Raw genomic sequence first — 57,671 nt, forward strand, 5'->3', positions numbered from 1 at the left:
TGCGCATCGGCTGCAACCTGCGCAACCAGACCCGACCACCGAGCCCCACCCCAGCCACGCCCCCAACACCTCTCAGCGCGCACCTTCCAGCCGACGCTCAGGCCCATTGACCCCGGAAACGCAAGGAGCGCCGACCCCGTGGTGGGGTCGGCGCTCGTTGGCGTGAAGGTTTCTTCTGGTCAGTGCTTCTCTGGACCGACGTGGTACTCGAACACCAGACCTGCTGCGGCGGAGAGGATCAGGACCACACCGAAGGCGATGAGCCACCAGAGGAAGAAGGCGAAGCCCAGGGCCGTGACCGACGCTGCGGCTGCGAGCACGATCGGCCAGAAGCTACCCGGGCTGAAGAAGCCCAGATCCCCTGCACCGTCGCTGATCTCGGCGTCGTCGAAGTCTTCGGGACGGGTGTCGAGGCGTCGTGCCACGAATCGGAAGTAGGTCCCGATGATCAGGGTCAGTCCGACGGACAGTGCAATCGCGGTGACACCTGCCCACTCGACTCCCGTGCGGGAGAACCCGGTGAACAGTGCGTACACGATCCCGACGAGAAGAAAGAAGACAGTCAGGATCTCGAAGATCTTGGCTTCGATTTTCATTTCAACATTCTCTCTCGGTCAGTTGCCTTCGGCGACGGATTCGGACTTCACTGTGCGGTCCGTGTTGAACGGCGTGGTGCTCGTCGCGATCGGCGACTGACCGATTGCCTCCAGCGCCTGCGCGTTGGTCAACGCCTCGCCACCTTCGGACAGCGGCTTGCGAAGTTCGATGTACTGCTGGAAGTCATCGGGGGACACAGCGCGAACCTCGAAGTTCATCATCGAGTGGAACGTGCCGCACATTTCGGTGCAGCGGCCCACGAATGCGCCTTCTCGTTCGATCTCGGAGATCTGGAACACGTTGTCCGAGTGGTTCTCCTTGGGGTTCGGGAGAACGTCACGCTTGAACAAGAACTCGGGAACCCAGAAGCCGTGAATGACGTCGGAGGACGCGAGCACGAACTCGATGCGCTTGCCGGTGGGGAGAACGAGTACGGGAATCTCGTTGCTGGTTCCGACGGTTTCGATCTTGTCGTAGTGCAGGTAGGACAGATCCTGCGGGCTTGCGCCGTGGATCGCTCCTGGGACGAACTCGCCGTCCTCGCTGCCCTCTGCCTCTCCCTCGGCCGGCTTTGCTGCGGCTTCGGCGGCTGCCTGCTCTTCGAGATCGGTGCCGTCGTACTTCACGACGCCGTCCTTGAGGTCGACCGTCTGATAGCCGAACTTCCAGTTCCACTGGTAGGCCGTGACGTCGACGGTGACGTCGGGATCCGGAACCTTCTCGTCGACGTAGTTCTGCACCACGACGGTGAAGTAGAACAGGACGGCAATGATCACGAACGGCACGGCCGTGTAGGCCAGCTCGAGCGGCACGTTGTAGGCCGTCTGCCGCGGGAATTCCGGTGAGTCCTTCTTCTTACGGTGGAATATGACCACCCAGAAGATCAGAGCCCACACGATGATGCCCATGATCAGGGCGGCCACCACGGACCACGTCCACAACTCGCGAATCGACTTTCCCTGGGGCGTGATGCCCGACGGAAATCCGAAGCGCAGGACATCGTTGTCGATGGAACAGCCCGACAACAGCAACGCGGCAACGCCGAGAAATGTTGTCAGCCCAGCTCGCCGAAGGATCCGACTCTGCGCCACGTTCACGCCTTCCTGATCGCTCACCACTGAAGAATGAGGGCTTCCACATGCAGAAGCCCTAGTACTACGCAGCGTAGACCAAAGCTGCCGTGAGACCACTGTTGGGTCGTTACCTTCGTTGTGCCGTGTCTGCGGCATACTCGGTCATCGACGCGTTCGACGTTCCTCGGCGCATGGGCGTCGGACGCGGTGACACCATTCCCGAACTGCGAAACGAGGTAGTAGACGCTGTGTGTGGACTACTCGGTGTACTCACGTCGGCCGGCACGGACGCTGCGGGAGTCGACCTTGTCTCCTCCGCAATGCACTGCATGCGTCACCGCGGACCGGACGAACCGGGCACCTGGCACGACGACGACGTCATCTACGGCTTCAACCGTCTGTCGATCATCGATATCGAACATTCTCATCAGCCGCTGCGATGGGGGCCCACCGAGAATCCGACGCGGTACGCGTTGACGTTCAACGGCGAGATCTACAACTACCTCGAACTGCGCGCCGAGCTTGCCCGCGATCACGGTGCCGAGTTCTTCACCGAGGGTGACGGCGAATCGATCGTGGCGGCATTCCACTACTGGGGCACCGATGCCGTGCGTCGGCTGCGGGGAATGTTCGCCTTCGCGATCTGGGACACCGAGACCCGTGAGTTGTTCCTCGCCAGGGATCCGTTCGGCATCAAGCCGTTGTTCGTAGCGACCGGCACCGGAGGCACAGCCTTCGGAAGCGAGAAGAAGAGCTTGCTCGAACTGACCGGCCTGATCGGCATCGGTACCGAGCTCGATCCGCGTGCCACCGAGCACTACACGGTGCTGCAGTACGTCCCGGAGCCCGAGACGTTGCATGCCGACATCCGCCGCCTCGAGTCCGGATGCTTCGCCACCCTCTCCCCCGGTACCGACCCGGTGATCACTCGGTACTTCACCCCGAAGTTTCCGGTGAAGGCCTTTGCGCCCGGTTCGGAGGCGTCGCGCTACCAGGAGATCGCGGAGGCGCTGCAGGATTCGGTCGCCAAGCACATGCGCGCAGACGTCACCGTCGGATCGTTCCTGTCGGGCGGCATCGACTCGACGGCAATCGCTGCTCTGGCGATGCGGCACAACCCGAACCTGATCACGTTCACCACCGGGTTCGAGCGCGAGGGGTACTCGGAGGTCGATGTCGCCGCCGAATCCGCCGCTGCGATCGGTGCCCGACACATCGTCAAGGTCGTCGGACCGGAGGAGTTCGCCGCGTCGATCCCCGAGATCGTCTGGTACCTCGACGATCCCGTTGCCGACCCCGCACTGGTGCCGCTGTATTTCGTCGCCAAGGAAGCCCGCAAGCACGTCAAGGTGGTGCTGTCTGGAGAAGGTGCCGACGAACTGTTCGGCGGGTACACGATCTACCGTGAGCCGCTGTCGCTGAAACCGTTCGAATACCTGCCCGGTGCGCTTCGTCGCGCCGCGGGCGCGCTGAGCGAGAAGATTCCCGACGGCACACGAGGCAAGAGCCTGCTGCACCGTGGATCGATGACGCTGGAGGAGCGCTACTACGGCAACGCGCGCAGCTTCGGCGACGCACAACTGCGAGCGGTACTCCGCGATTTTCGGCCGGAGTGGACGCATACCGACGTCACGGCCCCGATCTATGCGCAATCGCAGGGATGGGATCCGGTGGCGCGCATGCAACACCTGGATCTGTTCACGTGGCTGCGCGGGGACATTCTCGTCAAGGCAGACAAGATCACGATGGCCAACTCGCTGGAGCTTCGGGTGCCCTTCCTCGACTCGGAGGTCTTCGCGGTCGCCGAGAAGTTGCCGCTGGATCAGAAGATCACCAAGGACACCACGAAGTTCGCTCTACGTCGCGCGTTGGAGGGCATCGTTCCCGGACACGTTCTGCACCGCGCGAAGCTGGGGTTCCCCGTTCCGCTCCGACACTGGCTTCGCGGTACCGAACTCTTCGATTGGGCGCATCAGCAGATCGCCGAGTCGGAGACCGATCACATCCTGAACAAGGCTGCGATCACCGCGATGCTGAACGAGCACCGAGAGGGACGCTCGGATCACAGTCGTCGACTGTGGACCGTGCTGATCTTCATGGTGTGGCACGGGATTTTCGTCGAAAAGCGCATCGTGCCGAAGATCGCCGAGCCGACGTATCCGGTCAATCTCTGAGGGTCTCGCCCCTATATGCATCGATGGCCTGTAGCAACGGTGTAACTGTTGCTACAGGCCATCTGTGCGTGAATCCGAGTTGCGAGATCTGGAATCCGAGAATCTGGGATGCCTGCCCTGGACTACGCAGGCAGTAGTGCGCCGATCTCTTCGGCCGCAGTCGAGCCGTACGCGGCGCTGAGACGCTTGAGGGCGTCGTCGCGGACGAACTCCCATTCCTGAGTTCCGGTGGTCTCGAGAACGAGCACCGCGACCAGTGATCCCAGCTGCGCGGCGCGCTCCACCGAGGCGCCTGCACGGTGAGCGACGAGGAATCCGGCGCGGAAACCGTCGCCCACGCCCGTCGGGTCGACCTTGTTGGTCTCGGGTACGACATCGACATGTGTCTTCACACCGTCTTCGGTGACGATCTCGACACCCGATTTGCCCAGCGTGGTGACGCGCACTCCGACCTTGGCTGCAAAGTCTGCCTCGGACAGCCCGGTCTTCTGACGCAGCAAGCCCCACTCGTACTCGTTGGTGAACAGATACGCGGCGCCCTCGATCAGGGCGACGGCCTGCTCTCCGCTCAAGCGTGCGAGCTGCTGCGACGGGTCCGCCGCAAACGGAATGCCGGCTGTGCGGCACTGCTCGGTATGAGCGATCATCGCGTCGGGATCGTTGGCACCGATGAGAACCAATTCGATCGGGTTCGCGGCGGCGAGGTCGGCGATCGAGATCTCCCTGGCCTCGCTCATCGCGCCCGGGTAGAACGACGCGATCTGAGCCATGTCCTCGTCGGTGGTGCAGACGAACCGAGCGGTGTGCGCCGTCGTCGACACTCGCACTCCCGTGCAGTCGACACCGTTGGACTCGAGCCAGGTGCGGTACTCACCGAAATCGGGTCCGACAGCACCGACGAGCAACGGCGATCCGCCGAGTACTCCGAGCGCGTAGGCGATGTTGCCGCCGACTCCGCCTTTGCGTATCACCAGATCGTCGACGAGGAAGCTCAACGAGATGTTCGAGAGTTGGTCTGCAACCAACTGCTCGGCGAACTTGCCCGGGAACCGCATCAGGTGATCGGTCGCAATCGATCCCGATACCGCGAGAGTCACGTACTTGGGCCTTTCGGTCGTTGTCTGTGCGAGCACTATGCTACCCAGCTGCGCTGCACCGATGGTGGGGAAACACGTCGATGGATTCCGTGTGCGAACAGAACTAAGACCGGTACCCGCAGAGTGGGCACCGGTCAGAGTTCGAGATGGATCAGCTCAGTTGAACGAATCGCCGCAGGCACACGAGCCCGTGGCATTCGGGTTGTCGATCGTGAAGCCCTGCTTCTCGATCGTGTCCACGAAGTCGATGGACGCACCCTCGACGTACGGAGCGCTCATACGATCGACAGCCAGCGTGACTCCGTTGAAGTCCACTGCGAGGTCGCCGTCGAGGCTACGGTCGTCGAAGAAGAGCTGATAGCGCAATCCTGCGCAGCCACCGGGCTGCACAGCGATACGCAACGCGAGGTCGTCGCGGCCTTCTTGATCCAGCAACGCCTTGGCTTTCGACGACGCTGCCTCTGTCATCGTGACCTTGTGCGTGATGGTGTCGTTCGAGACGGTCATGGGCTCTCCCTGTCAGTCGTACCAAACCCGTGAACGACTCAACCGTACTCCGCACCCGTCTATTCCTCACAGTTGCAGCGAGTACTCCTGTGCCGCGTGCTCGGCGAGCAAACCCAGCTGCCGGTCCGCGTCGGACATCGCTTGTTCGACGGATCCTGCGAATACGGTGACCGAATACGCCCGTGATATCCCGGCAGCTGCCAACTCCTCGGCGTTCAGCGTGATCTGACCTGCGAGAACAAGGGTTTCGACGCCCGACACGGCGCCCGCGCCTGCAAGCTGCGTCACCAGTTTCCCGCGCAGTGATTGACTGTCGAACTTGCCTTCGCCGGTCACCACGAGATCCACCGACCGGAGCACCGTCGATTGATCGGTGAGTTCGGCCACGACGCTCGCTCCCGACTCACGTCGGCCTCCGAGCGCGAACAGTGCTGCGCCGATCCCTCCGGCGGCTCCTGCTCCGGCCAGCACGCCGACGTCGCGGCCCGATTCGAGATCGAGCACTGCCGACCATTCGGCGTTCAGGTCTTCGAGCGCCGCGACCATGTCCGGATCTGCGCCCTTCTGCGGCCCGAACACGCGTGCGGCACCGAACTCGCCCAGCAACGGATTCTCGACGTCGGTCGCGGCGACGAGGTCGACCGCCGAGACCCGTGCCATGGCATGTTCGAGACCGCCGAGAGCGCGCACCATCCCGCGTCCGCCGTCGGTGCAACTACTGCCGCCGAGGCCGACGTAGATCGTGTGCACTCCTGGAGTGTCGAGCGCCGCCGCAACGATCTGCCCGACACCGAAGCTGCTTGCGGTCAGCGCCGTGTGATTGGTCGGAGGGCCACCGAGCAGTCCAAGACCACATGCTGCTGCTGCCTCGACGAACGCGATCCCCGAGTCCAGCAGCCATCGCGCCCGCACGGTGTCCCCGAGTGGCCCCTCGACGTCGACTTCTTCGATGTCGCCTCGGCTGGCCGCCAACACGTCCACGAATCCGGGACCGCCGTCGGACTGCGGCGCAACGATCAGCTCGTCTCCGGGCCTGCCTCTGCTCCAACCGCGTCGTATCGCCTCGGCTGCCGCGTTCGCCGTCAATGTCTCGCCGAACGAATCGGGCGCCACCATCACTCGCATCGCTCGAATTGTAGGGGTGGCCGGGTGCCTCGGCGCGGCGAGCAGAGACCGAAAATGGGGCCGATCAGTGTTGTGACGTGGCCGGTGTTCGCGTGAACCGCGCAAGCCGATAGCCTGGGAGTGTGAAGTTGCTACGTCGCGGAAGCTCAGACAATTCGGACGATCGCGATTCGGAGTCCGTCGAGTCCTCCGCATCGGCCGAGGACTCGTCCTCGAACGTCTCGCTCGGCAAGGGTCGCCCCACACCCAAACGGCGTGAGGCGCAAGGCCGACGACGTGGACCGGTGGCACCTCCACCCATGACCGGCAAGGAAGCGCGCGAGCGCCGCAAGGCCAATCGCGGCTCCAAGGACGACCGCAAGAAGGCATCGGAGGAGCGTCGAGCAGCCTCGGCCGACCGCCGCGAGCGCATGCTGGCCGGCGAAGACAAGTTCCTTCTTCCCCGCGACAAGGGCCCGGTCCGCGCGTACGTCCGCGACATGGTCGATGCCCGACGCAATCTTGTCGGTCTCTTCATGCCGATGGCGCTGCTTCTGATCTTCGCGCTGTTCCTCAACCCGGCGGTCCAGGCATACGTGACGCTGGCGATGTTCGTGATGATGCTCTTCATGGTCGTCGAGGGCATCTTCATCGGGCGGCAGGTCAACAATCGCGTCCGAGCGCGCTTCCCCGAAACTCCGGACGGCGGCTTCAAGCTCGGTTGGTACGCGTTCGTCCGCGCTTCGCAGATTCGCAAGATGCGTGCGCCGAAGCCCAGGGTCGATCGCGGCGCGGCTGTCTGACCTGTGACGCCGGCTCATCGCACCCTCGTTCTCGGTGGTGTGCGTTCGGGAAAGTCGGCGTACGCCGAAGGCCTCGTGGACTCTTCCGATGCTGTCCGCTATGTGGCTACCGGACGTCGTGACCCATCCGATGCCGACTGGGAAGCTCGCATCGACATCCATCGACGCAGACGACCGTCTCACTGGACCACTGTCGAGGTATCGACCGATCTTCATGCGGTGCTCGGTGATCACCTAGGCACCACCATCGTCGACGACCTCGGCACGTGGCTCACTCACACGATCGACGACCACCGGGCATGGGACAGCCCGCGCGGTACCGTTGCACCGGACGTCGCGACGTTGGTCGATGCCGTATCTCGGTCACGCGAGCACCTGGTGATCGTGAGCCCCGAGGTCGGCATGAGCGTCGTTCCCGACACTCGGTCGGGCCGACTGTTCCAGGACGAAATCGGCAGTCTGAACTCTGCGCTGGCCGCCGTGTGCGACACCGTGGTGCTCGTCGTTGCCGGTCTCCCCCTCACACTCAAGACTTCTGACGGCCAAGTTCCAGGAAAGGCTCGGTAGTGACCGGAGATCCCGAACAGTCCGACAGCAGCGACCCAGCCGGGGACACACCTGGGGACATAGCTGAGGCCGCGACGCCTCTGCGACCCGTGGCGCCGCCGTCTTCGGACGCGCGCAGGCTCGCGTCGGAACGCCAGTCCACTTTGACGAAACCCGCGGGAAGTCTGGGGCGGATCGAGCGGATCGGTGAATGGATCGCGGCATGCCAGGACACCTGCCCGCCGAAGCCTCTCGTTCGGCCGCGGGTCGTGGTGTTCGCCGGTGACCATGGGGTGGCGGCGCACGGCGTCTCGGCGTACCCGGCCGAGGTGACCGGTCAGATGGTCGCGAACTTCCTCGCCGGCGGTGCTGCTGTGAACGCACTGGCGGCGACGGCGGGGGCTTCGGTCCGCGTGGTCGACATCTCGGTGGCAGGCGACACCGATCCCTCCGTGAGCACGCACAAGGTACGGCGTTCGAGCGGATCGATCGACCGCGAGGACGCGCTGACCGCAGACGAGGTACGTGCCGCGATCGACGCGGGCCGAGCCGTCGCCGACGAGGAGGTCGACGGAGGAGCGGATCTGCTGATCGCAGGCGATATGGGCATCGGTAACACCACGCCTGCAACGACGTTGATCGCCGCCCTCACCGACACCGAACCGGTCGCGGCAGTGGGCCGAGGCACCGGGGTCGACGACGCCGGGTGGATTCGCAAAACCGCCGCGATCCGAGATGCCATGCGTCGCGCACGGCCCGTCGTCAAGGATCCGGTGGAACTTCTTCGTGTCGCGGGCGGTGCCGATCTCGCCGCGATGGCGGGATTCCTGGCGCAGGCGGCGCACCGACGCACTCCGGTGATTCTCGACGGGCTCGTCGTCACAGCAGCTGCTCTCGTCGCCGAAGAGGGCGCTCGCGGAGCCAGGGAATGGTGGATAGCAGGTCACCGGTCGACCGAGCCCGCACATTCGATTGCATTGCGACACTTACGAATAGAACCTCTCCTCGAACTCGACATGCGACTGGGGGAAGGGTCGGGCGCGCTCGTTGCCCTCCCCCTGATCCACGCCGCAATCGCGACGTTGACCCAGATGTCGACATTCGCCGATGCCGGTGTCAGTACCGAGGGCGCTGCCGGTGTCAGTACCGAAGGCGCTGCCGGTGTCAGTACCGAAGGCGCTGCCGGTGTCAGTACCGAAGGCGCTGCAGGCGTGAGTCCCGAAGTCGCTCACGGGGACTGATCGATGCGTTCGATACTCGTCGGACCTCGCCTGGCGCTGTCCTGGCTGACGGTACTGCCGGTCCACGGCCCCCGCGAGGTGGACCGGTCTTCGGCAGGAAAAGCCATCGCATCCGCTCCCCTGGTGGGAATTGCACTGGGACTGTTCGCGGCAGCTGTGCTGTGGTGCGCGTCGGCTGCGTCGTTGGCGGGGATTCTCGCGGGCTTCCTGACGGTCTCGGCACTTGCACTGGTGACCCGGGGCATGCACGTCGACGGGCTCGCGGACACCGTGGACGGGTTGGGATGCTACGGGCCGCCCGAACGCGCACGTGAAGTAATGCGCTCCGGCAGCGCCGGACCTTTCGGGGTTGCCGCCATCGTTGCCGTATTCGCGATACAAGCAACAGGATTCGGTGCGCTGGCCGACCGACACTCCTGGTGGTCGATCGTGATTGCGGTCGCGGTGGGACGCGTTGCCGTCGTGCTCGCCTGCCGACGCGGAATCGACTCGGCGACCGATCGAGGGTTCGGCGCTCTCGTCGCAGGCACACAGCCACTGTGGTTCGTGGTATCTGCCTCGGCTGCAGCAGTTCTCGCCGCCGTGTGGTGCGTCCACTCTCGCCCGTGGCAGGGCCCACTGGCAGTGGCGGTTGCACTGCTTGCGTCGACCCTGCTGGTACACCACACCGTCCGACGCTTCGGGGGCATGAGCGGTGACGTTCTCGGCTCGGTCGTCGAGGTCACGACCACCGTCACCGTGGTGGGGTTACTCGTGGGCAGCTAGGTCAGGCGAGCTTGGTCATCCACCCGTGTGTGTCCGCGAACGTGCCACGCTGGATTCCGGTCAACGTGTCGCGCAAGGCGAGAGTGATCTCGCCGGGTTCTCCGTCGGCGATCGCGAACTGGCCGTCGGCGGACTTGACGCTTCCGACCGGAGTGATGACAGCTGCCGTGCCACAGGCGAACACCTCGGTGATCTCCCCGGATTCGGCCTTCTTCTGCCATTCCTCGGTGGAGATGCGACGCTCCTCGACCGGAATCCCGGAGTCGGTGGCGAGTGCGAGCAAGGAGTCGCGCGTGATTCCCGGTAGCAACGAACCGGACAGTGACGGTGTGACCAGACGAGCATCGGAACCCGACCCGAAGACGAAGAACAGGTTCATTCCGCCCATCTCCTCGACGTAGCGCCGTTCGATCGCGTCGAGCCACACCACCTGATCACAGCCCTCGTCGCTGGCCTGCGCCTGTGCGAGAAGAGATGCGGCGTAGTTGCCCGCGAACTTGGCCGCGCCGGTGCCGCCGGGAGCCGCTCGCACGTACTCCGTGGAGAGCCACACACTGACCGGCTTGACGCCACGCGGGAAGTACGCGCCTGCGGGCGAGGCGATGAGCATGAATCGGTAATCGTCCGCAGGGCGAACGCCGAGTCCTGCCTCGGTGGAGAACATGAACGGGCGCAGGTACAGCGCGTCCTCGCCTCCCGCGGCGGGGATCCACTCGTGGTCGACCGCGAGCAGCTGCTTCACCGAACCGATGAACAACTCGTCCGGGAGTTCCGGCATCGCCAGGCGGGCAGCGGAAGTACGGAAACGCTCGGCGTTGGCGCCGATACGGAACGACGAGATATCACCGTTGGGCTGGCGGTAGACCTTGAGGCCTTCGAAAATGGCCTGTCCGTAATGCAACACCATCGCAGCGGGATCGAGCTCGATCGGCCCGTACGGAGTGATAGTCGCGTCGTACCAGCCCTTGTCGGACGTGTAATCGATGATCACCATGTGGTCGGTGAAGTACTTTCCGAACCCCGGCGCAGCCAGTACGGCTTCCCTGGCGTCCGAGGGGGCCGGAGAAGGATGCTGCACGCGCGCGAATTCGGGGACACCGGTCATGATGCCGATCTTATCGAACGGGTAATTCGTCGCTCATTTGGTGTTGACCGACACGAACGGAGGCGCAGTGATTTCACATCGCAGCGTGCGTCCGCGCACGTCGAGATCGACGACATCGCCAGGTGCGAGGTTCGCCGACGTGTCGAGCAGTGCGAGGGCGATGCCGATTCCGAGGGTCGGCGAAAATGTTCCCGACGTCGTCACCCCGATCGGAGCACCCTCACTACGCACCGTCATCCCCTGCCGCAACACCCCGCGATCGAGGGCTTTGATGCCGCGCAACACTCGCGCCGGTCCCTGCTCCTTCTCGGCGACGAGTGCGTCCTTGCCCCAGAACGCGTCCTTCTTCCACCCGATCGCCCATCCGCATCTCGCCTCGAGCGGCGAGATGTCGAGTGAGAGCTCGTGTCCGTGGAGCGGATAGCCCATCTCGGTTCGCAACGTGTCGCGGGCGCCGAGGCCGGCAATCTCGCCACCCGCAGCCTTCACCAGATCCACCAATGCCCTGAAGAGCCTCTCCGCATCTGCCCACGCGGGAATCAGTTCGTAGCCGTGTTCGCCGGTGTATCCGGTGCGGCATACCCGAACCGGGACATCGCCCCACACGGCGTCCTCGAACGCCATGTACTCCATGTCGACGGGCAGTCCCAGTCTCTCGACGATCGCTCGCGATTCGGGCCCCTGCACGGCCAGCACACCGAACTGGCGATGCTGATCGACGACGGTGATCCCGTCGGGCGCCCGTGAAGCGAGGGCCTCGACGACGTCCGCGGTGTTGGCGGCGTTCGGAATCAAGAAGACCTCGTCCGGCCCGACGAAATACGCGATCAAATCGTCGACGACTCCCCCGGACTCGGTGCAGCACAAGGTGTACTGCGCTTTCCCCGGTCCGACGCGGCGGAGATCGCCCGTGAGCGCCGAGTTGACGAACTCGGCCGCGCCGGGGCCGGAGACCGAAGCCTTTCCGAGGTGGCTGACGTCGAACAGACCCACAGTGGAGCGGACTGCTTTGTGTTCGGCAACGACTCCTGTATACGAGACCGGCATCTCCCATCCACCGAACGGGGCGAACGTTGCCCCCAATTCGACGTGGACGGCGTGGACGGGACCGTGGACGAGTTCGTCTTCGCTCATAGTGGCCAACGCTAGCGGACGGCGACGTATCGCCACCCGATCACTACGATCGAGTTCGACCGACACTCTCTTCCCACTTGTAGGAGCTGCCCAGTGCCTTCGTCTACACCCCGCGCCCTCGGACCCGAGCTGGTGTTGGCCGGCCGCCTCGGTAAGAACATCGACGTGCTCGTCGTCGCTCTGAGCACGAGCGAGGACGGGCTCGAGCTCGTCATCACCGACGACATCTCGGACGACGCGCTGGCATCCGAGCTTCTCGATTCCTTCGAAGCAGTCGGGGCGACGGGCAAGGCGGACGAGATCACCCGCATTCCTGCCCCCGCTGCGCTTGCGGTATCGAGCGTCCTCGCAGTCGGTCTCGGCACATCGGCCGACATCGACACCGACCGCATCCGCCGATCCGCGGGAACTGCGGCGCGCGCCCTGTCCGGCACCGCGATCGCCGCAACGACACTGTCCTCGCTCGACCTCGGTGCCGCGGCGGAAGGATTCTTCCTCGGCGCATACCGATTCACCGAGTTCAAGTCGCCGCTGTCCGCCCCCAAGGAGGGCGCAGGCGCGCTCGGACGCGTCGAATTGCTGGTGGCCAATCCACGCTCGCGGGAGCCGAAGGCGGAGTTGGCGCGTTCCCTCGCCATCGCCGAGTCCGTCGCGATCGCCCGTGACTTCGTCAACACACCCCCGAGCCACCTCTATCCGGAGGAGTTCGCCGCGCGCGCCAAGGAACTCGGCACCGCAGCAGGCCTGACCGTCCAGATTCTCGACGACAAGGCTCTGGAGAAGGGCGGATACGGCGGCATCCACGGCGTCGGGAAGGGCTCGTCGCGACTTCCCCGACTCGTGCGACTGACGCATTCGGGTGGCAAGCGCAAATCCAAGAAGGTCGCACTCGTCGGCAAGGGCATCACATTCGACACCGGCGGCATCTCGATCAAGCCTGCGGCCGGGATGGAGAACATGACCTCGGACATGGCAGGCGCCGCCGCCGTGATCGCGACCGTCATCCTCGCCGCCAAAGTGGACCTGGCACTCGACGTCGTCGCCACCGTTCCGATGGCGGAGAACATGCCCTCGGGCACAGCCCAGCGCCCCGGTGACGTCCTCACCCAGTACGGCGGCATCACGGTCGAGGTCATCAACACCGACGCCGAAGGCCGTCTCGTGCTTGCCGACGCGATCGTGCGTGCGTGCGAGGACGACCCCGACTATCTGATCGACACCGCGACGCTGACCGGCGCGCAGGTCGTCGCTCTCGGTAACCGCACGCCGGGTGTCATGGGCACCGACGAGTTCCGCGATCGCGTCGCGGAGATATCTCGTTCCGTCGGCGAGAACGGCTGGGCGATGCCCTTGCCGAGCGAGATCCGCGGCGAACTGGAGTCGAAGGTCGCAGACCTGGCCAACGTCACCAACGGTCGCGCGGGCGGAATGCTCGCCGCCGCACTGTTCCTGAAGGAATTCGTCGCCGAGGGCGTCGAATGGGCGCACATCGACGTCGCCGGTCCCGCCTACAACACGGGAGGTCCGTTCGGATACATCGGCAAGGGCGGCACCGGAGTTCCGGTTCGCACCATGTTCGCAGTGCTCGAGGACATCGTGGAAAACGGCTAGCGTGAGAAACGGATAGTTCTTGGCTCGTGTGCGGGTGGCTCACCACGGTGTGCCGCCCGCACCGCAGGCATCACTCTGCGGCGCGTCGTTTCAGAATCTTCTGCCGCGCATCGTGATCGCGCATTCGCTGCGGATAACCGGTCTTGCGTACGTCGTAGACCGGAATCCTCAGATCACCCCCGAGCTTTCTGATATGTCGCTCGTCGACGGCGCGGCGGGTCCACTCACCGTCGTTGGCAATCAACACCACAGTGACAGGAGTCACTGTCGTCTTCGGCTCGACGTATGCCTCGACTCCCGTGCGCGCGGCCGTCCAGTCGGCGAGGTATTGGGCCGGTGAACCCTCCCCACCGCCTCTACCTTTGCCGCTGCGTCGGGAGAAGCGATCGAACAACCCCACTGTTGACTCCTGTCGCCTGTGTGTCCGACTCCTGCCGAGCGTCCACACGAGATGTGTTACTCACCAGTTTGCCAGTGCAACAGCCGCCCCTCGGGGAACACCAGATCTCCGAGGATGGAAGGATGACCATGGAGAGTTCAACTCTCCCGTTGTCGAGAAAGAGTGCCGACCATAGATGAAGGGGCGTTCGACGTGTCTGCTGCCACCGGCCGTGGTTCGTGGAACGCCCGTTTCGGTAGTTCGGCAAGGGCATCGGAACCTCCGAAGTGCACCGCCCTGACGATCGCAATTAACGCAAGTATCGTCCGCGAATCCAACAACGCCAGCACAATGGTCTACGACCACAAGTCGTAAGACCACATACCCGCATACAACTGTCGAGGAGTCAACAGACATGGCCTTCTCCGTCCAGATGCCAGCTCTTGGTGAGAGCGTCACCGAGGGAACTGTCACGAGGTGGCTCAAGCAGGAGGGCGACACCGTCGAGGTCGACGAGCCGTTGCTCGAAGTATCGACGGACAAGGTCGATACCGAAATCCCGTCCCCCGTGGCTGGCGTTCTGACGAAGATCGTGGCGCAGGAAGACGACACCGTCGAGATCGGCGGCGAGCTCGCCCAGATCGGTGATGCCGGAGAGAAATCCGCGCCTGCCGCCGAGCCGGAACCTGCCGCCGAAGAGCCCGAGCCCGCTGCCGAACCCGAGCCACAGGCCGAGGAAGAGGCACCGGCGGCCGCGCCCGCAGCCAGCTCTGCACCGAGCGGATCCGGTACCCCGGTCAACATGCCCGAACTCGGTGAGTCCGTGACCGAAGGAACGGTCACTCGCTGGCTGAAGGCAGTCGGCGACGACGTTGCCGTCGACGAGCCTCTCCTCGAAGTGTCCACCGACAAGGTGGACACCGAGATTCCGTCTCCGGTCGCAGGAACACTCCTCGAGATCAGCGCAGAAGAGGACGACACCGTCGCCATCGGTGGCCAGTTGGCACTGATCGGATCGGGCGCGCCGGCCGAGAAGGCACCGGAGCCCGAGAAGCCGACTCCCGCACCCGAGCCCGTCAAGGAAGCCCCGAAAGCAGAGGCTCCGAAGCAGGAAGCTCCCAAGGCCGAAGCACCCAAGACGGAAGCCCCGAAGGCAGAAGCACCCAAGGCCGAGGCTCCGAAGGCTCCTGCTCCCAAGCAGGAGATCTCTGCTCCGTCGGGTGATGCAACGCCGTACGTCACGCCTCTGGTTCGCAAACTCGCTGCCGACAACGACGTGGACCTGTCCAGCGTCAAGGGCACCGGCGTCGGCGGACGTGTCCGCAAGCAGGACGTGCTCGCTGCAGCAGAAGCAAAGAAAGCGCCTGCAGCTGCACCTGCCGCGGCGGCACCGGCGGCAGCATCGGCTCCCGCAGCACCTGCCACCGCAGGGGTTCGCCCTGAGCTTGCTCACCTGCGCGGAACCACGCAGAAGATCAACCGCATTCGCCAGATCACCGCAAGGAAGACCCGCGAATCGCTGCAGACCACTGCTCAGTTGACCCAGACCCACGAGGTCGACGTCACCAAGATCGCGGCGCTGCGCACCCGCGCCAAGGCCACCTTCAAGGAGAACGAGGGCGTCAACCTGACGTACCTTCCGTTCTTCGCCAAGGCCGTCGTCGAAGCACTCAAGGCGCATCCCAACGTCAACGCCAGCATCGACGAGGAGAAGAAAGAGATCACGTACCACGCCGATGTCCACCTCGGCATCGCCGTGGACACCGATCAGGGTCTGCTCTCCCCTGTCATCCACAACGCGGGCGATCTGTCCCTCGCCGGTCTGGCTCGCGCGATCGCCGATATCGCCTCGCGTGCGCGCTCCGGTGGCCTCAAGCCCGACGAGCTGGCCGGTGGCACGTTCACCATCACCAACATCGGTAGCCAGGGCGCCCTGTTCGACACGCCGATCCTCCTTCCGCCGCAGGCGGCAATGCTCGGAACCGGCGCGATCGTCAAGCGCCCGGTCGTCGTCAAGGACGACGCAGGCAACGAATCCATCGGCGTTCGCTCGATGGTGTACTTGCCACTGACGTACGACCACCGTCTGGTCGACGGTGCTGACGCGGGCCGCTTCTTGACCACCATCAAGCAGCGTCTGCAGGATGCTTCGTTCGAGGCGGATCTGGGTATCTGACGTCAGGCTCGGGTCGAGCTGAACCGGTACTGTCGAAGTATCGGACACATGCTCGAACGGTCCTCGAGAAGACGGGGAATCGCACACACAGCCGGGGCACCATTCGCAGCGCGAATGGTGCCCCGTACCTGTCGAGGAGGCTAACGAATTCATGCGTGTAGTCATTGCTGGTTCTTCGGGATTGATCGGTACCGCTCTCGTGGCAACGCTGCGAGGCAAAGGGCACGACGTCGCTCGGCTGGTTCGCCGGACGGCGGCAGGACCGGACGAGCACGAGTGGGATCCCCCACACGGCACGATCACCGAACGCGCACTGCGCGGCGCGGATGCAGTGGTGAATCTGTGTGGGGTGGGTATCGGTGACAAGCGGTGGTCCGGTTCCTACAAGCAGGAAGTTCGTGACAGTCGAATCACGCCGACGGAGGTACTCGCCGACGCGTGCGTGACGTACTCGGTACCGACGCTGGTGAACGCGAGCGGAATCAACTTCTACGGAGACACCGGCGACCGCGTCGTCGACGAGTCGTCCCCCGTCGGTACCGGATTTCTGGCCGAGGTGTGCCGCGATTGGGAGACGGCAACCACGGCGGCCAGTACTGCGGGAGTTCGGACGATCATGCTGCGCAGTGGCGTCGTTCTGTCACGGCGCGGCGGGATGCTGGACAGGCTGCGACCGCTGTATCTGCTCGCACTCGGCGGACGACTCGGCAGTGGGCGACAGTACTTTCCGTGGATCTCTCTCGACGACGAGATCTCCGCGATCGTTCACGGCCTGGAGAACGAGGATGTGTCCGGTCCGGTGAACATGGTCGGGCCTGCTCCCGTCACCAATGCACAGTTCAACAGCGCCATGGCCCGCGCAGTCGGTCGCCCCGCACCGTGGGTCGTCCCCGGCTTCGCCCTTCGAGCCGCAATCGGCGAGTTCGCGGAAGAAGCGATTCTGACCGGTCCACGGGCTATTCCAGCGGTTCTGGAAGACACGGGATTCGTATTCGCGCACAACACCGTCGGCGAGGCACTGCGCGTCTCGGTCGGGCGTTGACGCGGCGTAATCTCGCCGGTATGGGCAACCCTGGAATCTCGGCACGGGAGAGTTCGGACTCGATGGCGATCGTCGAGCTCGGGAGGATCGACTACCTCGACGCTTTGGCACGCCAGCGCCAACTCGCCGACATGCGCGCCGAGGGTCGTGGACAGGACACGCTCCTGCTTCTCGAACATCCGTCCGTGTTCACCGCAGGCAGGCGCACCTCCCCCGAAGACCTGCCGAAGGACGGCACTCCGGTGATCGAGGTGGACCGCGGCGGGAAGATCACCTGGCACGGTCCGGGGCAACTCGTCGGCTATCCCATCGTGAAGCTGGCCCAGCCGATCGATGTGGTGAAGTACGTTCGCCGCGTCGAGGAGGCGCTCATCTCGGTGTGCACCGACCTCGGCATCGCGTGCGGCCGCATCGACGGTAGGTCGGGTGTGTGGCTGGCAGCGGAACAGCGCGACGGCCGGTGGCTTCCGGAACGGAAGATCTCGGCGATCGGAGTGCGCGTGCAGCGAGGAGTGACGCTGCACGGCTTCTCGTTGAACTGCAACTCGGCGATGACGGGTTTCGACGCCATCGTGCCGTGCGGAATCTCCGACGCAGGTGTGACGTCGTTGTCGAACGAGCTCGGGCGTGACGTGACGATCGAGGAAGTGACTCCCGCTGTCACCGCTGCACTCGTCGCCGCACTGGACGGCGAGCTCGAGGTCGCCGACCACCCGGTCGATCGTGTGGATGCCTCGGCGCCCGCGGGTAGCCCACAGTTCACCACCGTTCGCTTCGGCGCGTAGCATCGGTTCCGTGACTGTGGCTCCAGAAACACCCCCCGACGCAGCGCTCGCCCCACCCGGACGAAAGCTGCTCCGCCTCGAGATCCGAAACGCGGAAACCCCGATCGAACGCAAGCCCAATTGGATCAAGACCAAAGCGAAGATGGGTCCGGAATATTCCGAACTCAAGGGTCTGGTCAAACGAGAGGGCCTGCACACGGTATGCGAGGAAGCCGGCTGCCCCAATATCTACGAGTGCTGGGAAGATCGCGAAGCGACCTTCCTCATCGGCGGTGAACAGTGCACCCGCCGTTGCGATTTCTGCCAGATCGACACCGGCAAGCCCGACGCTCTCGACCGTGACGAGCCACGCCGTGTAGCCGAAAGCGTCCAGGCGATGGGCCTGCGCTACTCCACCATCACCGGCGTCGCCCGCGACGACCTGGAAGACGGTGGCTCCTGGCTGTACGCCGAAACGGTTCGCTACATCAAGAAGCTCAACCCCAATACCGGCGTCGAGCTTCTGATCCCGGACTTCAACGCCAAGCCCGACCAGCTCGCCGAGGTCTTCTCCTCACGTCCCGAGGTACTCGCGCACAACGTCGAGACGGTCCCGCGCATCTTCAAGCGGATCCGACCGGCGTTCCGCTACCAGCGGTCGATGGACGTCATCACTGCCGCTCGCAACGACGGCCTCGTAACCAAGTCCAATCTCATCCTCGGCATGGGCGAGACGCCGGAAGAGATCCAGGAAGCGATCCGCGACCTGCACGAGGCGGGCTGCGACATCCTCACCATCACGCAGTACCTCCGTCCCTCGCCTCGGCATCACCCGGTCGAGCGGTGGGTCAAGCCCGAGGAGTTCGTCGACCATTCCGATTACGCCACCGAAATCGGTTTTGCCGGCGTCATGGCGGGACCGTTGGTCCGCTCGTCGTATCGGGCCGGACGTCTGTACGTACAGGCCATGCAGCACCACGGCCGAGTGCTGCCGGAAGGCATGCGTCACCTCGGCGAAGGTGGCGAGGCATCGCAGGAAGCCAGCTCGCTGATCTCCCGGCTGGCCGCTCGCTGATCTCGCTCTATTCGTCGCTGGGCGATGCAATCGCCCAGCGATGCGTGTGAGTGCGACTGCGGGACGTATCCTGTGAAGCATGGCGAACGGCAGTAAAGCGGGCAAAGCTGGTAAGCCCAGCAAAGAAGCGAAGGCGGCAGCGAAAGCTGCCCGTAAGCAGGCATCGAAGGAACGGCGCAGCCAACTGTGGCAGGCGTTCCAGATGCAGCGCAAGGAAGACAAGCTACTCCTCCCGTTGATGATCGGAGCGATCGTCGGCATCACCGTCGTCGCTTTCCTGATCGGTCTGATCTTCGGAGTCCAGTGGTTCTTGCTGCCCTTCGGACTCGTCGTCGGCGTCCTGGTCGCCTTCATCATCTTCGGGCGTCGCGTCCAGAAGTCGGTGTACACCAAAGCCGATGGTCAAGCAGGCGCGGCCGCGTGGGCGCTGGACAACCTTCGGGGATCGTGGCGAGTGTCGAACGCAATCGCGGGTACCACTCAGCTCGATGCGGTACACCGGGTGATCGGCAAGCCGGGTGTGATCCTGGTGGCCGAGGGCGCCCCACAGCGGGTGAAGTCTCTTCTGGCGCAGGAGAAGAAGAAGACCGCTCGTCTCGTGGGCGATACTCCGATCTACGACATCGTGGTCGGAAACGGCGAGAATCAGATTCCGCTGTCCGGGCTTCAGAAGTATCTGACCAAACTCCCGAACAACATCGACAGCAAGCGCATGGACACCATCGAGTCACGCCTCGCTGCCCTCGGCACCAAGGGCGGACCAGCGATGCCGAAGGGTCCGATCCCCGGTGGGGCGAAGATGAAGGGCGTGCAGCGCACCATCAAGCGCCGCTGATTCTTGTTTCAGCGGAACGACCCGGCATCTGGAGTGGAGCCGGCGGAACGACCCGGCATCTGGAGTGGAGCCCGCGGAACGACCCGGCATCTGGAGTGGAGCCCGCGGAACGACCCGGCATCTGGAGTGGAGCCCGCGGAACGACCCGGCATCTGGAGTGGAGCCCGCGGAACGACCGATAGCAAGGTCGCTGGCTTCGCTACCGGCCGCGCAGCATTGCGGTTCCTGTTGCCCGGTCGTGCATTCCGCGGCCATCGTGGTCCGAGATCACGGCCGGGAAGATGAAGATCACGAAGAACGTACGTACCAGCGCGCGAACAAAGCCGACGCGGGCTGCAGCGTCGACGCGTGCGACCTGGATTCCGGCGACCAGCTGCCCCGGGGTGAACGAGAAGGCGCTCACGGAGCCGACGCCGACCACGAACCAGACGAGAAGGGTGAGCGTGGACAGCGACTGGTCGAGCGATGTGAGGCTGAGCACGAGCGCTCCGATCCCCATCGCCATCAACCAGTCGACGGTCAGGGCGGCGGCGCGACGACCGAGTCCGGCGATGGCGCCGGGTCCGTCCGACGGCAATCCGAGCCGTTCGCCCGGAAATTTCTGCTCGGTCCCGTCGTCCCCGATTGCAGCGTGGGGACCGGACAACCAGGAACCTGTCATTCGTGCCATGGGTACAAGGATAGGCGCCGACGTACCCGGCGAAGTAGGCCGTCACCGTAGTGTGTGCGGGAGAGCATCGCGTTTTCGTGCGCCCGGCGTGGAGAACGTGACGTTGCTCGATCGATGTGTGCACAAAACACGACGTGTAACACGGGCGAAACACAGGCTTGACTAGCGGGCAACACCAAGTCCATAACGTGCTGGTCGACGAACTCAACAAAGGAGTAACAGCGTGGCGTTCACCACGGCCGAAGAGGTCATCAAGTTCATCGCCGACGAAAATATCGAGTATGTGGATATCCGGTTCACGGATCTTCCCGGTATTCAGCAGCACTTCTCGATTCCGGCCTCTGCCTTCACGCAGGATGTCTTCGAAGACGGCCTCGCTTTCGACGGCTCGTCCGTCCGCGGCTTCCAGTCGATCCACGAGTCGGACATGATGCTTCTGCCCGACGTGACGACCGCGCAGGTCGACCCGTTCCGCGCTGCGAAGACCCTCAACGTCAACTTCTTCGTCCACGACCCGTTCACGCGTGAGTCCTACAGCCGCGACCCCCGTAACGTGGCTCGCAAGGCCGAGGAATACCTGGTGTCCACCGGCATCGCCGACACCGCGTTCTTCGGCGCCGAGGCAGAGTTCTACATCTTCGACTCGGTTCGCTACGACTCCGGCATCAACAGCGCGTTCTACGAGCTCGACTCGATCTCCGGCTCCTGGAACACCGGCAACGATGTCAACGCCGACGGCAGCCCGAACCTCGGTTACAAGGTTCGCCCCAAGGGCGGATACTTCCCCGTCGCACCGTACGACCACTACGTGGACCTGCGCGACGAGATCTCCACCAACCTACAGAATGCGGGCTTCGAGCTCGAGCGTGGCCACCACGAGGTCGGCACCGGCGGACAGCAGGAGATCAACTACAAGTTCAACACGCTGCTCGCAGCGGCGGACGATCTGCAGCTGTTCAAGTACATCGTCAAGAACACCGCATGGAAGGCAGGCAAGTCCGCCACCTTCATGCCGAAGCCGCTGTTCGGCGACAACGGCTCGGGCATGCACGTCCACCAGTCGCTGTGGAAGGACGGCAAGCCGCTCTTCCACGACGAAGCCGGATACGCTGGGCTCTCGGACCTGGCTCGCCACTACATCGGCGGCATCCTGCACCACGCACCGTCGCTGTTGGCGTTCACCAACCCGACGGTCAACTCCTACCACCGCCTGGTGCCGGGCTACGAGGCTCCTATCAACCTCGTCTACAGCCAGCGCAACCGTTCGGCCGCCGTCCGTATCCCGATCACGGGCAACAACCCCAAGGCCAAGCGCCTCGAGTTCCGCGCTCCGGACTCCTCGGGCAACCCGTACTTGAACTTCGCTGCTCAGATGATGGCGGGCTTGGACGGAATCAAGAACAAGATCGAGCCGCAGGCACCGGTCGACAAGGATCTGTACGAGTTGCCGCCCGAGGAGGCGCGCAACATTCCTCAGGCTCCGACGTCGCTCGAGGCCGTGATCGACCGCCTCGAGGCCGATCACGAGTACCTGACCGAGGGTGGCGTCTTCACCACCGACCTGATCGAGACCTGGATCTCGCTCAAGCGCGAGCAGGAAATCGCTCCCGTCAACCTGCGCCCGCACCCGTACGAGTTCCAGCTCTACTACGACGTGTGATCCTCACACCGGCCTGACCTGCGGCAGAAGGGGCGAGACGCCCCATCTGTCCGCGGTCGGTTCGCAGCAGCTTTTGAGCGAGTCCACCCGAGCAGCGGTCACCACGACCTGCAGCTCGGGTGGACTCGTCTGCGTCGGCGCTCAGCCGGGTCGACGGCGATGCCGGACGTTACCCAACCGGACCAGAGCTCGCACGATGCCGGGAGTGCGGCGGGCAGCGGTGAGCAGTGCGTGATCGACCGCCGACAGACGTGGGCGTGGTCGGGCCCGCGGTACATCGTCGACACCGCCGACATCGTCGCCGAGCGCGAACAGTGGCCATCGCCCAGGAACACCCTTGAGTTCGCGTGTTCCACTGTCGGACAACGTAATTCCGGATCCGGTGGTCAAGTCCCGAACTGCTCGCGAGAGCAGGATCTGACCCGGTCCTGCTGCGGCGCCGATCCGTGCCCCGGCGTGCACCGTCATCCCGGTGAGGTCGGGTCCGCTGCGCTGAACCTCGCCGCTGTGCACGCCCATCCGGATATCGACACCGAGGGACTGTGTCTGTGCGCGGATCTCACGAGCGCACCGCACCGCCGCGAGAGCGCTGTCGAACACACTGAAGGTCCCGTCACCTGCAACTGTCAGCACCCGGCCCCCTGCGTACTCCACCGCGGCTCGAACCTGACGCTCGTGCGTCGCACGCAGCTCTTGGTACGCGAAGTCCCCGAGTCTGAACAGCGTCTCCGTCGATCCGACCAGATCGGTGAACAGGACCGAGGCGAAGAAGCGGTCTGCAGCCGGTGGTCGGTGGTCGCCCGTCGTCAGCTCTTCGACGTGGTCGAGGATCGGCACCCACGATTCCCCGAGCGAGGCACCGGGTGGCGCGGCGGGAAGCAGATGAAATCTGCCGTTCGGGATCATGTCGGCCACGTGCTCGGCTGCACCGCGAGATACCGGACTCCGCTGCACCAGCAGGACGCGGGCCGGACATCGAATGGCAGGCAGCGCTTTCGAGTAGTCGAGACGCATGACGTTCTCGAGATGTTCCTGCGCGGTTGCCGGTGTGGCCGAACATCGTTCCATCATGGCCATCACCCGCCGATTGACCGGCGTATCGACCGTGGGATCCCACAACGGCACACCCTCACCCGAACCCCAGTGCCGGTACACGGACCGCCACCCGGCCACGAACTGCTCGAGATGCTCGGAGTCCCACCCGGGCGGCGGCTGTCCGTCGTCGGCGATCAGCCGGTCCGCGAACGGCTGGATCAGGACCAACCCGGCCACGCGGTCGGGTGACCGGGCTGCGACCAGGGAAACCGGCCCTGCCGTGCTCGCGACCCCGACGATCGTTGCCCTCTGCATCCCGACGGCGTCCATGACAGCGATGACGTCGTCGGCCTGTTCTTCGATAGTGGGTAGGTGATCGACGGGATCGGACAATCCGATTCCACGGCGCTGAAAGAACACGGTCCGGGCGAAGTTGGTGCCTCGCTCCATCAGGTAGTGCAGCTGGGGGTCGGTCCACATCAGGTCGAGATGCATGTTGATTTCGAAGAACCACACCACGTCGGCGTCGCCGTCGCCCACCAGCTGAAACGCCAGCGCATCGCCGTCGCGTTGGACATATCGGGTGACCGGCGGGTCCATGTCTTCAGCGTAAGCGCCGACGGCCGTCCATGTGCGACGAGTGCGGTCGGCGACAGCCGGTTTCGGTGTACGCGAGGTAACAACTTCCCCAAAGAAGGTTTGCGATTGCATCGACACGGTCATTCTCGTTCGGGAACAGCGAGTGACCTCGCCGTCTGAGTGTCGGTACACGGAAAGAGGGTGGGTTACTTCGCATGGATGCGCTCTGGAACTTCGTCTCGGGTAGACGCCAGCAGTTGCTCACCGATTCGTACCTGCACGTTTCCGCGGTCGTGCAGTCCATTCTGATCGCCACCGTGGTTGCAGTTCTCGTCGGTATAGCGGTGTACCGCTCCCCCGCCGGATCGGCTGTCGCCACGGCTCTGGCCAGCACCATCCTGACAATCCCCTCGTTCGCCCTGTTGGGACTGTTGATTCCCATTCTCGGCCTCGGTGTGGCTCCGACCATCACGGCGCTGGTGCTGTACGCACTGCTGCCGATCGTCAGGAACACGATCATCGGTTTGGCTTCGGTCGATCCCGCGGTCACCGATGCCGCCCGCGGCGTCGGCCTCAATCGCCTGCGCATCCTCGCCAGAATCGAGATTCCGCTGGCGTGGCCGTCGATTCTGGCAGGCATGCGCGTCAGTACGCAGATGATCTTCGGAATTCTTGCGATCGCCGCGTACGCGAAAGGTCCGGGTCTGGGCAACCTGATCTTCTCCGGTCTCTCCCGCGTCGGAAGTCCCAATGCAGTGCCGCAGGCGCTTGTCGGCACCGTCCTGATCGTAGTTCTGGCCTTGATCGTCGACGGCATCCTCGTCCTTGTCGGTCGTCTCACAACCTCGAGGGGTATTCGTGACTGAAGTAGCAGGCAACCAGCATGTCTCCGGAGTCGACATCGTTCTCGATTCGGTCAGCAAGCGTTATCCGGGGCAGAAGGACGCGGCCGTGGACAACGTGTCGCTGACCGTGCCCGCAGGCGAAACCGTCGTGTTCGTCGGCCCATCGGGCTGCGGGAAGACGACGACGATGCGCATGATCAATCGTCTGATCGAGCCGTCGTCGGGCAAGATCACCATCGACGGCAAGGATGCGCTGTCCATCGACCCCGACGAACTGCGACGTGGAATCGGTTACTCGATTCAACAGGCAGGGTTGTTTCCGCACCTCACGATCGCCAAGAACGTCGGCACGGTCCCTGGTCTGATCGGCTGGGACAAGAAGCGAATTTCGGACCGTACCGACGAGATGCTCGACTTGGTCGGTCTCGATCCGGACACCTACCGAAATCGATACCCACGTCAGCTCTCGGGTGGTCAACAGCAACGTGTCGGGGTGGCGCGGGCGCTGGCGGCCGATCCCCCGGTCCTGTTGATGGACGAGCCGTTCGGCGCGGTCGACCCGATCACGCGCGGTCTGCTGCAGGACGAGCTGATGAGGCTGCAGTCCGAACTGGGCAAGACGATCGTGTTCGTGACCCATGATTTCAACGAGGCCGTGAAGTTGGGTGACCGTATCGCTGTGCTCGGCAATCAGTCGTCGATCATGCAGTACGACACTCCCGAGGCAATACTGGCCAATCCTGCGAACGACATGGTCGCCGGATTCGTCGGCGCCGACGCCTCACTCAAGCAACTGACGCTCACCCGCATCAAGGACGTGCGCCTACTGCCGTGCCCGACGGCGAAGGAAAGCGACCCGGTCGACGAGATCCGCACCAAGATCAACTCGCGCAAGTGGCAGTGGGGCCTGATTCTCGACGACCGGAACCGCCCGCTGCGGTGGGTGTCGCCGGCGCACCTGGCCACCGCGTCGTCGCTACGCGGAGTCGGAATGCCCATCGGCGAGGTCGTCTCCATCCAGTCGACACTGCAGGACGCGCTGGAAGCGCTTCTCGCCGAGAGCACCGCGTCGACCGTCGTGACCGGCAAGCGCGGTGAATACGTCGGGCTGATCTCGATCGACACGCTGGTCGGTCACCTCCAGAAGATGCGGGAAGCCCACGAGCACGACCACGACGAGGACGAGGACGACATCGTCGCCGACGGGGCGCGGGCATGACAGCGCAGATGGACAGACCAGAGGCGCCCGAGATGGAGGCTCCACCCGACGAGGGGGCATCCGAGCGCAGCGCGGTACGGCGGGCCGAACGGATGCGGTTGCTGGTCCAGCCGGCGATCGTGCTCGTACTCGTTGTCGGGGTACTGGTGTGGGCCTTCAGCCGGGAACTGACGGCCACCCAGCAGGGCAGCATCAGTATCAGCAACATCGCAACGCTCACCTGGCAACACATCCTGCTGACCGCTGCGGTCGTCGTCATCGTCGTCATCGTGGCGGTGCCTCTCGGCACTCTGCTCACGCGTCCCGGTTACACGAAGCTGGCACCGTTCTTCGTGGGAATCGCGAACATAGGTGCTGCTGCACCCGCGATCGGGTTGCTGGTTCTGTTCTACCTGGCGACGCGTCAGACCGGGTTCTGGATCGGCGTACTTCCGATCGCGTTCTATTCGCTTCTTCCGGTGTTGCGCAACACGATTCTGGGTTACCAGGAAGTCGATCGAATGTTGATCGACGCCGGCCGCGGCCAGGGCATGTCGTCGATGACGGTACTGCGCAAAGTGGAATTTCCGATGGCGGTGCCCTACATCCTCGCCGGACTACGGACCTCGCTGGTACTTGCCGTGGGAACCGCGACACTGTGCTTCCTCGTCAGCGCGGGCGGTCTCGGCATCCTCATCGACACCGGATACAAGCTGCGCGACAACGTCACCCTGGTCGTCGGGGCAGTGCTTGCCGTCTCGCTCGCCCTGTTCATCGATTGGCTCGGCGCTCTGGCCGAACAGTTCCTAGGACCCAAAGGATTGCGATGAAGTCGCCGAAGAAGGGCATCCTCGCGGTTGTCGCAGCGTGCGCCCTGGTCGCCGGGTGCGGCCTCGAATCCGGTGGCGCAGTACCGCTTGCCGTGGGTCCGGCGAGCATTCAGCCCGTGGACGATCTCGACGGGGTGAAGATCACGGTGGGGTCCAAGGACTTCACCGAACAGATCACGCTGGGATACATCATCGAGTTCGCACTGTCGGCAGCAGGAGCCGACGTCCGCGATCTGACGAACATCCAGGGATCCAACAGCACTCGTGACGCCCAACTCGACGGGCAGATCGACGTCACCTACGAGTACACCGGCACCGGGTGGATCAATTACCTGGGCAACCAGACTCCGCTTCCCGATCCCACCGAACAGTTCGAGGCGGTACGCGATGCCGACCTCGCCGCGAACGACATGGTGTGGGTCGATCCAGCGCCGATGAACAACACCTACGCGCTCGCGATGAACAAGCAGACAGCCGAGCAGACCGGCGTGAAGACGTTGTCGGACTACGCCCGTCTCGTGCAGACCGACCCGTCGGCAGCGACCACATGCGTCGAAACCGAATTCAACGTGCGGCAGGACGGTTACCCCGGAATGGCCGCGAAATACGAGTTCGATCCGAATCTCGCGCCGCGTCAAATTCTGCAGACGGGCATCATCTACCAGGCAACGGCGGATGGAACACAGTGCAAGTTCGGCGAGGTCTTCACCACGGACGGTCGGATCATCGCCCTGGATCTCGTTCTGCTCGAAGACGATCGGGCATTCTTTCCGAAGTACAACCCGGCTCTGGTGATGAAGAAGGACTTCGCCGACGCGCATCCACAGGTCGCCGAGGTGATGGCACCGATCTCCGCAATGTTGACCGACACCGTCATGACCGAACTCAACCGCCAGGTCGACGTGGAGGGCAAGGAGCCCGCCGACGTCGCCCGGGATTGGTTGGTCGCCGAAGGTTTCGTCACAGCGCAGTAGGTGTCACGGCGCAGCAACAGCGGTCCAGCGGTGACGCTCAGGCCCCGAAGGTTCTCTCCACCACTGCCTTTGCCCGACGGGTGACACGCAGGTAGTTGTCGAGGAACTCCCCCGCGTCCCCGTTCTCCCATCCCGCCACCTTGGCGACGGCGGAGAGGACGTGGCCGGGCCGGGGAAGTTGATCGGTGGGCTTGCCCCGAACCAGGACCAGTGCGTTGCGTGCTTTCGTCGCCAGGATCCATGCCTCACGAAGCAACTCGACGTCCGTCTGGCTCATCAACTCGGCGGCACCGATCGCGTCGAGACTCTGCAGCGTCGACGTATTGTGCAGCGACGGTACGTCGTGGGCGTGCCGAAGCTGGATGAGCTGCACGGTCCATTCGATATCGGCGAGGCCGCCTCTTCCGAGCTTGGTGTGTGTGGCGGGGTCTGCGCCCTTGGGAAGCCGCTCGGAGTCGATGCGTGCCTTGATGCGGCGAATCTCGCGGACAGCGTCCTGCGAGACGCCGCCTGCCGGATACCGCACCTTGTCGGCCATGAGCAGAAATTCGATTCCCAGATCGTGGTCGCCCGCAACCTGGTGAGCACGTAGGAGTGCCTGCACTTCCCACGCCTGTGCCCACTGTGCGTAGTACGCCTCGTAGGACGCGAGCGTACGTACGACGGGACCGTTCCGGCCTTCTGGCCGCAGTCCGGTGTCCACTTCGAGAGGCGGATCGGTACTGGGCGCGCCGAGCAGCTTCCTGACGCGATCGGCAATTCCGTTGGCCCACTTGACAGCAACACTGTCGTCGGAACCACCCGTCGCCTTGCACACGAACAGGACGTCGGCGTCGCTGCCGTATCCGAGTTCACCGCCGCCGAGGCGGCCCATGCCGATCACGGCGAGTGTCGCCGGGGCCGGCTCTCCGCGTTCGGCTTCGCTTGCCCTGATCGCGGCTGCGAGAGCTGCGTTGATGACCGCTGCCCACACCGACGACAGCGCACGACACACCTGAGGCACGTCGAGCATGCCGAGGATGTCGGCCGACGCCACCCGCGCGAGTTCGTGGCGACGCAGCGCACGTGCGGCATTGATCGCACGGGCCGGGTCGTCGTAGCGACCGGACGAGGACAGGATCGCGCGATACGTTTCTTCCGGTTCCGCATCCAGCAGTCTCGGCCCGGTGGGTCCGTCGACGAAGAGCCGGATGACCTCGGGCGCTTTGATGAGCAGATCGGGCACGTACGCGGACGAACCGAGAACGATCATCAGGCGCTGCGCGACGGCACCTTCGTCGCGGAGCATGCGCAGGAACCAGGTCTGGTCGACGGTGGCCTCGCACAGCCTGCGGTAGTTCAGCAGTCCAGCGTCGGGATCCGGTGTGTCGGCCAACCATTCGAGCAGGGTCGGCAGCAGCACTGCCTGAATCTGTCCGCGTCGTGCGCCGCCGCCGACGAGCGCACGCAGATGACCGAGTGCATTCTCGGGCGTGGCGTAACCGAGCGCTGCGAGCTGACGGATGGCGGCATCGGGTGTCAACCGGACGGTGTCCGAGTCGAACCTCACGACCGAATCGAGGAGTGGACGGTAGAACAGCTTGGCGTGCAGACGTCTGATGCGCTGCGCGTTCCGCTTGATCTCTGCGTTCAGCACACCGAGCGAATCGCGGTTTCCGTCGGGACGCATGTGTGCAGCCCTGGCGAGCCACCGCAGCGCTTCCTCGTCGTCGGGTGGAGGAAGGGTGTGGGTGCGTTTCATCCGCTGCAACTGCAGACGGTGCTCGATGAGCCGAAGGAACTCGTACGACGCGGTCAGATTCGCTGCGTCGTCGCGGCCGATGTACCCACCGTCCGTCAACGCCGACAACGCGTCGACGGTGCCGAGCACGCGCAACGACTCGTCGGTACGCCCGTGAACGAGCTGGAGAAGCTGGACGGCGAACTCGACGTCGCGCAGACTGCCGCGGCCGAGCTTGATCTCACGCTCGCGCAGCTCCGGCGGAACCATCTCCTCGACGCGCCTGCGCATAGCGCGTACCTCGGGCACGAAGTCCTCGCGCTGCGACGCCAACCACACCATGGGGTTGAGGGCGGCGACGTAGGCGTGGCCGAGTTCGAGATCACCCGTCATCGGGCGAGCTTTGAGGAGTGCCTGGAACTCCCAGGTCTTGGCCCACCGCTTGTAGTAGGCGATGTGCGAGTCGAGGGTGCGCACCAGTTCTCCGCGCTTGCCTTCGGGGCGAAGTGCGGCGTCGACTTCGAAGAACGCCGAGGATCCGATGCGCATCATCTCGCCTGCGATGCGGCTGGCGACCGCGTCGGCCGGCTCGGCGACGAACACGACGTCGACATCGGAGACGTAGTTCAGCTCACGCGCACCGCATTTGCCCATGGCGATCACGGCTATGCGGGACGGGCACGGCTTGTCGGGGCAGACCGTGGCGACAGCAACGGCGAGGGCCGCGGTGAGTGCGGCGTCCGCCATGTCGGAGAGCTGGGTTCCCACCAGCTGATAGGGCAACACGGGCTCGTTCTCGACGGTGGCCGCCAGATCGGCCGCGGCCAGAACCATCACCTGATCGCGATACGTTTTCCTCAGCGCGACAACGGCTTCCGGTCCGATGATGCCCGCCCTGTACAGGTCGGGGGCCGCATGTTCACCGGTTTCCTGGACAGCGTCCACAGCTGCGAGGAGTTGCCGGGTGAGCTGGTCCTTGCTGGGCAACTCGATCTTCGCGTTGGCGCCGCTCGATTTTCCCTCGGGAGTGAGCAGCAGGCGCCAGGACTCGGAATCCGACACCAGGTGATCGGCAAGTGCGCTGGACGCCCCGGTCAGCCCGAACAGACGGCCTCGAAAACCCTTGTCCGCGCGCAGCGCCGCATCGACGTCCGCAAACTGCTCACCCAGCGCATGGGACAGCCGCACGACCGTCCGCAACGCCAGATCCGCATTGGCGGCACGCGAGAGCGACCACAGGAGTTCGAGACTGTCCTCGTCTACCCAACCCAGCTTCTGCAGATCAGCTGGAGCTGTCGACTCCACCAAACCCAGCCGGCCTGCACCCGGAACGACCGATCGTGACGTCGGTGGACGCACCATCAGCGAACACCTCGACTCTGGCGTGACACTTCATTCACCTCACCGCGAGTGGGAACTACCCTCGTAGTCGAACGAAGTAAAACCTAGCCCATGTGCGGGTGGGATCGTTACAAGCCCAGGTACGCCTTCAACTCGTACGGAGTCACGTGGCTCCGGTACTCCTCCCACTCGCGACGCTTGTTGCGGAGGAAGAAGTCGAAGACGTGCTCGCCGAGCGCCTCGGCGACCAACTCGGAGCCTTCCATCGCGTCGAGCGCCTGATCGAGGCTGCCGGGAAGTTCCTTGTATCCCATCGCGCGCCGTTCCGCCGACGTGAGGGCCCACACGTCCTCCTCCGCCTCGGGCGGCAGAGTGTAGCCCTTCTCGATTCCGCGCAGACCCGCGGCGAGCAGAACCGCGAACGCCAGATAGGGGTTGCACGCCGAATCGGGGCTGCGGATCTCGACGCGTCGCGACGACGCCTTGTTCGGGGTGTACATCGGGACACGGATGAGAGCCGAGCGGTTCGCAGGGCCCCAGGACGCCGCTGTGGGTGCTTCTCCCCCGCGCACGAGGCGCTTGTAGGAGTTGACCCACTGGTTGGTCACCGCACTGATCTCGTTGGCGTGCTCGAGGATGCCTGCGATGAACGACTTACCGGTCTCGGACAGCTGCATCGGGTCGTCCGGGTTGTGGAACGCGTTGGTGTCACCCTCGAACAGACTCATGTGGGTGTGCATCGCCGAGCCGGCCTGATCGCTGAAGGGCTTCGGCATGAACGTCGCACGCACGCCTTCTTCGATCGCAACTTCCTTGACCACGTAGCGGAAGGTCATGATGTTGTCCGCCATCGACAGCGCGTCGGCGTAGCGAAGGTCGATCTCCTGCTGACCGGGTGCCGTCTCGTGGTGGCTGAACTCGACGGAGATGCCCATCGACTCGAGCGCATCGATGGCGTGACGGCGAAAGTTGGGTGCCGAGTCGTGGACAGCCTGGTCGAAATAGCCACCGTTGTCGGCGGGGGTGGGCGGTGAACCGTCCTCGGGGCTGTCCTTGAGCAGAAAGAACTCGATCTCGGGATGGACGTAGCAGCTGAATCCCAGGTCCGCTGCCTTGCTCAGCTGACGGCGCAGCACGTGGCGCGAATCGGCCCAGGACGGGGAACCGTCGGGCATCGCGATGTCGCAGAACATGCGCGCGGAATGCTGGTGGCCCTTACTGGTGGACCACGGCAGAATCTGGAATGTCGACGGGTCCGGCTTGGCGACCGTGTCGGCCTCGGACACGCGGGCGAATCCTTCGATCGCGCTGCCGTCGAAACCGATGCCCTCGTCGAAGGCACCCTCGAGTTCGGCAGGCGCAATGGCCACCGATTTCAGATAGCCCAGGACATCGGTGAACCACAGGCGGACGAAGCGGATGTCGCGCTCCTCCAGAGTCCGGAGCACGAATTCCTTTTGGCGATCCATGTCCGCGAGAGTAAGCAAACCGCGTTAAATCTGTGTTACATCGTGAATTCGGTCTCACGTCCTCTATCTCCCACCTGCGGTTATACACAAGTGAGACGTGTTCAACACACCAGATCGTTACCTGGCGGGACGAGGTCGACCAGATAATCGACCAACGGATCGTCGATGCACTCCTCACCCGAAAACGCCACGGTGTGCTGAGTTCCGTCGTAGGTCACCAGGTCCGCGCCGAGTTGGCTCGCCAGATCGACACCTGCCTGATAAGGCGTCGCCGGATCGAACGTCGTGGACACCACCACCAGCGTCGGCAGCCCCGACACCGACACGGAGTGCGGATTTCCCGTGTTCGGCACCGGCCAGAAGGCACACACGTCGAGGGGAGCCTGGCCGGTCCCCCTGCCGTCGTCCAGGAACGGCGCGGCTTCGCGGTACCGGCGGTCCGCCTCGCCTGCCTCGGCGCGGTCGGTCACGGGCGGATCGTCGACACACCGAATGGCGTTGAACGCATCGTCGAGATTGGAATACGAACCGTCGTCGAGCCGACCCGAGTACGCATCCGCCAACCGAAGCAGGGTGTCTCCCCTGCCGTCGTTCAGCTCCGCCAGGCCCACGCGGAGAACACGCCACAGACTCTCCGAATACAACGCCTGCTGGACCCCGGTCAATGCGTCGTCGTAGCTCAAGCCACGTGGATCGGTGGTCTCCGCAGGTGTGTCGATCAACGGATCGACCAGTTCACGGAATCTGGTGTTCACCGTGGCCGGGTCGGATCCGAGCGCGCATGTCGCCGAGCGCGCGCAATCCGCGGCGAAACCGTCGAATGCCTGCTGGAATGCCGCACCCTGTTCGACTGCCTCGTCGACAGGGGTCTGCTCGGGGTCGAGCGCACCGTCGAGCACCATTGCACGAACGTTGTCGGGGAACGCCTCGGCGTACGTGGTTCCGATTCGCGTGCCGTAGGAGTAACCCACATAGGTGAGTTTCTCGTCGCCGAGCACCGATCTGATGACGTCCATGTCGCGCACCACCTCGTACGTCCCGACGTGTGCCAGCACGTCCGAGCCGGTCCGGTCCGCGCACTTGGTGGCGTAGTCGCGACGCTCGTTCTCGGTGTCGGCGATCCCTTGGGGTGAGACGTCGACGTCGGGTTCCTTGCGCTCCTCTTCGACTTCCTCGGCAGTCAGGCAGCGAACTGCGGGAGTCGAGGCGCCGATGCCGCGCGGATCGAATCCGATGCGATCGAACCTCTCGGCAACGGCCGAGCCTTCGGCCTGGGTCGCCAGATAGAGCCCCGACGCGCCTGGTCCTCCCGGGTTGAAGAGAATCGAGCCGATCTTCTCGCCCGACGCCCTGGCCCGGGAGATGGCGACTAACGCGGTGGGACCGGTCGGATCGGCGTAGTCCAGCGGAACACTCACCTTCGCGCACTCGACGTCACTTCCGAGGCCCGTCCCATCGGTGTCGTAGGACTCGCACGATTGCCATTCGAGCGTCTGAGTGTAGAACTCGTCCAGGCCGGCTGGAATTGCACCTGCTCCCGGCTGGAACTGCCCCTCCGACGACGGTTCCGGCGTGCCCTCGGCGGTGTCCGGCTGCGCGCATCCCGAGAACACCACGAGCGCGACGGCACCGAGAACACAGGCGCCAGCTCTACTCGACCTCATGTTCACGATGTTGCCAGAACAACGGTTCGGACCCTGCGCACATCGCGCGCTCCGCGGCGCCCAGCACTAGGATTCGACGCGTGCAGGCACTGCGAATCGCTCTTGCCCAGACCAATCCCACGGTAGGAGATCTCGACGGCAACAGCTCACTGATCGCCTCGTGGTCCCTGCGGGCTGTTCAGGAGGGTGCGCAGGTCGTTCTGTTTCCGGAAATGGCGCTGACCGGCTACCCCGTCGAGGATCTTGCGCTACGCCCCTCGTTCGCCGATGCCTCACGCGATGCGCTCGCCCGACTGGCCGAAGAATTGGATCGATCGGGATGCGGCGACGCAGTCGTGGTCGTCGGATACCTCGATCGCGACACCTCAGGGTCCCGAAACAGCGCCGCAGTGCTGTCCCGCGGCAGCGTCCTGTCCCGATACGACAAGGTCGCACTACCGACCTATCGAGTCTTCGACGAGGTCCGCTACTTCGCGCCCGGTTCGCGGCTGAGTATCACCACGGTGAACGAGTTCCGGCTCGGAATCGTGATCTGCGAGGACATCTGGCAACCCGGCGGTCCGGTGCCTGCATATTCGGCAGCAGGAATCGACGGCCTGCTCTGCCTCAATGCGAGCCCGTACGAGCGCGGCAAGGACACGATCCGCCGTTCCGTCGTCGAACGGCGGGCCGCCGAGGCCGGAGTCCCGGTGGCATACGCCAACCTCGTCGGCGCGCAGGACGAGCTGGTCTTCGACGGCGGAAGTCTCGTTGTCGCAGCCGACGGACGACTCCTCGGGCTGGCGCCCGTGTTCACCGAGGAACTGCTGTACGTGAACCTGGAATTGCCTGCCGAGCGGACGACCGACCGCGTCGGCGTCGATGGATGGACCGTCGACCGCAACACTGTCTCCGATGCCGTCGTGCGAGGGTGGAATCCACTCGCTCCGGCTATCTCGACATCCCCCGACGGTCACTCCTCGTCGGACGAGGAAACGGTGTGGGCAGCGCTCGTCACGGGACTACGAGACTATGTGCACAAGAACGGGTTTCGTAGCGTGGCACTCGGACTATCCGGCGGTATCGACTCGGCCGTGGTCGCTGCGATCGCCGTCGATTCACTCGGCAGCGATGCAGTCCACGGTATATCCATGCCGTCGCGATACTCCTCCGATCATTCACGAAGCGATGCAGACGAATTCGCACGCCGCACCGGCATTCACTTCCGCACCGAGCCGATCTCGGCCATGGTCGAGGCCTTCACGGAACAATTGGCGTTGACCGGTCTCGCCGAGGAGAACATTCAGGCGCGTTGTCGCGGCATGACATTGATGGCACTGTCCAACTCCGCCGGACACCTCATCCTGGCCACCGGTAACAAATCCGAGCTCGCCGTTGGCTATTCGACGATCTACGGCGACGCCGTCGGCGGATTCGCACCCATCAAGGACGTACCGAAATCACTGGTGTGGCACCTGGCCCGATGGCGCAACAAAGCTGCCGCCGAACGCGGTGAGGTGCCGCCGATTCCGGAAGGCAGCATCGACAAGCCCCCCTCTGCAGAACTGCGACCGGGCCAACTCGACACCGATTCACTTCCCGACTACGACGAGCTCGACGCCATACTCTTCCGGTACGTCGACAACGACCAGGGACTCGACGACATCGTGGCCGCAGGATACGACCGCGACACCGTTGTCGAGATCCTTCGTAAGGTCGACGCGGCCGAGTACAAGCGTCGCCAGTATCCGATCGGTACCAAGATCACCTCACGCGCGTTCGGCCGCGACCGCCGGATGCCCATCACCAACGGTTTCCGCGACAGCGGTGTGACCAATTGCACTCGGGAGTCCACTTAACGGGCAACGTCGTCGGTGGCAGACTGGGGACGTCATCAACCCCATCCCGGGGACCCGCAGGCGGGCCTCGAGGAACCGAAAGGGACAAAGATGTCCGACAATTCTGTGTACGGTTCGACCGATTCTGCGGTGTCCGGTTTGACTCGTAAGACCCGCACGCACCACCTGCTGCAGATGAAGGCAGAGGGCGAGCGGTGGGCGATGCTCACGGCGTACGACTACTCGAGTGCTCGAATCTTCGAAGAAGCTGGCATCCCGGTGCTGCTCGTCGGCGATTCCGCCGCCAATGTCGTCTACGGCTACGACACGACTGTTCCGATCACCATCGACGAATTGCTGCCGCTCGTTCGCGGCGTCGTACGCGGCGCTCCGCAGGCCCTCGTCGTCGCCGATCTGCCGTTCGGCAGCTACGAGTCCTCACCGCAGCAGGCGCTCGCCACGGCGACGCGGTTCATGAAGGAAGGTCTCGCCAACGCCGTCAAGCTCGAGGGCGGCGAACGCGTCGCCGATCAGATCGCGGCGATCACCGCGGCAGGCATTCCGGTGATGGCCCATATCGGCTTCACTCCGCAGAGCGTCAACGGCCTGGGCGGCTTCCGTGTCCAGGGCCGCGGCGACGGCGCAGATCAACTGGTCGCCGACGCCATCGCCGTGCAGGAGGCAGGTGCATTCTCGGTCGTGATGGAGATGGTTCCCGCCGATGTAGCCGGACAGGTCAGCCGCAAGCTCACGATTCCGACGATCGGAATCGGCGCGGGCAACGAGACCGACGCTCAGGTGCTGGTGTGGCAGGACATGGCCGGATACACCAACGGCAAGACCGCCAAGTTCGTCAAGAAGTTCGGCAACGTCGGTGACGAACTTCGTAATGCCGCTGCCAGTTACCTCTCCGAGGTTCGAACGGGCACGTTCCCTGCGCCCGAGCACAGTTACTAGCCCGCACCGCTCCAGAACGAGCGCGCAACAGACTGCCCGAAGATGGCACACTCGGTGCCATGAATCCAGGCAGAAGTAGGTATCGCCGAGCAGCCGTCTCCCTCGTGGGGGCGGTTGCCGTCGTCGGATCGATCGGCGCATGCAGCACCGACTCGACGACGACCGGGTCATCGTCGCAGCTGACCACGACGACGACGGAAGCTCCGACGACCACCGCCCAACCGTCCGCGGCGGGTGGCATCACCGATCAGCAGAAGCAGCAACTGTGCACCGATCTCGGCGAGCAGTTGCAGGAATGGCGGATCCAGGGCCCGACGCTGGGCCGCGGTGGCCTGAACATCGTCGTCCAGACGTGGGCCGCGCAGAGCGGTGCGATCAATCTGCAGGTGGTGCAGAACCGCGCCATCGTCGACGACATCACGATCGAGAACTGCCCCGACGTCCGCGAGGAAGCGATGCGCTCGCTCGACATCCCCGATCTCGCATCCGGTCTGGTCGGGTTCTGATCCGTGGCCGAGAACTACACGACGGAGCTGTATCCACCGATCGAGCCGTTCGAGACCGGCCATCTCGACGTCGGTGAGGGCCAAAGGATCTATTGGGAGATCAGCGGCAACCCCACCGGTAAGCCGGTGGTGTTCGTGCACGGCGGTCCCGGCGGTGGCACCGGTCCGGCTCAGCGGCGGTACTTCGATCCTGCCGTCTACCGCATCGTTCTGTTCGACCAGCGTGGGTGCGGCCGATCGACGCCGCACATCGCCGACGGTGCCGACCCCGCGGTCAACACCACCGACCGCCTCGTCGCCGACATCGAGAAGCTCCGCGAACACCTGGGCGTCGACAAGTGGCTCGTGTTCGGCGGTTCCTGGGGATCGACGCTGTCGCTGGCGTACGCGCAGTCCCATCGCGAGCGGGTGACCGGATTGATCCTGCGCGGCATCTTCCTGCTGCGTCGCAGTGAGATCGACTGGTACTACAACGGCGGTGCCGGCCACCTTTTCCCCGAACAGTGGGAGAAGTTCCTGGGGCCGGTCCCCGAGGACCAGCGAGACTCCGACCTCGTCGAGGTCTACCACCGGTTGCTGACGTCCGACGACCGGGAGATCGCGGTCGCCGCCGCGGTCGCGTGGTCGGCATGGGAAGCTGCGACGAGCTACCTACTGCCGCGGCCCGACCAGATCGCCGAGAACTCCGATCCGCGGTTCGCTCTCGCGTTCGCCGGAATCGAGAACCACTACTTCCGCAACGGGGGGTTCCTCGCCGAGAATCAACTCCTGAACGATGCGCACCGGCTCGACGGTATTCCCGGCATCATCGTGCAAGGTCGGTACGACGTCGTCTGCCCGGCGACCAGTGCATACGCCCTCCACAGGGCGTGGCCGGGCGCCGAGCTGACAATCGTGGACGACGCCGGGCACTCGGCAGCGGAACCCGGGATCGTCCACCACTTGGTCGAAGCAACCGACAGGTTCGCCTCGCTACTGTGAGTCGTACGCGAATTCGATCCGGCGGGAGTCGGTGTCGGCGATGGTGAGCCGCACCGTCACCTTCTCCCCCTCCGGTGGCGCGCCTGTGCACTTGCCGATCACGATGGGGTCGTGCAGGAACACCTCGGCGTCACGTTTGCCCTCCGCGCCCCGGAGAACGAGGGCACCGAACTTCTCGCCGACCCTGCCCGACAGCACCATCGCCTCGGTCAGATCGATACACGCTCGATCGACCTTGGACGCAGTCGAATCCGAAGCACGCATCACAGCAGGTAGATCCGGAAGCGCGGCCCGTGCCCACGATGGAATGTCGACCTCGGCGACGACGGCAAGGCATATCTCGGTGGCGAATCGATCCGACAATCGACGTAGCGGCGCGGTGACATGCGCGTACGGCGCCGCAATGCCGGAATGCTCTGTCAACGAGGGCAATTCACCGTCGAACGCGGCGTAGTCCGCCCCGCGAAGCAATCCTGTCGCCTCGGTCATCATGGCCAGCGTTTCGGGCGCGTCGGACTCGAGACCTGCCAACACCGTCCCTGCCGAAGCCCCGTCGGGCCAGTCGATGTCGAGCATCTCGGCAGTCTTGCGCATAGCGGTCAGGGCGTCGTCCGACGCCGGCGGCAGTGTGCGGAGCAGACCCACTCCTGCACCGATCATGATGCGGGCAGCGCACATTCCGGTCAGCAACGACACCTCGGCGTTCCAGCTGTCGACGTCGGTCCGGCGTTGCAGTTCGATTCGCCACGAATCGCCGCTCCCCACCACTTCCTGCTCGGGCAACGTGATGTCGATCGATCCACGACGCAACGCCGACTGTGCCCGCAGCGCACCGAACTCCGCGAGTGCAGCGATGGATGGATGCGGTGTGCCTGCATCGACGTCGGCCTGTACGCCTGCGTAGTCGAGCCGTGCGATCGACCGTACCGTCGCGCGGACCACCGACCACGCCACCGGCTCCGCGTCGGAGTCGAGATCGATACGCCACAGCGCTGCAGGCCGCAGCTCGTTCGGCAACAAACTCGCCGACCCTTCCGACAGCATCCTCGGATGCAGCGGCACCGAACCGTCGGGCAGATAGTAGGTTTGGCCGCGCTCACGGGTCTCGGTATCGAGAGCGCCGTCGGGGACGACGATCGCGCCGACATCGGCGATCGCGTAGTGCACCACGAAGCCCGTCGCGTGTTTCTCGATGTGCACTGCTTGATCGAGATCCATCGAGCCGGGCGGGTCGATGGTCACGAACTCGATGTCGGTGCGGTCCGCACGCTCACCTACGTGCCTGTCGACGGCCGCCTCCGCCTCTGCGAGTGCCTGCTCGCTGAAGTCTTCACGAAGACGAAACTCGGACCTGATGGCGTGAAAGTCGAACCCAGTGACGACCAGCCGAGACAGCACCACGAGAGTCAGTTGTTCCAGTCGTCGTCGGCCTTGTCGGCGGCCTTGTTTCGCTCGGCCGCGATCTGGATGGCGCGTTCGGCGGTCTGCCGGTCCGGGTAGGGCCCCATGCGATCGAGAGCGCCCGATTCCTTGCCCTGCGAGACCGTCTTGGTGCGTACGTCGTAGTACCAGGCTTCGTCGTCTGTGCTCATGATCCCAGTGTGCCCGATCATGAGGGAGGAGAAAGTGCGAACGAGTCGGCATGTAAGCCGGATCCTGTGAACCATCCCGCCGAAACGGGAAGGAACGACGACCATCCATCTGGGCACACCGTCGCCGGGTACCTCGAGCAGTCCACCCGCAGGCTCGGGCGAGCAGCCCTCGAACACCTGCGCAGCCGTACCCTTCGAAAAGGGTTCGACCTTCGACCTTGCTCCGGGCGGGGTTTACCTAGCCACCCCAGTCACCTGGGGCGCTGGTGCGCTCTTACCGCACCGTTTCACCCTGACCCACCCACGGTTCTCGAAAGAACCGCGTGTGGGCGGTCTGTTTTCTGTGGCACTGTCCCGCGAGTCACCTCGGGTTGCCGTTAGCAACCGCCCTGCTCTGTGGAGTCCGGACTTTCCTCGGCTCGAAGCTTGCCGGAATGGCTCCGACAGTTCTCCGCGCCGCAGCCGTCCAACCGACTCGTTCGCGGTGGGAACTCTACCTCGCTGTGTAGCCCATGCACGACACTGTGCGCCCCGAACTACAGTTCACGTCATGGATCACGTCGTTCTGCTGCGCGGAATCAACGTCGGTGGGATCAACATCAAGATGGCCGATCTCCGTGCGGCTCTGACGAACGCGGGTTTCGACGACGTCCGCACCATCCTGGCAACCGGCAACGTTCGACTCCGGTCGCCGCTGAGTGGGGCGAAGTTGAAGAAGTCGGTCGAGACCGTGCTGTCCGACACCTTCGGATACGAGGCCTGGGTCATCGTGCTGGACGAGCCGGCGCTTCGTGCGATCGTCGACGCCTATCCGTTCGACGCGGAACGAGAGGGATGGCATCCATATGTGATCTTCGGCAACAACGCCGACCATCTCGCGGAACTCGCGGCGATCGGCGGCACGCTCGATCCGGAGCTCGAGCGCATCTCGGCCGGAGACAGCGTCGTGTACTGGGAGGTCGTGAAGGGGTTCACCACCGACAGTGTCGTCGGGAAGTTCACCTCGAAGGCGAAGTACAAGCCGACCACCACCACCAGGAATCTACGGACGCTCGTCAAGATGCTGGCGTGACCGTAGTGGCTGCGGCACTCGTTGCCGCCGTACTGATCTTCGCCATCGTTCGCCCACGGGGACTCCCCGAGATCGTTGTCGCCTTGCCTGCCGCCGGGCTGGCTCTGCTGCTGGGTCTCGTCTCGGTGTCCCAGGCTCGGCAACAGGTGCTCGACCTCCTGCCCACGGTCGTCTTTCTGGCCTTCATTCTGATCCTGGCGCACCTTGCCGATGCTCTCGGCGTCTTCAGATGGATAGCGTCGTTCATGGGGCGCTCCGCCGGAGGCAGCCCGCACCGCCTGCTCGTGTCGGTGTTCGTCGCCGCTGCGATCACCACTGCCGTGCTCAGTCTGGACGCGACCGTCGTTCTTCTGACGCCTGCGGTCATCGGTGCGGCCCGGGCCCTACGTATGTCGGCCCGACCGCACAGTTACGCAACGGCGCATCTGTCCAACACGGCGTCGACGTTGCTGCCGGTCTCCAACCTCACGAATCTGCTCGCATTCACCGCAACCGGGCTGACATTCGTCCACTTCGCGGCTCTGATGGCGTTGCCGTGGATTGTGTCGATTCTGATCGAGCTCGCGGTGATCTGGGTCTTCTTCCGCAAGGACCTGCTCGCAACCGACGCTGCGCTCGCGCATGAACCCGTCGCCGCACCGGTCGGCACACTCGTAGTCCTCGGTGCGACGTTGGTCGGGTTCGCCGTCGCCGGATTTTTCCAGGTCGAGCCGTTCTGGGTGGCAGCCGCAGGCTCGGCCGTTCTGGCAGTGCGTGCCCTGCGCGACGGATACACGGTTCCGCGGCGTGTGCTGCGCGCCGCCGACCTGAAATTCTGTGGCTTCGTCCTGCTACTCGGCATCGTCGTCGAAGGCGTCACCGCGGGGCCGATCGGTACATGGCTCAGCGGCATCCTGCCCACCGAGGCAACCTTCGCAGGTCTGCTGACGACTGCCGTGATCGCCGCGATCGCATCCAACGTCGTCAACAACCTGCCCGCGACACTGATGCTGTTGGCCGCGTTCGGGACGACCGCGCCGCCCGGTCTGCTGCTGGCGATGATCGTCGGGGTCAACCTGGGTCCGAACCTGACCTACGTCGGCTCGCTGGCGATCATGTTGTGGCGCCGCGTCGGTGCCACGAACAACGAACCGGCCGACCTTCGAACCTTCACCGTTCTCGGACTGATCACCACCCCGCTGACGATCCTCGGCGCGGTCGCGGCGCTGTGGGTCTCGTTACTGATCTAGGTACGAGGTGTTGTTGACCAGCCGGACCGAGGCTCCCCCGTCCGGGTAGAACTCGGCGATGCTCAGCGACGCGAGATCCAGATGCAGGCGGTACAGAAGCGACGGCCCGACGTCCAGCGCGAGCTGGAGCAGCATCTTGATCGGTGTGACGTGCGAGACCACCACGATCGTCGAACCCGAATACGACGCGATCAGTTTGTCTCGTGCGGCGGTGACGCGCTGCAGAACTGCATCGAAACTCTCGCCGCTCGGCGCAGCCACGGATGTGTCACCACGCCACTTCTGGTGGACGTCCGGATACTTCTCGGACGCTTCCTTGAACGTCAGGCCCTCCCAGTCACCGAAATCGGTCTCGGTGAGGTCGTCGAGCGTCGACACCTCGAGGCCGACCGTGTCGGCCACGGCGCCCGCCGTCTGCTGCGCGCGACCGAGCGGCGACGACACGATGGCCGCGATGTCGTCGCGCCGGCCGAGATAACGAGCCGCGGCGGCTGCCTGCCGCTCACCCAGTTCGGTCAGCGCGGGATTGCCCCGCCCCGAGTAGCGGCGTTCGACCGACAACGGCGTCTGTCCGTGACGGAGCAACAGTAGTCGCGTCGGCTCACCGACTGCTCCCGTCCATCCAGGGGCCGCAGGCTTCTCGGCGACCTTCTCCGGTGGTGCGAGAACTTCACCGGCTGCTGCTGCATCCATCGCCTCGTTCGCCAGACGGTCGGCGTGCGAGTTCTGGTTCCGCGGAATCCACTCGTACGACACCGATTCGAATCCACGCGCCAGAGTCGCCGCTTCACGGTTGAGCGGAATCATGTCCGGATGCTTGACCTTCCAACGTCCGGACATCTGCTCGACGACCAGCTTGGAGTCCATTCGGACCTGCACTACGCGTGCCCCGACTTCGCCGGCCGCGGTCAATCCTGCGATCAGTCCCCGGTATTCGGCGACGTTGTTGGTCGCAACTCCGAGCGCGAGTCGGCGCTCGGCGAGCACCTCCGAACGGTCGGCGGACAGAACCACGGCGCCGTAGCCTGCGGGACCGGGATTTCCGCGGGAGCCGCCGTCTGCCTCGACGACGACACGCAGCCCAGTGCTCACAGGCCGGACTCCTTGGTGCGCACCAGAATTGCGTTGCATTCCGAGCATCGAACGAGCGCATCCGCTGGTGCTGCGGCGATGCGCGAGATCTCACCGCGGTCGAGTTCGATGCGGCACGCGCCGCACCGCCGGGCCTGCAGCAGTGCTGCGCCGCGCCCGGTGAGCCCGCGTTGCTTCTCGTAGATCCCGAGAAGATCCTCGGGGAACGTCGTCGCCAGTTCGGATCGGCGGGCGGTGCTTCGCTTCTCGGCTGCGTCGACGTCGGCGACGGCATCGTCACGGCGTCGGCCTGCGTCGATCAGCTCCTCCTCGATCTGAGTCAGCTGCGCGCCCGCGTGGTTGTAGTCGGTTTCCGACGCCTCGCGTCGCTCCATGACCTCGAGCAGTTCCTCTTCGAGGATGCCCTGACGTCGCTCGAGGCTGGCGAGTTCGTGCTGCAGTTCGGACATCTGCTTCGGCACGACGGTTCCGCTGTCGAGCAGCTTCCTGTCGCGGTCCTCGCGCTGCCGAACGGCGTCGACCTCGTTCTCGAGCTTCTTGATGTCGCGGTCGAGATCATCCATGGAGATCTGGACGGTGACGGCGGCATCCTTACGTGCGATGCGCTCGGCCTCCAGCTTCTCGACCTCGGCCTGCTCCGGCAGGCTCTTGCGGCGATGTGCGATCTGAGTCAGTTCGGTGTCCACTGCGGCCAGTTCGAGAAGTGAGGCCTGCACTCGGGGATCGACGTTCACGCGTGATGACTCCTGCGACTATGGAAGTTGATTCGGTCAAGCCTACCGGCTGTGTCACTCCGGCTGCGCAGCCCCGATGGTCCACGGGTCGGTTCGTGTGGTGCTCACTCGACTTTCCCACGTGCCGGAGTCCGCGAAAGCCGAATCGACAATTTTTCGGGCCTGCTCACACCACGGCCATTCCGAGGCCCAGTGCGCGACGTCGATGACGGCCGGTCCCCCGCCGCGCAGGTGTTCGTCGACCGGGTGGTGCCGCAGATCGGACGTGACGAAGACGTCCGCGCCCAGCGACCGCACGACCCCGAGGAACGAATCACCTGCGCCGCCGCACAGTGCGACCGTCTCCACCCGCGCATCCGGGTCTCCAGCCGCACGAACACCCCATGCGGTCTCGGGTACCGCAGCGCGCACGCGGTCGGTGAACTCGCGCAGCGTGACGGGCGCACGCAGAGTCCCCACTCGGCCCAGCCCGGTCGACGACGGCTGCCGAACTTCCTCCAGTACGTCGAATGCGGGCTCCTCGTACGGGTGCGCTGTTCGTAGGGCTTCCAGCACTCGGGACCGCAGGGATGCGTCTGCCACCATCTCGACGCGATCCTCGTCGACGTGCTCGACCGCACCGATGGTTCCGATCGCCGGGTCGGCTCCTGACACCGGGCGAAACCGTCCGACGCCCGCGACGGTCCAGCTGCACTCACGATAGTCACCGATCGATCCCGCACCTGCCTCGAACAGTGCATCTCGAACGCGATCCGAGTGCGTACGCGGCACGAACACGACCCACTTGTCGATGCGTGGACCGTCGATCGGTTCGATCGGCCGAGTGCCGCTCACGCCCAGGAGTTCGGCAAGCGCATCGGAGACACCGGGATCCGCGGAATCCGCATTGGTATGGGCGGTGAACAGCGCACATCCTGCCTTGACGAGCCGATGGATCAGCGCGCCCTTCGGCGTGTTCGCCGCGACGGTGTCGACACCCTTCATCAGCAACGGATGGTGCACGACGAGCAGGTCGGCGCCCCACTCGATGGCCTCGTCGACGACGGCGGCGGTGGCGTCGACGGCGTACATCACCTTCTGCACCGGGTCGTCGGGATCACCGGTGACCAATCCGACCGAATCCCAGCTCTCGGCCAGACGAGGTGGATATGCGGCATCGAGTACGGCGATCACGTCGCCGAGGCTCACGCGATGTTCGGTCACGGTCGAGCTCTCCCATCACTGTCGGTGTCGAGTGCACGCCCCAGTGCGGCGACGAGTACGTCCACCTGATCGCGGCCGCGCACCGCCACCCTGAGGTGATCGGGATCGAGCCCGGGGAATGTGTCACACCTGCGCACCGCCACACCGTCGGCGCGCAACCGTCGACGGACGTCGTCGGCCGCTGGGATGCGTAGCAGCAGAAACGGTGCGTGCGCAGGTGTGTGGACGTCGATGCCGAGGAGTGCAAGCCGATCGATCATCACTTCCCTGTCGGTGGTGATTCGCACTGCTTTCGCGGCCGCGGCCTCGGTCGCGGCCGGCTCGCTGCATGCTGCGATCGCCTCGATCTGCAGACTCCCGACCGGCCAGTGTGCTCGACCGTCGACCAACCGTCGGAGCAGATCAGGGGGACCGAGAAAGTATCCGCATCGAAGCCCCGCGAGCGCCCACGTCTTGGTGAGACTGCGCAGTACCAGCACGTCGGGGAGCGACTCGGTCGCCAGCGACTGAGTCTCCCCTGGTACCGCGTCCATGAATGCTTCGTCCACGACCAGAATTCGACCGGGGCGTCGCATGCCCAGGATCTCTTCCCTCGTGTGCAGAACCGACGTCGGATTGGTCGGATTGCCGAGCACCACCACGTCCGCCTGCTCCGGAACGAGCGCAGCGTCGAGCCGATACGGCGGTGGCAACAGAACCTGCGCCACATCGACCCCGGCCGCCCGCAGTGCCCATTCGGGCTCGGTGAACGACGGATTGACGACGGCAGCCAGGCGGGGCCGAAGCCGCGGAAGCATCGCGAACCCCTCGGCGCCACCGGCCAACAGCAGTACTTCCTCGGGTGATCTGCCATGCCTTCTCGCGACCGTCTCGCGCGCACGTCGATCGGCGGCGGCCGTCGGATAGGAACCGAGGTCGACGAGCCTGTCGGCAAGTCGCGAGCGCAGCCAGGCCGGGGGCGATACGCCCTGCACATTGACCGCGAAGTCGACGAGCCCGTCGCCGACCTCGGCGTCACCGTGGTGTCGTAGCAACGAGCGGGAGTCCACATCGGCCGGTCCATTCATTGCCGATGAGCGTAGTCGGCTTCACCACGGATAAGGTTTTTGCCATGACAAAGCTCGACGAACCGACGAACACGCGCGCCACGGTCGTGCTGTTCGATCTCGACGGAACGCTCACCGATTCCGCCCCTGGCATCCTGGCCGGCTTCCGCCACTCACTCGAGACGGTCGGTGCTCCCGAGCCGACCGAGCAGCAGCTCGCACTGGTGATCGGACCCCCGCTCATCGATTCGTTCCGCACGATGGGCCTCGACGAAGATGTTGCGCAGAGGGCTCTCGCGGCCTATTTCGAGCGCTACGATGCGCAGGGCTGGGCCGAGAACTCCGTGTACGACGGTATCGAGCCGGTTCTCGCTGCACTGAAGAATCGCGGGGTACGCCTCGGCGTCGCGACGTCGAAATCCGAGCGGTTCGCGCATCGAATTCTCGATCACTTCGGATTGTCGAAGTACTTCGAGTTCATCGGCGGCGCAAGCAACGACGGTGTACGACGCGCGAAGCCGGATGTGATCGCGCATTCGCTCCGCAATCTGGGTCTGATTCCGAAGGAGAAAGGCGACGGCGGAACGGCGCGGGTACTGATGGTCGGCGATCGAGATCACGACGTGCACGGTGCTGCCCGCTTCGGCATTCCGGCCGTCTACGTCGACTGGGGCTACGGGATCGACGGCGAGAACGACGAGGCGGCTTTCACCGTGACGTCGATGGACGAGCTTGCGCAGGTGCTCGGTGACAACACCCAGTAGCGCACGGCGCGAACCGGACTTACACGTCACGTTCGTCTGCACGGGCAACATCTGCCGATCGCCGATGGCCGAGAAGGTTTTCGCGCAGTACCTGCGCGAGGCCGGTCTCGAGTCGTCGGTTCGGGTATCGAGCGCAGGCATCGACGGTTGGCACGAGGGTGAGGGCGCCGATCCTCGCACCGTCGCCGAACTCGACGCGCATGGATACGACAGCGAGCACGAGGCTGCACAGGTCGGCGAGGACCACATGTCGGCGGATCTGCTCGTCGCTCTGGACACGGGCCACGCCGGGCAGTTGCTGCAGCTCGGTGTACCCGCCGAGCGAATCGCACTTCTTCGTTCGTTCGACGACGACGCCGATTCGGAGTCGGTCGCGGACCCGTACTACTCGTCGGACGATGCGTTCACCGAGGTTCGTGAGCAGATCGAGGCAGCGATGCCGGGGCTGGTGACGTGGGTGTCGGATCGCGTCTCCGACGAGCCGTCGTAGATCGTTTTCGACGAGCCGCTACCGTAGTGGGGTGCGGAGGCTCAGATTCCTACTACGACCTGGCTGGTTGGCGTTGGCGGTTGTCGTCGTGCTGTTCGCTTTCATGTGCTTCTGGGTGTTGGCACCGTGGCAGCTCGGTAAGAACACCTCGACCTCGCACCGGAACGATCTGATCGAGCAATCGGTCGGCGCCGACCCCGTCCCGATCTCGGACGTGCTCACCCCGGGCGGTTTCGCAGCGGACGACGAATGGCGGCGGGTCGTCGCGACTGGGTCGTATCTTCCGGACAAGGAAGTGTTGGTTCGGCTTCGGGTGATCCGCGATCAACCGGCATACGAGGTCATCACACCGTTCCAGCTGCAGGACGGACCCGTGGTTCTCGTCAATCGTGGCTATGTACTTCCGGTTCAGGGCACATCGCCTCCGTCGATCGATCCGGCACCGTCCGGCCAGCTCACGCTCGACGCGCGACTTCGCGTGGCCGAGGGGACCTCGCGTGAGCCGATCCAGGAGGCCGGACATCTGCAGGTGTACAACATCGCCCCCGATCAGATCGGCGCCGCCGTAGGCGTGCCCGCCATCGACGGGTACCTGCAACTCGACGACGCTCAGCCGGGTGGCCTCGGGGTCATCGATCTCCCGCAGACGGACGCCGGACCGTATCTGTCCTACGGCCTGCAGTGGCTGGCTTTCGGAATCATGGCTCCCCTAGGGCTTGCCTACTTCGTACGAGCCGAGTGGCGCGAGCGCCGCAAAGCCAAGCAGCAGGACATCCTCGATTCAGCTGGCCCGGCAGCGGAGTTCGATTCGGCAGAGTTCGATTCGGCGGCGGTCGATTCGGCACCAGCCGACTCGGTAGCGGCCGAACGGGAGGCCCCCGACACCTCCGAGTCCGAATTCACGTTGCCGACCCGTAAGGAACGCCGGTCCAAGGCGAAGAAGTCCTCAGGTCCTCGATCGGCGAACGATGTTCGCCTCGCCGATCGCTACGGCAAGAACCGCTGACACGGCAGTCGCGGAAACCTGTACGAGCGTCGACAACGTCGCGGCACGGTCGAGATCCGACACTGTCGGTTCGCGTCCACTACCGAGCGTCGGCCTGATTTCGACACCGTGCGCGTATTCGGTCCGTCCGCCGAGCCGGATTCCCAGCGCTCCTGCTGCAGTTGCTTCCGCGACGCCTGCGTTCGGACTCGGATGCCGAGACGCGTCGGTGCGCCACGCTCGAACCGACTCCGACGGCCGGCCTCCGAGGAGAGGCGCCAAAACCACCGTGAGCACACCGGTGATTCTGGCGGGGCCGAGATTGACGACGTCGTCCAGCCGCGCTGCGAACCATCCGAACCGCAGGTACTTCGTCGAGCGATACCCGATCATGGCGTCGAGCGTGTTGACCGCGCGGTACCCCAGGATTCCGGGAGCTCCTGCTACCGCACCCCAGAAGACAACTCCGACAGTCGCATCCGAGGTGTTCTCGGCGACGGATTCGAGTGACGCGCGGGCGATGCCCGTTGCGTCGAGGACGCTGGGATCGCGTCCGCACAGCGACGGAAGCAGTGCACGCGCGCCCTCGATCTGGTCGTCTTCGAGCAGACGCGCCATTCGCGTTCCAGTGTCCGCAAGCGATGTGCCACCGAGTGCCGCCCACGTCGCGAGCGCCACGAGTGCAGCCTCACCCGCTGCGCCCTGTCTTCGTGCGACGCCCGACGCCAGCGCTCCGAGTCCGACGCACCCTCCGACCAGAACAGCGACGTGCAGTGTCCCGGAGAATCTGTCGTCTCGGTACGTTCGGCGTTCGAGCCAGCCTGCTGCGCGTCCGAAACCTGCGACAGGATGGAAACGGCGCGGATCTCCGAAGATCCGGTCGAGCGCCAGCCCCAGCACCAGACCGGCCGCCCGCGATCTGCCGTGCCGGTTTTTCATGGGTCGAACATAGCGAGTGCGGTGCGGCCGCCGGAGAGGCGGGAGCGGTGCGCCCCGCTCAGGCCCAGCGAGAGCGGTAGATGTTCGCCATCTGGCGGTTGTTGAAGTTGAGGTCGCGTCCGGAATCGAGCATGGCCATTGCCAGGCCGATGAATCCGATAGCTGCCATTGTGAACATAGCCATGGTGTACCCCCAGTACATCGCTGTGAGGGCCGGCGCGCCGACCCCGATGATCTTGATTGTGACCGACGGGTACACGTATGTGAATGCCGCTGAGGGGCCCGTCACATGTGTCGACGATCACCAGCTTCGTCGCCGCTAGGATCGAGCGCATGACCGCCGAAGGCACCTCTCCCGCCGCAACGAATGCCGGCAGGCCCAGTTGGCTCAACAAGACCATCGTCATCGCCATAGGCGTGGTGGCCCTGGTGATCGCCTACTTCATCCTCGCTGCCCTCGTTCCCCGATGGTGGGGCATCAAGATGTCGCAGGTTGCGGATCAGACGTTCACCCGAGGCATCTTCTGGGGTCTCACGTTCGGAATCCTGTGCACGCTCGTGCCGCTGCTTCTTTTCGTCGCCGCATGGTCGGTGCGCAAGCGCCGCGGCGGCAAGGTGACTGCGATCGTTGCCGTCGTACTGGCAGTTGCCGCCGCCGTTCCCAATCTGATGACGCTTTCCATCGTGCTGGGCAACGGAAATGCAGCGACAGCAGCAGCACAGAACATGAATACCGGTGCTCCGGGATTCCGCGGCGCAACCGCAGTGGGTGCCGTCATCGCGCTCGTCCTGTTCGCGTTGCTGGTGTTCGTTTTCGTGCGCGGGCGGCGACGGCGCACGCAGAAGCGTCTCGATGCTGCCGCGCCGAGATCCGAGGTGTGAATCCCATTTCGATCTCGGCGCTGCGAACCGATCGCAGCTCGGATTTTCTCAGGGCACGACGGGGGCCTTGCCGCCGTCGAACGGTTCGATTGTCACCTGAGCCTCGGGTTCGAAGGTGACGCCGAGAGCGTCGCCATCGCGAGAAATCGTGACCACGACCGACAGCCCTTCCTGCCCGACCGATTCGATACGCCCGGTCTGCTCCCCCGCTTCGTCGACGAGCGCGTAATCACCTACGACGACCAGCAATTCCTCTGCCGATACTGTCCGTCGCCCTCCGAAGTCCTCTACAGTCATGCACTCCACCGTAGACGGATGCATGGTTGTTCGTATCCTGAGCAACGATCGGTCACCTCGGCATCGACCACAGAATCATCGACCACAGAATCACCGACCGGACTGCAGGTGCGGTGCATCGGCCACGATCGTCCGCAGAAGCTCGTCGACGGCTTTCACGCGCGCCAGACCCGTCAACTCTCGCGGCACCGCGACCCAGTACGTGCGGTCGATCGAGAACTGTTCCGGCAGAACACGAACGAGCGTGTCATCGGGTTCGCCGATGTAACTGGGCAGCGGCGCGATCCCAAGACTGTTCTGCGCGGCCAACCAGTGTCCGGTGATGTTGTTGGTCTGAATTTGCGCCCGGCCATCGGCGAGTATCGAGTCGAGTATTCGTAGTGGGGCCACGTCGAGAAGCGCTCCCACGTACCAGATCAGCGTGTGCTGACGAAGGTCCTCGATCCGGGTGATTGCAGGGGCATTCGCGAGATACTCCTTCGTCGCATAGAGGTGCAGCGAATACGTCGCCAATTTGCGGAAGGTCACGAGCCGTGCAGACGGCTGCTCGAGGGTCACGGCGACGTCGAATTCGCGGGTGTTCAACGAGTTGTGTTCGGTGGCTGTCACCAGCTCGACGTCCAGATCCGGATGGTGGCGACGCAGTTTCGTGAGATTGGGTGTGAGCACGAATGCGCCGAATCCGTCAGGAGCCGCAATGCGAACCGAACCTGTCAACGGTCCGACCGTCGATGTCTGATCCTCGAATGCAGCAATGAGTGCCGACTCGACGGACTCCGCATATCCCACCAACCGGCTACCGGCCTCGGTCAATCGCCAGCCGCTCGGGGTTCGGTCGAACAAACGTCGTCCTGCGAGCTTCTCCAAGCTGGTGATACGACGCCCTACCGTCGTGTGGTCGACGCCGAGTGCCTTCGACGCCTCGTTGAGCCTGCCGTGTCTCGATACCTCGAGAAAGAAGCGGAGATGGTCGGCGGTGAACACCGAGCCAGCCTAACGTGCCAGCTCACAGCCGCGTGCAATTCTGCACGCTCTCGTGCGATATTGGCCTTTGACGATGGCACGGATGCGTTGGAGACTGAAGTCACATCAGCGAGCAAAGGAAGCAACTGTGGCAACCATTGGACATTGGGTCGACGGCAAGCCGTTTGCCGGCACCTCCAGCACCACCGCCCCCGTCACCAACCCCGCTACCGGCGAGATCACCGGCCAACTCACCCTCGCCAATCTGGACGACGCGAAAGCAGTCATCGACGCCGCCGCCGCCGCATTCCCCGCATGGCGCGACACCTCGCTCGCCAAACGCACCCAAATCCTGTTCAACTTCCGTGAATTGTTGAACGCGAAGAAGGGCGAACTCGCCGCCATCATCACCGCCGAGCACGGCAAGGTCCTTTCCGACGCACTCGGTGAGATCAGCCGCGGCCAGGAAGTCGTCGAATTCGCCTGTGGCATCCCCCACCTGCTCAAGGGCGGCTACACCGAAAACGCCTCCACCAACGTCGACGTCTACTCCATCCGCCAGCCCCTCGGCCCCGTCGGCATCATCTCCCCCTTCAACTTCCCCGCCATGGTCCCGATGTGGTTCTTCCCCGTCGCCATCGCCGTCGGCAACACGGTCGTGCTGAAGCCATCCGAAAAAGACCCCACCGCCAGCCTCTGGCTCGCCGCACTCTGGGAAGAAGCAGGTCTTCCCCCCGGCGTCTTCAACGTCCTCCAGGGCGACAAACTCGCCGTCGACGAACTCCTCGAGAACAAGAAGATCAAATCGATCTCCTTCGTCGGATCCACCCCCATCGCCCAGTACGTGTACTCCACCGGTACCGCCAACGGCAAACGCGTCCAAGCGCTCGGCGGCGCCAAGAATCACGCCATCGTCCTCCCTGACGCCGACCTCGACCTCGCCGCCGACGCCATGGTCAACGCCGGCTTCGGCTCCGCAGGCGAACGCTGCATGGCCATCTCCGCCCTCGTCGCCGTCGGCGACATCGCCGACGAACTCGTCGCCAAGATCGTCGAACGCACCACCCCGTTGGTCACCGGCGACGGCACCAAGAACTCCGACATGGGACCCCTCGTCACCAAGGCCCACCGCGACAAGGTCGCCTCCTACGTCGACGCCGGTGAAGCAGCAGGCGCCACCATCGTCGTCGACGGCCGCACCGTTCAGCCTGATGGTGGCGCTGACGGGTTCTGGCTCGGCCCCACCCTCATCGACCACGTGAAGACCGACATGTCCATCTACACCGACGAAATCTTCGGACCCGTCCTCTCCGTCGTCCGCGTCGACACCTACGACGAAGCACTCCAACTCATCAACGACAACCCCTACGGCAACGGCACCGCCATCTTCACCAACGACGGCGGCGCAGCACGTAGGTTCCAGAACGAGGTCGAGGTCGGCATGATCGGCATCAACGTGCCCATCCCCGTCCCCATGGCCTACTACAGCTTCGGTGGCTGGAAGAACTCTCTCTTCGGCGACACCCACGCCCACGGCACCGAAGGAGTCCACTTCTTCACCCGCGGCAAGGCCGTCACCAGCAGGTGGCTCGACCCCTCCCACGGCGGCATCAACCTGGGCTTCCCCGAGAACGCCTAACCCGCCCACCGCCCATTGCCCACACGCACCAACTAACCCCACGCAAACGCACACGAATTTGCGCACAACCACCCACAAACCCCACCCACCTACGCAAACGCACACGCATTTGCGAAGGTGGGTGGGGTTCCCCAGAAGGTGGGTGGGGTTCCCCAGAAGACACCCACGCCACACGCATCACCGGTACGGAGTGCACGGTCCGTCCCGCGCTCGACCAACGAAGGAGCACACCATGGTGTCCGACATTTCGTTTCCACGGTTTTTGAAGATCGGTGCAGGCGCAGTCGAGGAGTTGGGATCGGTCCTGACCGATCTGAACGTCGAACGCCCACTCCTGGTGACCGACGCCTTCATGGTGAGCAACGGGTCGGCCGAGCGCCTGGTGAAGATCATCGAGGCGGCGGGTAAGCACGCCGCCGTATTCTCCGACACCGTTCCCGATCCCACGACGGATTCGCTCGGCGCCGGTCTCGATGCCGTGCGGACCCATCGCGCCGACGTCATCGTCGGTTTCGGTGGAGGCAGCCCCATGGACACCGCCAAAGCGCTCGCCGTGCTGTCCGAACAGGGCGGACTCATGCGAGATTTCAAAGCACCCCGCAGCTATGCGGGCCCTGCGCTTCCGATCGTCGCCATCCCGACGACGGCAGGAAGTGGTTCGGAAGCAACACAGTTCACGATCATCACCGATGTCGCCACGGACGAGAAGATGCTGTGTCCCGGTTTGTCCTTCCTGCCGATCGCGTCGATCGTCGATTCCGAACTCACTCTGTCGATGCCACCTCGGCTGACGGCCGATACGGGAGTGGATGCACTGACTCATGCGATCGAGGCGTACGTCAGCAAGAAGGCAAACCCCATCTCCGACGGGTTGGCGTTGTCCGCGATGAGGACCATCGGCCGCTACCTACGGCGTGCCTATCGTGACGGCTCCGATCGTGAGGCACGCGAGAACATGATGCATGCGTCGACGCAAGCTGGTATGGCCTTCTCCAACGCCAGTGTCTGCCTCGTCCACGGAATGAGCCGCCCCATCGGCGCGCATTTCCATGTGGCACACGGATTGTCGAATGCGATGCTGCTGCCGGCAATCACCGCATTCTCGCTTCCCGGCGCCCGCGACCGGTACGCGGAGTGCGCACGACAGCTGGGTGCGGCAGAGCAGAACGACAGCGATGAAACGGCTGCGTCGAAGTTGATCGCGTTCATCGACGCCTTGTGCGCCGACGTCGAGGTGCCGTCGCCGAGCGCGTACGGCATCGATCGAGCGCGGTGGGAGGAACTGATTCCGTTGATGGCCGAGCAGGCATTGGCGTCCGGTTCGCCGTCGAACAATCCAGTGGTGCCCACGGCCGCCGAGATCGCCGACCTGTACCGCGCGGTCTACTGACCCGCGGTATGTCGGAGGAGTCGGTCTGTCACATCGCGGGTACACGCATACGGTGATGGACATGAGCACAGGTTCCGAGCCAGTCACCATCGTCGGCGCAGGGATCGCGGGCGCGGCATGCGCTGTGGTTCTCCGCGATGCCGACATCCCCTTCCGACTCGTCGAACGTGGCCGCTCTGTCGGCGGCCGGATGGCTTCACCGGAGCTTCACGGGCGACGAGTCGACATCGGGGCCGGTTACTTCACCGTTCGCGATCGGGCCTTCACCGACGTCGTCGGCCGATGGGAGGACGCCGGTCTTGCGCGGCGGTGGACGGACACCTTCGGAGTACTGTCCCCCGGCAACTCCCCCACCTCCAGTACCGGGCCGATGCGATGGGCTACCCCGGGTGGCCTTCGCTCTCTGGTGCGGGAGCTGTTGGGCGACATCGGCGTGGACTCGGAAGAGATCACGACAGTGCCCGACGGCGATGTGGTGCTCGCGATGCCGGATCCGCAGGCGAATCGCTTGACGCCGGTGCCCGATCCGGTCGGGTACGACCCCGTGCTCACCGTCGTGCTCGGTTTCGACAGCCTGACACTCCCCTTCGAGAACGCCGCGTTCGTCAACGATCATCCGGTTCTCGAGTTTCTCGCCGACGACGGGGCGCGGCGCGGCGACGGGGCCTCGGTGCTTGTTGCGCACACCACGGCATCACTCGCGCGGGAGTACCTGGACCATCCCGACGACGCGGTGGCTCCGGTCATCGACGCCGTGACCGAAGTGATCGGTTCGACGCCGTCCTGGACACACGTGCACCGCTGGACGTTCGCGAAACCTGTGTCCGCCCACGCCAGTACCTTCGGTTGCGTCCAGAATCGTTCCAGCACACTATATTTCGCGGGTGATCAGTGGAGTCCGGGCGGCCCGCCCAGGATCGAGAGCGCGTGGCGCTCGGGAAGCGATGCAGGCCGTGCGGTGGTCGACCGGAGACGCCGCTAGCGGGTCGCTCAGACCACCGGCGCCGTCGCGGTCTCCTCCTGCACCAGGTGAGGTTCGTCCCTGTCACTGTCGGTCAGAGTGAACAGTGCAACTATCGGTGCCGCGAGCGCGAGCAACCCGATCACGAAGACGGGGAACAGAAATCCGAATACTTCCAGTCCTGCAGGCACCGGCGCATCGGGATCGACGGTGACCATCATGGCGGCCATTCCGGTGTAGTGCATTCCGACCACCGCGACACCCATGACCAACCCTGCAGCGAGCAGAAGCACAGGCCTCTGGAGGACGAGGGTGAACCACAACGACAACGTGCCCGCGACGACGGCAATCGCAACCGATACTGCAACGAGAGTGGTGTCGTAGGAAACCGATCCTTGGATCCGCACAGCATTCATGCCGGTGTAATGCATTACGTTGACCGCGATACCCATCACGATCCCACCGATCAGAAGCGTCCAGATATTGACCTTCTTTCCGATGGTCAACAACCCGGCCAGTGTCGCACCGATTGCCAACAGCGCCGAGAGAATCGTCCACGTCAGGTCGTAGCGAGTCACGCTACCGTTCACCGAGAATCCGAGCATGGCGATGAAATGCATCAGCCAGATACCGATTCCACCGATGGACACGGCGGCCATGACCAGCCATCCCAATCGAGCTCGGGGTGTAGCGGCAACGGCGGATTGACGTGTGCATCCAAGTCCGACAACGCATCCCACCACCGAGACGCCGTAGGCCAGAAAGATCAACCACAGCCCCATCGAGAAGTGCTGCATCTCGTGTGCATGTTCCATTGTCGAAACTCCTAGAGAGGTGATCGCACTCGGTCGAGTGCGTACTCGGTGAGTGTGATCAGGGCATGTTTGACGGATTCTTCCCGGCGGGCGTCGACTTTCACGATGGGAACCGACGGTGGTACCGCCAAAGCTTCGCGAATGTCATCCACTTCGAAGCGCGGCGCACCGTCGAACTCGTTGATAGCGACCACGAATGGCAGTTCTCTGGCCTCGAAGTAGTCGATCGCTGCGAAACAGTCGTCGAGACGACGAGTGTCGATGAGCACGATCGAACCGATCGCACCGCGCACCAGGTCATCCCACATGAACCAGAATCGACGCTGACCGGGCGTACCGAACAGATAGAGGACCAGATCCTCGGACAGCGTGATGCGTCCGAAATCCATTGCCACAGTTGTCGTCGACTTGGTCCCGGCTGCGTCGAGGTCGTCGACACCTTCCGATGCGTCGGTGATCATCGCTTCGGTTCGCAGCGGAACGATCTCCGACACCGCGCCGACCAGTGTCGTCTTTCCCACTCCGAAACCGCCTGCGACGACGATCTTCGTCGACGCTGCGGCTCGTCCCCTACTGTCAGAGTGCGCGTAATCCACGAAGAGTCCTTCCGATGAGTTCGCGGCGCTCGTCCGCGGTGGCGTCGTCGTCGAGAGTCTCCGACACACGCAAGGTTCCAGATTCGACCAGGTCGCCGACGAGGACTCGCGCGACGCCGAGAGGCAAGGTCAATCGGGCTGAGATCTCGGCTACGGAAGGTCCTTCAGCACAGAGCGCCACGATCCGCGCCCGAATGTCGCTGGGAGGCCACGTCGCCGGCATCATCGACGTCGCCGTGTGTACCGGCGCTTCGAGCGGAAGGTAGACAACGGATCGAGTTCGACCCGCCGTCAGTGTGTAGGGACGAACCAGACTAGGCGCTGGATCGTCGTCGTAGTCATCCGTTTCCGTCGCGGCGGATGACTGTGTGCTCCGGTCGGAGTCGCCGACGTTCGGCGTCGTGGCCCCTGCGCTCGCCTGTCCACCGGATCCGTCGACAACACCGTGTGTCGCGTCGACCGTCGGCGTGTTCGAGTCCTCGCCGGTACCGGTGAACGCGCCAGGCTCCGTGGCTGTCGTCGACTGTCCGCGTGCGGAACTCGCGTCGTTCCGTTCAGATGATGTCACCACGCATCACCGTTCTCGTACCCGAGCTGCCGGCTGAACCATGCTGCCCACCCGATCGACCAGGACGGCCATTTCGTAGCCGACCTGTCCGATGTCGCAGGACGCTGCGGTCAGTGCGGCGAGGTGCGATCCGTCGCCGA

The 57,671-nt window shown here is 64.4% G+C and carries 56 protein-coding genes and 1 other RNA gene (1 of these 57 running past the window's edge); 29 read left to right on the forward strand and 28 right to left on the reverse strand.

Annotated features, from left to right (window positions below; translation table 11 throughout):
- Positions 1-179: 179 nt before the first annotated feature.
- Both RY1_RS04300 and ctaC read right to left on the reverse strand, forming a co-directional pair.
- Entirely contained in the window at positions 180-596 is a 417-nt protein-coding gene (locus RY1_RS04300; protein ID WP_072802329.1) for a cytochrome c oxidase subunit 4, read from the reverse strand.
- Positions 597-614: 18 nt separating this feature from the next.
- Positions 615-1,694 carry an aa3-type cytochrome oxidase subunit II gene (gene ctaC / locus RY1_RS04305; protein WP_072802653.1) on the reverse strand — a complete coding sequence of 360 codons (1,080 nt, stop codon included), beginning with the start codon at positions 1,692-1,694 and terminating at the stop codon, positions 615-617.
- Positions 1,695-1,918: 224 nt separating this feature from the next.
- Between ctaC and asnB the strand changes: the two genes are divergently transcribed.
- The gene (gene asnB / locus RY1_RS04310) at positions 1,919-3,844 is read left to right on the forward strand and encodes an asparagine synthase (glutamine-hydrolyzing) (protein ID WP_072802654.1); all 1,926 of its coding nucleotides are present in this window, start codon (positions 1,919-1,921) and stop codon (positions 3,842-3,844) included.
- Positions 3,845-3,966: 122 nt separating this feature from the next.
- Here the strand turns inward: asnB and RY1_RS04315 are convergent, their stop codons facing one another.
- From RY1_RS04315 to RY1_RS04325, 3 genes are all read right to left on the reverse strand, one after another.
- A complete protein-coding gene (locus RY1_RS04315; protein ID WP_072802655.1) occupies positions 3,967-4,941 on the reverse strand; it encodes a carbohydrate kinase family protein in 975 nt (324 codons plus the stop codon).
- 156 nt (positions 4,942-5,097) lie between these two features.
- On the reverse strand, positions 5,098-5,448 hold the full coding sequence (locus RY1_RS04320; RefSeq protein ID WP_072802330.1) for a HesB/IscA family protein: 351 nt from the start codon (positions 5,446-5,448) through the stop codon (positions 5,098-5,100).
- A gap of 66 nt (positions 5,449-5,514) precedes the next feature.
- Positions 5,515-6,573 carry a glycerate kinase family protein gene (locus tag RY1_RS04325; RefSeq protein ID WP_072802331.1) on the reverse strand — a complete coding sequence of 353 codons (1,059 nt, stop codon included), beginning with the start codon at positions 6,571-6,573 and terminating at the stop codon, positions 5,515-5,517.
- A gap of 122 nt (positions 6,574-6,695) precedes the next feature.
- Here RY1_RS04325 and RY1_RS04330 point away from each other — a divergent pair, with 122 nt between their 5' ends.
- From RY1_RS04330 to RY1_RS04345, 4 genes are all read left to right on the forward strand, one after another.
- A complete protein-coding gene (locus RY1_RS04330) occupies positions 6,696-7,355 on the forward strand; it encodes a DUF3043 domain-containing protein (RefSeq protein ID WP_072802332.1) in 660 nt (219 codons plus the stop codon).
- 3 nt (positions 7,356-7,358) lie between these two features.
- Entirely contained in the window at positions 7,359-7,922 is a 564-nt protein-coding gene (gene cobU / locus RY1_RS04335) for a bifunctional adenosylcobinamide kinase/adenosylcobinamide-phosphate guanylyltransferase (protein ID WP_072802333.1), read from the forward strand.
- An 80-nt stretch (positions 7,923-8,002) separates the two neighbouring features.
- Positions 8,003-9,142 (forward strand): nicotinate-nucleotide--dimethylbenzimidazole phosphoribosyltransferase, encoded by a 1,140-nt coding sequence (gene cobT / locus RY1_RS04340; RefSeq protein ID WP_245819511.1) that lies wholly within the window; start codon positions 8,003-8,005, stop codon positions 9,140-9,142.
- Positions 9,143-9,145: 3 nt separating this feature from the next.
- Positions 9,146-9,907, forward strand: a complete 762-nt coding sequence (locus RY1_RS04345) for an adenosylcobinamide-GDP ribazoletransferase (protein WP_072802334.1) — start codon at positions 9,146-9,148, stop codon at positions 9,905-9,907.
- 1 nt (position 9,908) lies between these two features.
- Here the strand turns inward: RY1_RS04345 and RY1_RS04350 are convergent, their stop codons facing one another.
- Both RY1_RS04350 and gcvT read right to left on the reverse strand, forming a co-directional pair.
- Entirely contained in the window at positions 9,909-11,012 is a 1,104-nt protein-coding gene (locus RY1_RS04350; RefSeq protein ID WP_072802335.1) for a branched-chain amino acid aminotransferase, read from the reverse strand.
- Positions 11,013-11,045: 33 nt separating this feature from the next.
- The gene (gene gcvT / locus RY1_RS04355) at positions 11,046-12,146 is read right to left on the reverse strand and encodes a glycine cleavage system aminomethyltransferase GcvT (RefSeq protein ID WP_072802656.1); all 1,101 of its coding nucleotides are present in this window, start codon (positions 12,144-12,146) and stop codon (positions 11,046-11,048) included.
- A gap of 93 nt (positions 12,147-12,239) precedes the next feature.
- On the opposite strand from gcvT, the gene RY1_RS04360 reads away from it, so the two are divergent.
- Positions 12,240-13,757 carry a leucyl aminopeptidase gene (locus tag RY1_RS04360; RefSeq protein WP_072802336.1) on the forward strand — a complete coding sequence of 506 codons (1,518 nt, stop codon included), beginning with the start codon at positions 12,240-12,242 and terminating at the stop codon, positions 13,755-13,757.
- A 70-nt stretch (positions 13,758-13,827) separates the two neighbouring features.
- Here RY1_RS04360 and RY1_RS04365 read toward each other — a convergent pair whose 3' ends face one another.
- Positions 13,828-14,157 (reverse strand): oxidoreductase, encoded by a 330-nt coding sequence (locus RY1_RS04365; RefSeq protein WP_072802337.1) that lies wholly within the window; start codon positions 14,155-14,157, stop codon positions 13,828-13,830.
- 394 nt (positions 14,158-14,551) lie between these two features.
- Between RY1_RS04365 and sucB the strand changes: the two genes are divergently transcribed.
- From sucB to RY1_RS04390, 5 genes are all read left to right on the forward strand, one after another.
- Positions 14,552-16,312 carry a 2-oxoglutarate dehydrogenase, E2 component, dihydrolipoamide succinyltransferase gene (gene sucB / locus RY1_RS04370; RefSeq protein WP_072802338.1) on the forward strand — a complete coding sequence of 587 codons (1,761 nt, stop codon included), beginning with the start codon at positions 14,552-14,554 and terminating at the stop codon, positions 16,310-16,312.
- 151 nt (positions 16,313-16,463) lie between these two features.
- Positions 16,464-17,354: a TIGR01777 family oxidoreductase gene (locus RY1_RS04375; RefSeq protein ID WP_072802339.1), complete on the forward strand. Its 891-nt coding sequence runs from the start codon at positions 16,464-16,466 to the stop codon at positions 17,352-17,354.
- 20 nt (positions 17,355-17,374) lie between these two features.
- Entirely contained in the window at positions 17,375-18,139 is a 765-nt protein-coding gene (lipB, locus tag RY1_RS04380) for a lipoyl(octanoyl) transferase LipB (protein ID WP_072802340.1), read from the forward strand.
- A complete protein-coding gene (gene lipA / locus RY1_RS04385) occupies positions 18,084-19,193 on the forward strand; it encodes a lipoyl synthase (protein ID WP_371829446.1) in 1,110 nt (369 codons plus the stop codon). The genes lipB and lipA overlap by 56 nt, the downstream gene beginning before the upstream one ends.
- A gap of 79 nt (positions 19,194-19,272) precedes the next feature.
- Positions 19,273-20,028: a DUF4191 domain-containing protein gene (locus tag RY1_RS04390; RefSeq protein WP_072802342.1), complete on the forward strand. Its 756-nt coding sequence runs from the start codon at positions 19,273-19,275 to the stop codon at positions 20,026-20,028.
- A gap of 199 nt (positions 20,029-20,227) precedes the next feature.
- On the opposite strand, the gene RY1_RS04395 is transcribed toward RY1_RS04390, so the two are convergent.
- Positions 20,228-20,698: an RDD family protein gene (locus tag RY1_RS04395; protein WP_072802343.1), complete on the reverse strand. Its 471-nt coding sequence runs from the start codon at positions 20,696-20,698 to the stop codon at positions 20,228-20,230.
- Between the two features lie 223 nt (positions 20,699-20,921).
- On the opposite strand from RY1_RS04395, the gene glnA (RY1_RS04400) reads away from it, so the two are divergent.
- On the forward strand, positions 20,922-22,358 hold the full coding sequence (gene glnA, locus RY1_RS04400) for a type I glutamate--ammonia ligase (RefSeq protein ID WP_072802344.1): 1,437 nt from the start codon (positions 20,922-20,924) through the stop codon (positions 22,356-22,358).
- Between the two features lie 141 nt (positions 22,359-22,499).
- Here glnA (RY1_RS04400) and RY1_RS04405 read toward each other — a convergent pair whose 3' ends face one another.
- A complete protein-coding gene (locus tag RY1_RS04405) occupies positions 22,500-23,993 on the reverse strand; it encodes an adenylate/guanylate cyclase domain-containing protein (RefSeq protein WP_072802345.1) in 1,494 nt (497 codons plus the stop codon).
- 194 nt (positions 23,994-24,187) lie between these two features.
- On the opposite strand from RY1_RS04405, the gene RY1_RS04410 reads away from it, so the two are divergent.
- The 4 genes from RY1_RS04410 to RY1_RS04425 are packed head-to-tail and all read left to right on the forward strand — an operon-like array spanning position 24,188 to position 27,819.
- The gene (locus tag RY1_RS04410) at positions 24,188-24,838 is read left to right on the forward strand and encodes an ABC transporter permease (protein WP_072802346.1); all 651 of its coding nucleotides are present in this window, start codon (positions 24,188-24,190) and stop codon (positions 24,836-24,838) included.
- Positions 24,831-26,036, forward strand: a complete 1,206-nt coding sequence (locus RY1_RS04415; RefSeq protein WP_072802347.1) for an ABC transporter ATP-binding protein — start codon at positions 24,831-24,833, stop codon at positions 26,034-26,036. Before RY1_RS04410 ends, RY1_RS04415 begins: the two co-directional genes overlap by 8 nt.
- A 32-nt stretch (positions 26,037-26,068) precedes the next feature.
- Positions 26,069-26,845 carry an ABC transporter permease gene (locus RY1_RS04420; RefSeq protein WP_174565334.1) on the forward strand — a complete coding sequence of 259 codons (777 nt, stop codon included), beginning with the start codon at positions 26,069-26,071 and terminating at the stop codon, positions 26,843-26,845.
- Positions 26,842-27,819, forward strand: coding sequence for a glycine betaine ABC transporter substrate-binding protein (locus tag RY1_RS04425; protein WP_072802349.1), 978 nt, complete (start codon positions 26,842-26,844; stop codon positions 27,817-27,819). Before RY1_RS04420 ends, RY1_RS04425 begins: the two co-directional genes overlap by 4 nt.
- 37 nt (positions 27,820-27,856) lie before the next feature.
- Here the strand turns inward: RY1_RS04425 and RY1_RS04430 are convergent, their stop codons facing one another.
- From RY1_RS04430 to RY1_RS04440, 3 genes are all read right to left on the reverse strand, one after another.
- Complete coding sequence (locus tag RY1_RS04430) at positions 27,857-30,901, reverse strand: bifunctional [glutamine synthetase] adenylyltransferase/[glutamine synthetase]-adenylyl-L-tyrosine phosphorylase (protein WP_072802350.1); 3,045 nt, start codon at positions 30,899-30,901, stop codon at positions 27,857-27,859.
- Between the two features lie 107 nt (positions 30,902-31,008).
- Positions 31,009-32,349, reverse strand: coding sequence for a type I glutamate--ammonia ligase (gene glnA / locus RY1_RS04435; protein WP_072802351.1), 1,341 nt, complete (start codon positions 32,347-32,349; stop codon positions 31,009-31,011).
- A gap of 101 nt (positions 32,350-32,450) precedes the next feature.
- Positions 32,451-34,013 carry an alpha/beta hydrolase gene (locus tag RY1_RS04440; RefSeq protein ID WP_072802352.1) on the reverse strand — a complete coding sequence of 521 codons (1,563 nt, stop codon included), beginning with the start codon at positions 34,011-34,013 and terminating at the stop codon, positions 32,451-32,453.
- A gap of 80 nt (positions 34,014-34,093) precedes the next feature.
- Here RY1_RS04440 and RY1_RS04445 point away from each other — a divergent pair, with 80 nt between their 5' ends.
- The 4 genes from RY1_RS04445 (at position 34,094) to pip (ending at position 38,274) form a co-directional block, all read left to right on the forward strand.
- Entirely contained in the window at positions 34,094-35,851 is a 1,758-nt protein-coding gene (locus RY1_RS04445; protein ID WP_072802353.1) for an NAD+ synthase, read from the forward strand.
- Between the two features lie 90 nt (positions 35,852-35,941).
- Positions 35,942-36,787 carry a 3-methyl-2-oxobutanoate hydroxymethyltransferase gene (gene panB / locus RY1_RS04450; protein WP_072802354.1) on the forward strand — a complete coding sequence of 282 codons (846 nt, stop codon included), beginning with the start codon at positions 35,942-35,944 and terminating at the stop codon, positions 36,785-36,787.
- A 59-nt stretch (positions 36,788-36,846) separates the two neighbouring features.
- Positions 36,847-37,293: a hypothetical protein gene (locus RY1_RS04455; RefSeq protein ID WP_072802355.1), complete on the forward strand. Its 447-nt coding sequence runs from the start codon at positions 36,847-36,849 to the stop codon at positions 37,291-37,293.
- A gap of 3 nt (positions 37,294-37,296) precedes the next feature.
- The gene (gene pip / locus RY1_RS04460; protein ID WP_072802356.1) at positions 37,297-38,274 is read left to right on the forward strand and encodes a prolyl aminopeptidase; all 978 of its coding nucleotides are present in this window, start codon (positions 37,297-37,299) and stop codon (positions 38,272-38,274) included.
- Here the strand turns inward: pip and RY1_RS04465 are convergent.
- The 3 genes from RY1_RS04465 to rnpB form a co-directional block, all read right to left on the reverse strand.
- Positions 38,266-39,675 carry an RNB domain-containing ribonuclease gene (locus tag RY1_RS04465; RefSeq protein WP_139279727.1) on the reverse strand — a complete coding sequence of 470 codons (1,410 nt, stop codon included), beginning with the start codon at positions 39,673-39,675 and terminating at the stop codon, positions 38,266-38,268. The two genes, pip and RY1_RS04465, sit on opposite strands and share 9 nt — an antisense overlap.
- Before the next feature lie 5 nt (positions 39,676-39,680).
- Entirely contained in the window at positions 39,681-39,866 is a 186-nt protein-coding gene (locus RY1_RS04470; RefSeq protein ID WP_072802658.1) for a hypothetical protein, read from the reverse strand.
- Between the two features lie 37 nt (positions 39,867-39,903).
- Positions 39,904-40,344: RNase P RNA component class A (gene rnpB / locus RY1_RS04475), an RNA gene on the reverse strand.
- Positions 40,345-40,416: 72 nt separating this feature from the next.
- Here rnpB and RY1_RS04480 point away from each other — a divergent pair.
- Together RY1_RS04480 and RY1_RS04485 are read left to right on the forward strand one after the other, a co-directional pair.
- Positions 40,417-40,938 carry a DUF1697 domain-containing protein gene (locus RY1_RS04480; protein ID WP_072802357.1) on the forward strand — a complete coding sequence of 174 codons (522 nt, stop codon included), beginning with the start codon at positions 40,417-40,419 and terminating at the stop codon, positions 40,936-40,938.
- A complete protein-coding gene (locus tag RY1_RS04485) occupies positions 40,935-42,167 on the forward strand; it encodes an SLC13 family permease (RefSeq protein WP_072802358.1) in 1,233 nt (410 codons plus the stop codon). The genes RY1_RS04480 and RY1_RS04485 overlap by 4 nt, the downstream gene beginning before the upstream one ends.
- Here the strand turns inward: RY1_RS04485 and RY1_RS04490 are convergent.
- The 4 genes from RY1_RS04490 to cobC are packed head-to-tail and all read right to left on the reverse strand — an operon-like array spanning position 42,156 to position 46,263.
- Positions 42,156-43,259: a bifunctional RNase H/acid phosphatase gene (locus RY1_RS04490; RefSeq protein WP_174565330.1), complete on the reverse strand. Its 1,104-nt coding sequence runs from the start codon at positions 43,257-43,259 to the stop codon at positions 42,156-42,158. The two genes, RY1_RS04485 and RY1_RS04490, sit on opposite strands and share 12 nt — an antisense overlap.
- Positions 43,256-43,993, reverse strand: a complete 738-nt coding sequence (locus tag RY1_RS04495; RefSeq protein ID WP_072802359.1) for a zinc ribbon domain-containing protein — start codon at positions 43,991-43,993, stop codon at positions 43,256-43,258. The genes RY1_RS04490 and RY1_RS04495 overlap by 4 nt, the downstream gene beginning before the upstream one ends.
- Before the next feature lie 54 nt (positions 43,994-44,047).
- Positions 44,048-45,196 (reverse strand): Nif3-like dinuclear metal center hexameric protein, encoded by a 1,149-nt coding sequence (locus RY1_RS04500; RefSeq protein ID WP_245819490.1) that lies wholly within the window; start codon positions 45,194-45,196, stop codon positions 44,048-44,050.
- Positions 45,193-46,263, reverse strand: coding sequence for an Rv2231c family histidinol phosphate aminotransferase CobC (cobC, locus tag RY1_RS04505; protein ID WP_072802360.1), 1,071 nt, complete (start codon positions 46,261-46,263; stop codon positions 45,193-45,195). Before cobC ends, RY1_RS04500 begins: the two co-directional genes overlap by 4 nt.
- A gap of 44 nt (positions 46,264-46,307) precedes the next feature.
- Between cobC and RY1_RS04510 the strand changes: the two genes are divergently transcribed.
- The 3 genes from RY1_RS04510 to RY1_RS04520 are packed head-to-tail and all read left to right on the forward strand — an operon-like array spanning position 46,308 to position 48,502.
- On the forward strand, positions 46,308-47,006 hold the full coding sequence (locus tag RY1_RS04510; protein ID WP_072802361.1) for an HAD-IA family hydrolase: 699 nt from the start codon (positions 46,308-46,310) through the stop codon (positions 47,004-47,006).
- Positions 46,990-47,496, forward strand: coding sequence for a low molecular weight protein-tyrosine-phosphatase (locus RY1_RS04515; RefSeq protein ID WP_072802362.1), 507 nt, complete (start codon positions 46,990-46,992; stop codon positions 47,494-47,496). Before RY1_RS04510 ends, RY1_RS04515 begins: the two co-directional genes overlap by 17 nt.
- 31 nt (positions 47,497-47,527) lie before the next feature.
- The gene (locus RY1_RS04520; RefSeq protein WP_072802363.1) at positions 47,528-48,502 is read left to right on the forward strand and encodes an SURF1 family cytochrome oxidase biogenesis protein; all 975 of its coding nucleotides are present in this window, start codon (positions 47,528-47,530) and stop codon (positions 48,500-48,502) included.
- Here the strand turns inward: RY1_RS04520 and RY1_RS04525 are convergent.
- Positions 48,443-49,420, reverse strand: a complete 978-nt coding sequence (locus tag RY1_RS04525; protein ID WP_072802364.1) for a cobalamin biosynthesis protein — start codon at positions 49,418-49,420, stop codon at positions 48,443-48,445. The two genes, RY1_RS04520 and RY1_RS04525, sit on opposite strands and share 60 nt — an antisense overlap.
- Positions 49,421-49,478: 58 nt before the next feature.
- The gene (locus RY1_RS30815) at positions 49,479-49,604 is read right to left on the reverse strand and encodes a hypothetical protein (protein WP_281249947.1); all 126 of its coding nucleotides are present in this window, start codon (positions 49,602-49,604) and stop codon (positions 49,479-49,481) included.
- Positions 49,605-49,753: 149 nt separating this feature from the next.
- Between RY1_RS30815 and RY1_RS04535 the strand changes: the two genes are divergently transcribed.
- On the forward strand, positions 49,754-50,302 hold the full coding sequence (locus tag RY1_RS04535) for a permease (protein WP_072802661.1): 549 nt from the start codon (positions 49,754-49,756) through the stop codon (positions 50,300-50,302).
- A gap of 48 nt (positions 50,303-50,350) precedes the next feature.
- On the opposite strand, the gene RY1_RS04540 is transcribed toward RY1_RS04535, so the two are convergent.
- Together RY1_RS04540 and RY1_RS04545 are read right to left on the reverse strand one after the other, a co-directional pair.
- A complete protein-coding gene (locus RY1_RS04540; protein ID WP_072802366.1) occupies positions 50,351-50,599 on the reverse strand; it encodes a hypothetical protein in 249 nt (82 codons plus the stop codon).
- A 90-nt stretch (positions 50,600-50,689) separates the two neighbouring features.
- On the reverse strand, positions 50,690-51,583 hold the full coding sequence (locus RY1_RS04545; RefSeq protein WP_072802367.1) for a LysR family transcriptional regulator: 894 nt from the start codon (positions 51,581-51,583) through the stop codon (positions 50,690-50,692).
- Positions 51,584-51,710: 127 nt separating this feature from the next.
- Between RY1_RS04545 and RY1_RS04550 the strand changes: the two genes are divergently transcribed.
- The 3 genes from RY1_RS04550 to RY1_RS04560 all read left to right on the forward strand — a co-directional run bounded on the left by RY1_RS04550 (position 51,711) and on the right by RY1_RS04560 (position 55,573).
- A complete protein-coding gene (locus tag RY1_RS04550) occupies positions 51,711-53,201 on the forward strand; it encodes a CoA-acylating methylmalonate-semialdehyde dehydrogenase (RefSeq protein WP_371829447.1) in 1,491 nt (496 codons plus the stop codon).
- Between the two features lie 232 nt (positions 53,202-53,433).
- On the forward strand, positions 53,434-54,591 hold the full coding sequence (locus RY1_RS04555) for an iron-containing alcohol dehydrogenase (protein ID WP_072802368.1): 1,158 nt from the start codon (positions 53,434-53,436) through the stop codon (positions 54,589-54,591).
- Positions 54,592-54,652: 61 nt separating this feature from the next.
- Positions 54,653-55,573 carry an NAD(P)/FAD-dependent oxidoreductase gene (locus tag RY1_RS04560; RefSeq protein ID WP_072802663.1) on the forward strand — a complete coding sequence of 307 codons (921 nt, stop codon included), beginning with the start codon at positions 54,653-54,655 and terminating at the stop codon, positions 55,571-55,573.
- Positions 55,574-55,581: 8 nt separating this feature from the next.
- Here the strand turns inward: RY1_RS04560 and RY1_RS04565 are convergent, their stop codons facing one another.
- The 4 genes from RY1_RS04565 to RY1_RS04580 all read right to left on the reverse strand — a co-directional run.
- Positions 55,582-56,367 (reverse strand): MHYT domain-containing protein, encoded by a 786-nt coding sequence (locus RY1_RS04565; RefSeq protein WP_072802369.1) that lies wholly within the window; start codon positions 56,365-56,367, stop codon positions 55,582-55,584.
- 11 nt (positions 56,368-56,378) lie between these two features.
- Entirely contained in the window at positions 56,379-56,963 is a 585-nt protein-coding gene (locus tag RY1_RS04570) for a GTP-binding protein (RefSeq protein ID WP_072802370.1), read from the reverse strand.
- Positions 56,944-57,276: a DUF742 domain-containing protein gene (locus RY1_RS04575; RefSeq protein ID WP_072802664.1), complete on the reverse strand. Its 333-nt coding sequence runs from the start codon at positions 57,274-57,276 to the stop codon at positions 56,944-56,946. Before RY1_RS04575 ends, RY1_RS04570 begins: the two co-directional genes overlap by 20 nt.
- Before the next feature lie 261 nt (positions 57,277-57,537).
- Positions 57,538-57,671 carry the end of a roadblock/LC7 domain-containing protein gene (locus RY1_RS04580; RefSeq protein ID WP_072802371.1) on the reverse strand. 280 nt of this gene lie beyond the right edge of the window, so only the last 134 of its 414 coding nucleotides appear in the window; its start codon lies beyond the right edge, outside the window — the gene reads right to left on this strand; its stop codon occupies positions 57,538-57,540.

The sequence above is a fragment of the Rhodococcus yunnanensis NBRC 103083 genome (genome assembly GCF_001895005.1).
Classification (GTDB): Bacteria; Actinomycetota; Actinomycetes; order Mycobacteriales; family Mycobacteriaceae; genus Rhodococcoides; species Rhodococcoides yunnanense.

Coding starts and splice junctions, on each gene's coding strand:
- RY1_RS04300 (WP_072802329.1), bottom strand. CDS start 596: ATGAAAATCGAAGCCAAGATCTTCGAGATCCTGACTGTCTTCTTTCTT.
- RY1_RS04320 (WP_072802330.1), bottom strand. CDS start 5,448: ATGACCGTCTCGAACGACACCATCACGCACAAGGTCACGATGACAGAG.
- RY1_RS04325 (WP_072802331.1), bottom strand. CDS start 6,573: ATGCGAGTGATGGTGGCGCCCGATTCGTTCGGCGAGACATTGACGGCG.
- RY1_RS04345 (WP_072802334.1), top strand. CDS start 9,146: ATGCGTTCGATACTCGTCGGACCTCGCCTGGCGCTGTCCTGGCTGACG.
- RY1_RS04350 (WP_072802335.1), bottom strand. CDS start 11,012: ATGACCGGTGTCCCCGAATTCGCGCGCGTGCAGCATCCTTCTCCGGCC.
- gcvT (WP_072802656.1), bottom strand. CDS start 12,146: ATGAGCGAAGACGAACTCGTCCACGGTCCCGTCCACGCCGTCCACGTC.
- sucB (WP_072802338.1), top strand. CDS start 14,552: ATGGCCTTCTCCGTCCAGATGCCAGCTCTTGGTGAGAGCGTCACCGAG.
- RY1_RS04375 (WP_072802339.1), top strand. CDS start 16,464: ATGCGTGTAGTCATTGCTGGTTCTTCGGGATTGATCGGTACCGCTCTC.
- lipB (WP_072802340.1), top strand. CDS start 17,375: ATGGGCAACCCTGGAATCTCGGCACGGGAGAGTTCGGACTCGATGGCG.
- lipA (WP_371829446.1), top strand. CDS start 18,084: ATGCCTCGGCGCCCGCGGGTAGCCCACAGTTCACCACCGTTCGCTTCG.
- RY1_RS04390 (WP_072802342.1), top strand. CDS start 19,273: ATGGCGAACGGCAGTAAAGCGGGCAAAGCTGGTAAGCCCAGCAAAGAA.
- RY1_RS04395 (WP_072802343.1), bottom strand. CDS start 20,698: ATGGCACGAATGACAGGTTCCTGGTTGTCCGGTCCCCACGCTGCAATC.
- RY1_RS04405 (WP_072802345.1), bottom strand. CDS start 23,993: ATGGACCCGCCGGTCACCCGATATGTCCAACGCGACGGCGATGCGCTG.
- RY1_RS04410 (WP_072802346.1), top strand. CDS start 24,188: ATGGATGCGCTCTGGAACTTCGTCTCGGGTAGACGCCAGCAGTTGCTC.
- RY1_RS04420 (WP_174565334.1), top strand. CDS start 26,069: ATGGAGGCTCCACCCGACGAGGGGGCATCCGAGCGCAGCGCGGTACGG.
- RY1_RS04425 (WP_072802349.1), top strand. CDS start 26,842: ATGAAGTCGCCGAAGAAGGGCATCCTCGCGGTTGTCGCAGCGTGCGCC.
- RY1_RS04430 (WP_072802350.1), bottom strand. CDS start 30,901: ATGGTGCGTCCACCGACGTCACGATCGGTCGTTCCGGGTGCAGGCCGG.
- glnA (WP_072802351.1), bottom strand. CDS start 32,349: ATGGATCGCCAAAAGGAATTCGTGCTCCGGACTCTGGAGGAGCGCGAC.
- RY1_RS04440 (WP_072802352.1), bottom strand. CDS start 34,013: ATGAGGTCGAGTAGAGCTGGCGCCTGTGTTCTCGGTGCCGTCGCGCTC.
- panB (WP_072802354.1), top strand. CDS start 35,942: ATGTCCGACAATTCTGTGTACGGTTCGACCGATTCTGCGGTGTCCGGT.
- RY1_RS04455 (WP_072802355.1), top strand. CDS start 36,847: ATGAATCCAGGCAGAAGTAGGTATCGCCGAGCAGCCGTCTCCCTCGTG.
- RY1_RS04470 (WP_072802658.1), bottom strand. CDS start 39,866: ATGAGCACAGACGACGAAGCCTGGTACTACGACGTACGCACCAAGACG.
- RY1_RS04480 (WP_072802357.1), top strand. CDS start 40,417: ATGGATCACGTCGTTCTGCTGCGCGGAATCAACGTCGGTGGGATCAAC.
- cobC (WP_072802360.1), bottom strand. CDS start 46,263: ATGAATGGACCGGCCGATGTGGACTCCCGCTCGTTGCTACGACACCAC.
- RY1_RS04510 (WP_072802361.1), top strand. CDS start 46,308: ATGACAAAGCTCGACGAACCGACGAACACGCGCGCCACGGTCGTGCTG.
- RY1_RS04525 (WP_072802364.1), bottom strand. CDS start 49,420: ATGAAAAACCGGCACGGCAGATCGCGGGCGGCCGGTCTGGTGCTGGGG.
- RY1_RS30815 (WP_281249947.1), bottom strand. CDS start 49,604: ATGGCTATGTTCACAATGGCAGCTATCGGATTCATCGGCCTGGCAATG.
- RY1_RS04535 (WP_072802661.1), top strand. CDS start 49,754: ATGACCGCCGAAGGCACCTCTCCCGCCGCAACGAATGCCGGCAGGCCC.
- RY1_RS04540 (WP_072802366.1), bottom strand. CDS start 50,599: ATGACTGTAGAGGACTTCGGAGGGCGACGGACAGTATCGGCAGAGGAA.
- RY1_RS04555 (WP_072802368.1), top strand. CDS start 53,434: ATGGTGTCCGACATTTCGTTTCCACGGTTTTTGAAGATCGGTGCAGGC.
- RY1_RS04560 (WP_072802663.1), top strand. CDS start 54,653: ATGAGCACAGGTTCCGAGCCAGTCACCATCGTCGGCGCAGGGATCGCG.
- RY1_RS04565 (WP_072802369.1), bottom strand. CDS start 56,367: ATGGAACATGCACACGAGATGCAGCACTTCTCGATGGGGCTGTGGTTG.